Raw genomic sequence first — 57,303 nt, 5'->3', positions numbered from 1 at the left:
CCCGGCAACCCCGGCGCCAGCCACGAACTAAGCCACGCAGTCCCGGCGCCATGCGCGCCATTGCTGTTCCAGAACAATGCGCCTTTTTATCGGGCGCATTGTCGTTTTTAGGCGTAGAATACTGCGGCGCGTGGCAGGGTTGAACAACCGGTCTGTGCAGTCTTGCAATATTGACGATCGTGTCGCTACGAACTTTGTCATGCTCATGTCAGTAAATGAGCGTCCAATAGATTGTTCGGCGATATGATTCAAATAATTGGCAAATATCTTTGTGATTGCGCAATTTGAGCATTGAAAGATAGTGCTAAAGCAGGGTAAAATACTGTTCTCCAGCCGACGTGGTGAAATTGGTAGACACGCTATCTTGAGGGGGTAGTGGCGCAAGCTGTGCGAGTTCGAGTCTCGCCGTCGGCACCAAAATTTAGAAAGAAAGCCAGCAAGGGCGCACGAGTTTTTACCTCATGCCTGAGCTGGCTTTTTTACGAGGATCTGTCGTACGATCCTGGCGGCAGGCTCGAAGCCAGGTTCGCACGATTCGGTGCTGCATCTCTGCAGCGTTCCATTAACCGATCGTTCAGAAGGCTTCATCGTGAACCTCGAAAGTTATCTCCCCGTTCTTCTCTTTATCCTGGTTGGCATCGGTGTCGGTGTCGCCCCTCAGGTGCTTGGTCGCCTGCTCGGGCCGCACAAACCCGACGATGCCAAACTGTCTCCGTATGAATGCGGCTTCGAAGCCTTCGAAGACGCGCGCATGAAGTTCGACGTCCGGTACTACCTGGTCGCGATCCTGTTTATTTTGTTTGATCTTGAAACGGCATTCTTCTTCCCATGGGGCGTCTCGATGCGCGAACTGGGGTTCACCGGTTTCATCACGATGATGGTGTTCATCGCCGAATTCGTCGTGGGCTTCTGGTACATCTGGAAGAAAGGTGCCCTTGATTGGGAATAAGCCATGGCTATTGAAGGCGTACTAAACGAAGGTTTCATCACCACCACAGCCGACAAGCTGGTCAACTGGGCACGTACCGGGTCGATGTTCCCGATGACGTTCGGTCTGGCCTGCTGCGCGGTCGAGATGATGCACGTGGGCGCGGCCCGCTACGACATGGACCGCTTCGGTATCGTGTTCCGTCCGTCGCCACGCCAGTCCGACGTCATGATCGTTGCCGGCACGCTGTGCAACAAGATGGCGCCGGCGCTGCGCAAGGTCTATGACCAGATGGCCGAGCCGCGCTGGGTCATCTCGATGGGCTCCTGCGCCAACGGTGGCGGCTACTACCATTATTCGTATTCGGTCGTCCGTGGCTGCGATCGCATCGTCCCGGTCGATGTCTACGTGCCTGGCTGTCCACCGACCGCCGAAGCTCTGCTGTACGGCATCATGCAGCTCCAGAACAAGATCAAGCGCACCAATACCATCGCGCGCTAAAAACGGACGGCGTACTCCATGACGACAAAACTCGAAACCCTTCAACTCGCCCTGCAGACTGCATTGGGCGAGGGCGCCGCGATCTCGGCGGCGCTGGGTGAAGTCACGGTGGTGGTCAAAGCCGCCGACTACATCCGCTCGATGACGGCCCTGCGCGATACCCCTGCGCTGGCCTTCGAGCAGATGATCGACCTGTGCGGCGTCGACTATTCTGAATATGGCGAAGGCACCTACGAAGGACCGCGCTTTGCGGTCGTCGTGCACCTGCTGTCGCTGACCCACAACTGGCGCGTGCGCGTGCGGGTGTTCTGCCCGGACGACGACATGCCGCTGGTCGAATCGATTACGCCGATCTGGCGCGCCGCCAACTGGTTCGAGCGCGAAGCGTTCGACCTGTTCGGCATCCTGTTCGATGGCCACGGCGACCTGCGCCGCATCCTGACCGACTACGGTTTCATCGGCCACCCGTTCCGCAAGGACTTCCCGGTCTCGGGCTATGTCGAAATGCGCTACGACCCCGAGCAGAAACGCGTGATCTATCAACCCGTCACGATCGAACCGCGCGAGAACATTCCCCGCGTGATTCGCGAAGAGACTTACGGGACGAAATAATGGCTGAGCTTAAGAACTACACCCTGAACTTTGGTCCGCAGCACCCGGCAGCGCACGGCGTGCTGCGCCTCGTGCTCGAGCTCGACGGCGAGGTGATCCAGCGTGCCGACCCGCACATCGGCCTGCTGCACCGCGGCACCGAGAAGCTGGCCGAAACCCGCACCTACCTGCAATCGGTGCCGTACATGGACCGTCTCGACTACGTGTCGATGATGTGCAATGAACACGGCTACGTGCTGGCGATCGAAAAGCTGCTCGGCATCCAGGCGCCGATCCGCGCCCAGTACATCCGCACGATGTTCGACGAAGTCACCCGCATCCTGAACCACCTGATGTGGCTGGGCGCGCACGCACTGGACATCGGCGCCATGGGCCCGTTCCTGTACTGCTTCCGCGACCGCGAAGACCTGTTCGACGTCTACGAAGCCGTATCGGGCGCGCGCATGCACGCGGCCTACTACCGCCCGGGCGGCGTGTACCGCGACCTGCCGGACACGATGCCACAGCACAAGGCTTCGCCGATCCGCAGCGCCAAGGCGATCGACGCACTGAACGAACACCGTCAGGGCTCCGTGCTCGACTTCCTCGACGCGTTCACGAAGCGCTTCGATGGTTACGTCGACGAATACGAAACCCTGCTGACCGACAACCGTATCTGGAAGCAGCGTACGGTCGGCATCGGTGTCGTGACACCCGAAGACGCGAAAGCGATGGGCTTCACCGGCGCCATGCTGCGCGGTTCGGGCATCGCCTGGGACCTGCGCAAGACGCAGCCGTATGCAGCGTACGACAAGGTCGAGTTCGACATCCCGGTGGGCACCAACGGCGACTCGTACGACCGCTACCTGGTGCGCGTCGAAGAGATGCGCCAGTCGAACCGCATCATCAAGCAATGCATCACGTGGCTGCGCGCGAATCCGGGCCCGGTCATGATCGACAATAACAAGATTGCGCCGCCGAACCGGATGGACATGAAGTCCAATATGGAATCGCTGATTCACCACTTCAAGCTGTTCACCGAAGGCTTCCACGTCCCCGAGGGCGAGGCGTACGCTGCGGTCGAGCATCCGAAGGGCGAGTTCGGCATCTATATCGTCTCCGACGGCGCCAACAAGCCATACCGCCTGAAAATCCGCACGCCGGACTATGTCCACCTGCAGAGCCTCGACGAAATGGCACGCGGACACATGATCGCTGATGCCGTCGCCATCATCGGTACGCAAGACATCGTGTTCGGCAGTATTGATCGCTAGTCCGAAAGGCAGAGAAGAATATGTTATCCCCGCAGTGCTATCAAAAAATCGATCGGGAGCTGGCCAAGTACCCAGCCGATCAACGCCAGTCGGCCGTGATGGCCTCGCTCGCCCACGCCCAGGTCGAACTGGGCTGGCTGTCGCCAGAGACGATGCAGGAAATCGCCGACTACATCGAGATGCCGGCCATTGCCGTGCAAGAGGTGGCGACTTTCTACAATATGTTCAACGTCAAGCCGGTCGGCCAGCACAAGATCACCGTGTGCACCAACCTGCCTTGCGCATTGTCGGGCGGCGAACGCGCGGCCCAGCGCATCAAGGACGCCCTGAACATCGACTTCCGTGACACCACGGCGGACGGCAAGTTCACGCTGATGGAAGGCGAGTGCATGGGCGCCTGCGGCGACGCACCCGTCATGCTGGTGAACAACCACCGCATGTGTTCGTTCATGAGCGACGCCAAGATCGACGCCCTGCTTGAGGAACTGAACAAATGACCAGCCTGCACGATCGTCACATCAAGCCGCTGATCCTGAAGGATCTGAACGGCGCCAACTGGCACCTGTCCGACTACGTCAACCGTGGCGGCTACTCGGCGCTGCGCCGCATCATCGAAGAAAAGATCACGCCCGAGCAGATCATCGCCGACATGAAGGCGTCGGGTCTGCGCGGCCGTGGCGGCGCCGGTTTCCCGACCGGCCTGAAGTGGAGCTTCATGCCGCGCCAGTTCCCGGGCCAGAAATACCTCGTCTGCAATACCGACGAAGGCGAGCCGGGCACGTTCAAGGACCGCGACATCATTCGCTACAACCCGCATGCGCTGATCGAAGGCATGGCCATCGGCGCCTACGCGATGGGCATCACCGTGGGTTACAACTATATCCACGGCGAGATCTTCGAAGACTACCTGCGCTTTGAAGAAGCGCTGGAAGAGGCGCGCGCCGCGGGCTTTTTGGGTGACAACATCCTGGGCAGCACGTTCTCGTTCCAGCTGCACGCGCACCACGGTTACGGCGCCTACATCTGCGGCGAAGAAACCGCGCTGCTCGAGTCGCTCGAAGGCAAGAAGGGCCAGCCGCGCTTCAAGCCGCCGTTCCCGGCCTCGTTCGGCCTGTACGGCAAGCCCACGACGATCAACAACACCGAGACCTTCGCTGCGGTCCCGTTCATCCTGAACATCGGCGCCGAGAACTACATGGCGCTGGGCAAGCCGAACAACGGCGGCACCAAGATCTTCTCGATCTCGGGCGACGTCGAGCGGCCAGGCAACTACGAAGTTCCGCTGGGTACGCCATTTGCGACCCTGATGGAACTGGCCGGTGGCATGCGCGGCGGCAAGAAGATCAAGGCCGTGATTCCAGGCGGTTCGTCGGCGCCAGTGGTGCCGGGCGAGCAGATGATGCAAACCGATCTCGACTACGATTCGATCGCCAAGGCCGGCTCGATGCTGGGTTCGGGCGCCGTGATCGTGATGGACGAGACGCGCTGCATGGTCAAGTCGCTGCTGCGCCTGTCGTACTTCTATTACGAAGAATCGTGCGGCCAGTGCACGCCATGCCGCGAAGGCACGGGCTGGATGTACCGCATGGTTCACCGCATCGAGCATGGCCAGGGCCGACCGGACGACATGGATCTGCTGAACAACATCGCTGACAACATCAAGGGCCGCACGATTTGCGCGCTCGGCGATGCGGCCGCGATGCCAGTGCAGGCCATGATCAAGCACTTCCGCGAAGAATTTGAATATCACATTGAGCACAAGCACTGCCTCGTGCCCTCATACCTTTAAACCAGGTCAGGTAACGATCCCATGGTTGAAATTGAATTAGACGGCAAGAAAGTTGAAGTCCCACCGGGTTCGATGGTGATGGACGCCGCAAACAAGCTCGGAACGTACATTCCGCACTTCTGCTATCACAAGAAATTGTCGATCGCTGCGAACTGCCGCATGTGCCTCGTCGAAGTGGAAAAGGCGCCGAAGCCTTTGCCAGCGTGCGCGACTCCGGTCTCGCCGGGCATGATCGTGCGCAGCCACAGCGACAAGGCCGTGCAGGCCCAGAAGTCGGTGATGGAATTTTTGCTCATTAACCACCCGCTCGACTGCCCGATCTGCGATCAGGGCGGCGAATGCCAGTTGCAGGATCTGGCAGTGGGCTACGGCAAGAGCGGTTCGCGCTACGAAGAAGAAAAGCGCGTGGTGGCCCCGAAAGAAGCGGGCCCGCTGATCTCGATGGAAGAGATGTCGCGTTGCATCCAGTGCACCCGTTGCGTGCGTTTCGGCCAGGAAGTGGCCGGCGTCATGGAATTCGGCATGCTGGGCCGCGGCGAGCATTCCGAAATCACGACGTTCGTCGGCAAGACGGTCGACTCGGAAGTCTCGGGCAACATGATCGACCTGTGCCCGGTCGGCGCGCTCACCAGCAAGCCATTCCGTTATTCGGCACGTCCATGGGAACTGCAGCGCCGCAAGTCGGTCTCGCCGCACGATTCGCTGGGCGCGAACCTGATCGTCCAGGTCAAGGGTGGCCGTGTCATGCGCGTACTGCCGCTTGAGAACGAAGCGGTCAACGAATGCTGGCTGTCGGATAAAGAGCGTTTCTCGTATGAAGCGCTGAACAACACCGACCGCCTGACGAAGCCAATGATCAAGCAGGGCGGCATGTGGCAGGAAGCCGAGTGGCAGACCGCCCTCGAATACGTCGCCCACGGCCTGCGCAATATCCGTCACGAACATGGCGCCGATGCGATCGCTGCCGTCGCGACTGCGCACTCGACCGTCGAAGAACTGCACCTGCTGAACAAGGCCATGCGTGGCATGGGTTCGGACAACGTCGAGTTCCGCCTGCGCCAGAGCGACTTTTCGCTCGACGGGCAGGTCACGCCATGGCTCGGCATGCCGATCGCTCAGCTGAGCACGCTCAAACGCGCACTGGTCATCGGCTCGTTCCTGCGCAAGGATCATCCTTTGGCCGCGACCCGCCTGCGCGCCGCCACCAAGTCGGGCCTGCGCCTGTCGCTGGTGGCTGGTGCCGACGACGAACTGCTGATGAAGGTCGCGCACAAGCTGATCGCCGCGCCGAGCGACTGGCTCGTCGCGCTGTCGGAAATCGTCGTTGCCATCGCTGCCGACAAGGGCATCGCCGCACCGGCCGGTTTCGAGCAGATCGAAGCGTCGGACATCGCCAAAGCGATTGCCGCATCGCTGGTCGTCGTTGGCGACGTCGAACTGCCAGGCGCGATCCTGCTGGGCAACGCTGCTGCGCAACATCCGCAAGCCTCGAAAATCCACGCCGCCGCGCAGTGGATCGCCGAGCAGACCGGTTGTTCGTTCGGTTATCTGGTCGAGTCGGCCAACACGATCGGCGGCCACCTGGTGGGCGCCACGTCGGGCAAGAACGAAGCACCGTTCGCCACGCCGAAAAAAGCCTATGTGCTGCTGAACGCCGAGCCGCAACTCGACGCCGCCAATCCGCAGCAAGCGACCGCCGCACTGGCTGGCGCCGAGATGGTCGTCGTCATGTCGGCCTTCAAGCATGGCCTGGACTACGCCGACGTGCTGCTGCCGATCGCGCCGTTCTCGGAAACCTCGGGCACGTTCGTCAATTGCGAAGGCCGCGCACAGAGCTTCAACGGCACCGTGCGTCCATTGGGCGACACCCGTCCAGCCTGGAAAGTGCTGCGCGTGCTGGGTAACCTGCTGGGCCTGCAAGGCTTCGACTACGACACGTCGGAATCGATCCGCGACGAGCTGTTCGGCAAGGGTGTCACCGATCTGTCGGGCAAGCTGAACAACAAAGCCACGCTGGCACCGACCGTCGGCGCGTATGCGCCAGCCGGCCAGCTCGAGCGCGTGACCGACGTGCCGGTGTACTTCACCGATGCGCTGGCACGCCGCGCCGAACCGCTGCAGCGCACCGCCGACGCGAACGCGCCGCTGGTCACGCTGTCGAAAGCGGTGGCTGAATCGATCGGCGTCAAGGCCGGCGACAGCGTCACCGTCACGCAGGGCGCCGGTTCGGCCGTGCTGGTGGCCGATGTCGACGCCACGCTGCCATCGAACGCAGTGCGTGTCGCCGCCGGCCATCCGGCCGTGGCAGGCCTGGGCGCCATGTTCGGTTCCATCCAAGTTGCAAAAGCAGGGGAGAGCAAGTAATGGCCGCGCCCGGTTACATTGATTCATTCAACGCCGGCGGTGCAGACCTGCTCGGCCCGGTCTGGCCGATTGCCTGGACCCTGATCAAGATCATCGCGGTGCTGGCACCGTTGATGATCGCGATTGCCTACGCCACGCTGTGGGAACGCAAGTTCATCGGCTGGATCCAGATCCGCGTCGGTCCGAACCGCGTCGGTCCTGGCGGCCTGCTGCAGCCGATGGCCGACGGCCTGAAGCTTCTGATCAAAGAGATCGTGATCCCGGCCAAGGCCAGCAAGAGCCTGTTCGTGATCGGTCCGGTCATGACGATCATGCCGGCGCTGGCCGCCTGGTCGGTCATTCCGTTCGGTCCGCAGTTTGCGCTGGCCAACGTGAACGCCGGCGTGCTGCTGCTGATGGCCATCACCTCGGTCGAGGTCTACGGCATCATCATCGCCGGCTGGGCGTCGAACTCGAAGTACTCGTTCATGGGCGCCATGCGCGCATCGGCCCAGATGATCTCGTACGAAATCCCGATGGGCTTCGTGCTGGTGGTCGTGCTGATGGTGACGGGTAGCCTGAACCTGTCGGACATCGTCTTCGCGCAACAGACTGGCATGTTCGCCGGCATGGGTGTGAACTTCCTGTCGTGGAACTGGCTGCCGCTGTTCCCGCTGTTCATCATCTACCTGATTTCGGGCCTGGCCGAGTGCGGCCGTCACCCGTTCGACGTGATCGAAGGTGAATCCGAGATCGTTGCCGGTCACATGGTCGAATATTCGGGCATGTCGTACGCGATGTTCATGCTGGCCGAGTACGGCAACATGATCCTGATCGCCTGCCTGGCATCGCTGTTCTTCCTCGGTGGCTGGTCGGCACCATTCAGCTTCCTCGAAGTGGGCGGTACCCTGGGCGGCTTCATCGGCTTCTTCTGGCTGTTCCTGAAAACGTTCTGCCTGGTCACGTTCTTCATCTGGGTGCGCGGTACGTTCCCACGTTACCGTTACGACCAGATCATGCGTCTGGGCTGGAAAGTGTTCATTCCGATCACGCTGATCTGGCTGGTGTTCATCGCCGCCTGGATGCAGACGTCGTGGAATATTTGGAAGTAAGGGGACGCACATGTCACGTATGAAAGAAATCCTCGGCAGCCTGATGCTGACCGAGTTGATCAAGGGCCTGGCCCTGACCGGCCGCTACGCTCTGTCGCGCTCGATCACGGTTCAGTACCCGGAAGAAAAGACCCCGATGTCGAACCGCTTCCGCGGTCTGCATGCGCTGCGTCGCTACCCCAACGGGGAAGAGCGCTGCATCGCCTGCAAACTGTGTGAAGCAGTCTGCCCGGCCATGGCGATCACGATCGAGTCGACCCAGCGCGAAGACGGCACCCGCCGCACCTCGCGCTACGACATCGACCTGACCAAGTGCATCTTCTGCGGCTTCTGCGAAGAATCGTGCCCGGTTGATTCGATCGTTGAAACACACGTGCTGGAATACCACGGCGAAAAACGCGGCGACCTCTATTACACCAAAGAGATGCTGCTGGCCGTGGGTGACCGCTACGAAACCGAGATTGCCGCTGCCCGCGAGGCGGACGCCAAGTTCCGCTAAGTGTTAATTACAAGAGGCTCCTGGGTTAGTCATGACATTTACTGATATTTTGTTCTACGTGTTCGCGGCCGTGATGGTGCTGGCAGGCCTGCGCGTCATCACCGCCAAGAACCCGGTTCACGCCGCGCTGTTCCTGGTGCTGGCCTTCTTCAACGCCGCCGGTATCTGGCTGCTGCTGAAGGCCGAATTCCTCGCCATCGTTCTGGTGCTGGTCTATGTCGGCGCCGTCATGGTGCTGTTCCTGTTCGTCGTCATGATGCTTGATATTAATATCGACCGCATGCGCGAAGGTTTCTGGGGCTTCCTGCCGCTGGCAGCCGGCGTCGGCGCCCTGATCGTGCTCGAAATGGGCGCGGTGCTGTGGCACGGCTACAGCAACTTCCAGCAAACGCCGGAAGCGGCTGCCATGAACATCGGCGGTACCAAGGAACTGGGCCTGCAGATCTACACCCGCTACATCTACGGCTTTGAAATTGCCGCCGTGGTGCTGCTGGTGGCGATCATCGCCGCCGTAGCCCTGACGCTGCGCCGCCGCAAGGACAGCAAGGCCATCGATCCGGCCGACGCCGTGCGTGTGAAACGCAACGACCGCCTGAAGATCATCAAGGTCGCGACCGTGAACCAGCCGGCCATCGACGCCGCGAACGTGGCCAAGGCCGCTGCAGCCGCTGCTGCTGCCGAACCGAAGGAAAGCAAATGACCGTCTCCCTCGCACACTATCTGATCCTGGGCGCGATCCTGTTCGCGATCTCGGTGGTCGGTATCTTCCTGAACCGGAAGAACATCATCATCTTGCTGATGGCCATCGAATTGATGCTGCTGGCGGTGAACCTGAACTTCATCGCGTTTTCCCACTACCTGGGCGACGCGGCGGGGCAGATCTTCGTGTTCTTCATTTTGACCGTCGCGGCCGCCGAAAGCGCAATCGGCCTGGCGATCCTGGTGGTCCTGTTCCGCAATCTGGACACGATCAACGTGGAAGACCTCGACAGCCTCAAGGGCTGATCGGTCTCGCTCGATAACTTATAACGAATAAGGTTCAACATGGCGGGGCAAATTTCAACCTCACTCTTACTGGCAGTGCCACTGGCACCGCTCGCAGGCTCGGCAATTGCCGGTCTGCTGGGTACCAAGTTCCTGGGCAATGTCGTCGGCCGCAAGGTGTCGCATACCGCGACCATCCTCGGCGTGGCGATCGCGCTGGTCATCTCGGTCATGACCCTGATGGCCGCGCTCGACGGCTTCACGCTCAACCAGGACCTGTACACCTGGATGACCGTCGGCACGCTCAAGCTGGCCGTCGGCTTCCAGATCGACACCCTGACCGCGATGATGATGTGCGTCGTCACGTCGGTGTCGCTGATGGTCCACATCTACACGATCGGCTACATGGCCGAGGATGACGGCTACAACCGCTTCTTCTCGTACATCTCGCTGTTCACGTTCGCCATGCTGATGCTGGTCATGTCCAACAACTTCCTGCAGCTGTTCTTCGGCTGGGAAGCAGTGGGCCTGGTCTCGTACCTCTTGATCGGCTTCTGGTACACGCGCCCAACGGCGATCTTCGCCAACATGAAAGCGTTCCTGGTCAACCGCGTCGGCGACTTCGGCTTCATCCTCGGTATCGGCCTGATCCTGGCCGCTGCCGGCACGATGAACTACGCTGAAGTCTTCGCCCAGGCCGACCAGCTGGCCCTGATGACCGTGCCGGGCACCGACTGGCCACTGCTGACCGCCGCCTGTATCTGCCTGTTCATCGGCGCGATGGGCAAGTCGGCGCAGTTCCCGCTGCACGTCTGGCTGCCTGACTCGATGGAAGGCCCGACCCCGATCTCGGCACTGATCCACGCCGCGACGATGGTTACCGCCGGCATCTTCATGGTGTCGCGCATGTCGCCGCTGTTCGAGCTGTCCGATGGCGCGCTGTCGTTCATCATCGTCATCGGTTCGATCACCGCGCTGTTCATGGGTTTCCTGGGCATCATCCAGAACGACATCAAGCGCGTGGTTGCTTACTCGACGCTGTCGCAGCTGGGCTACATGACCGTCGCACTGGGCGTGTCGGCCTACTCGGTCGCCGCATTCCACCTGATGACGCACGCGTTCTTCAAGGCATTGCTGTTCCTTGGCGCCGGCTCGGTCATCATGGGCATGCACCACGACCAGGACATGCGCAATATGGGCGGTCTGCGCAAGTACATGCCGATCACCTGGATCACTTCGCTGATCGGTTCGCTGGCCCTGATCGGTACCCCATTCTTCTCGGGCTTCTACTCGAAGGATTCGATCATCGAGGCAGTGCACGCAAGTAACCTGCCAGGTACCGGCTTTGCGAACTTTGCGGTGCTGGCCGGCGTGTTCGTAACGGCGTTCTACTCGTTCCGCATGTACTTCCTCGTGTTCCACGGCGAAGAGCGTTTCGGCAAAGCGCATGCGCATGACCATCATGACGATCACGCGCATCACAAGGCAGCTGCCAACGATCATTCGGATCCGCATGCACTGCACGATTCCGGTTCGCACCACGAGGAAGACGCGCACGACGACCACGGCCACCACGGCCTGGCCCCGGGCCAGAAGCCACACGAGTCCCCATGGGTCGTGACGGTGCCGCTGGTCCTGCTGGCCATCCCATCGATGCTGATCGGTTTCTTCACGATCCAGCCGATGCTGCATGGCACGTTCTTCGATGGCGTCATCACCGTGAACCCGAACCACCCGGCCATGGCCGAACTGGGCGAGATGTTCCACGGCGCTGCCGCGATGGCCCTGCACGGCCTGCAGACCGCACCGTTCTGGCTGGCACTGGCTGGCGTCGTTGCTGCCTACTACTGCTACATGATCAACCCACGCGTGCCGGCCTGGTTCTATGCCAAGTTCAAGCCGCTGCACACCCTGCTGGACAACAAGTACTACATGGATGCGTTCAACCAGAAAGTCTTCGCCGGCGGCTCGCTGCTGCTGGGCGGTGGCCTGTGGAAAGTGGGCGACCGGGGCCTGATCGACGGCCTGGTCGTCAACGGCAGCGCCAAGGCAGTCGGCTGGTTCTCGACCATCACCCGTAAAGCACAGACCGGTTACATCTACCACTATGCGTTCGTGATGATCGTTGGCGTGCTGGCGGCCATGCTGTACTTCTTCCCGTTCTGGCGCGGTTAATCACAGGCAGAGATAACGAAAAATGATGCAGTCTACAATTTCAACATTTCCACCGTACCTGAGCCTGGCCATCTGGCTCCCGATCCTGTTCGGCGTGCTGGTCCTGGCCGTCGGCCGCGACAAGAACGCCGGCATGGTACGCATGCTCTCGCTCGTGGGCGCCATCGTCAGCCTGTTGCCGACGATTCCCCTGATCACGAACTTCGACAACGCCGCGCACGGCATGCAGTTCTTTGAAGAAGCGGCCTGGATCGAGCGCTTCAACATCTTCTACCGCCTGGGTGTCGATGGCCTGTCGCTGTGGTTCGTGCCGCTGACCGCCTTCATCACGATCATCGTCGTGCTGGCGGCCTGGGAAGTGATCCAGGAGCGTGTCGCCCAGTACATGGGTTCGTTCCTGATCCTGTCGGGTCTGATGATCGGCGTGTTCTGCGCGCTGGACGGCCTGCTGTTCTACTTCTTCTTCGAAGCGACGCTGATCCCGATGTTCATCATCATCGGCGTGTTCGGTGGCCCGAATCGCGTGTACGCGGCGTTCAAGTTCTTCCTGTACACGTTCTTCGGCTCGCTGCTGACGCTGGTCGCGATCATCTATCTGTACAACGCCTCGGGCTCGTTCAACATCCTCGAGTGGCACCTGCTGCCATTGACGATGAAAGAGCAGATCCTGATCTTCTGCGCGTTCTTCATGGCGTTTGCCGTCAAGGTCCCGATGTGGCCAGTGCACACGTGGCTGCCGGATGCCCACGTCGAAGCGCCAACCGGCGGTTCGGTCGTGCTGGCTGCGATCATGCTGAAACTGGGTGCGTATGGTTTCCTGCGCTTCTCGCTGCCGATCACCCCGGACGCGAGCCAGTACCTGGCGCCGGTCGTCATCGTGCTGTCGCTGATCGCCGTGATCTACATCGGTCTGGTGGCACTGGTCCAGAAGGACATGAAGAAACTGGTGGCGTACTCGTCGATTGCCCACATGGGCTTCGTCACGCTGGGCTTCTTCATGTTCAACGACCTGGGCGTGCAGGGCGGCCTGATGCAGGCAATCTCGCACGGCTTCGTGTCGGGCGCGATGTTCCTGTGTATCGGCGTGCTGTACGACCGTGTCCACTCGCGTGAAATCGCTGCCTACGGCGGTGTCGTCAACACGATGCCGAAGTTTGCTGCCTTCGCCGTGCTGTTCTCGATGGCCAATGCCGGCCTGCCGGCGACGTCGGGCTTCATCGGCGAATTCATGGTCATCCTGGGCGCGGTCGAGTTCAACTTCTGGACGGGTCTGGCTTCGGGCACCGCGCTGATCCTGGGCGCCGCCTATTCGCTGTGGATGGTCAAGCGCGTCATCTTTGGCCCGGTCGCCAACAAGCATGTCGCCGAGCTGGTCGACCTGAACGGCCGCGAGTTCGCCATCCTGTCGGTGCTGGCCATCGCCACCCTGGCCATGGGCCTGTACCCGGCGCCGATCGCCGAGACCCTGCAGGTGTCGGTCACCGATCTCCTGCAACATGTCGCAGTCAGCAAAGTGCCTCAATAAAACGCCATGAACGAGATGAACACAACCCTGTTATCGGCGGTCGACACCAATCTGGTGCCGGTCTACGCCGAGATCTTCCTCCTGATCGCCACCTCGGCGATCCTGCTGATCGACATGTACCTGAAGGCCGGCAAGCGCAACCTGACGTATGCGCTGTCGCTGCTGGCAATCGCCGGTTGCGCCGTGTTCTCCTTCGTCGATTTCAATGCCGGCACGACCGTCTTCACCTTCAACGGGATGTACGTGTCCGATCCGATGTCGAACCTGCTCAAGCTGTTCACCTATGCAGCGACGGCAATGACCCTGGTCTATTCGCGTCAGTACATTGGCGAGCGCGACATGATGTCGGGCAACCTGGGCGGCGAGTTCTACGTGCTCGCGCTGTTTGCGATGCTGGGCCAGATGATCATGATCTCCGGTAACAGCATGCTGTCGATCTACCTCGGCCTGGAACTGATGTCGCTGTCGACCTACGCCCTGGTGGCGCTGCGCCGCGATCACGCGATCTCGACCGAAGCGGCGATGAAGTATTTCGTCCTCGGCGCACTGGCCTCGGGCTTCCTGCTGTACGGCATGTCGATGATCTATGGTGCCACCGGCTCGCTGGACATCACCACGATCGGCCAGGTCACCAGCACCGGCGAGGCCGATCCGATGATCCTGGTCTTCGGCCTGGTATTCCTGGTGGCTGGCCTGGCGTTCAAGCTCGGCGTCGTGCCATTTCACATGTGGGTACCGGACGTGGTGCAGGGCGCCCCGACGGCTGTCACGATCCTGCTGGGCGGCGCGCCGAAGCTGGCGACGTTCGCCATCATCATCCGCCTGCTGGTCGAAGCGCTGCCATCGATGGCCTTTGACTGGCAGCAGATGCTGATGGTCGTGGCCGTGCTGTCGCTGGCTTTCGGTAACATCACCGCGATCGCGCAGACCAATCTCAAGCGCATGCTGGCCTACTCGACCATTGCCCAGATGGGCTTTGTCGTGCTGGCCCTGGTGGTGGGCAATATCGGTGGCGATACGACCGATGCTGCCGCTGCCTACAGCGCTGGTATGTACTACACGATCATCTATGTGCTCACGACGGTCGGTACCTTCGGCCTGATCATGATGCTGGCGCGCGCCGGCCATGAAGCCGAGCTGATCAGCGACTTCAAGGGTCTCGGCAAGCGCAGCCCATGGTTCGCGATTGTCATGACCATCCTGATGTTCTCGCTGGCCGGCGTGCCGCCAATGGTGGGCTTCATCGCCAAGTACGCGGTGCTGCAGGCCGTGGCCAATGCCGGCATGGTGTGGCTGGCTGTCGTCGCCGTGATGTTCTCGCTGATCGGTGCGTTCTACTACCTGCGCATCGTCAAGACCATCTGGTTCGACGAAGCCGCCGACACCTCGGCCATTTCGACCCCGCTGGACATGCGTATCATCATGTCGCTCAACGGCGTGGCGATCGTCGTGATGGGCGTGATTCCAGGCAGCCTGCTGGCCGTCTGCTACAGCGCCATGCAAGCCACGCTGGCCAAGTAAGGCGTGGATCTGAACCTGGCCGCCTGGCTGGTGGTGCTGCTCGCACTGGCCGCCGCCAACCTGCCGTTCATCAACGAGCGCCTGTTCGGGCTCGTGACGCTCCCCAGCCGCAAGCCGGCCGGGGAGCGCCGCACCAAGCCGTTCCCGGTGCGGCTGCTCGAACTGATCGTGCTGTACTTCGTGGTGGGCTTCATTGCCCGCCTGCTTGAATCGCGCATCGGCTCGGTGGCGGTACAGACCTGGGAATTTCACGCCGTGACCGGGTGCCTGTTCCTGGTGCTGGCGTTTCCCGGCTTCGTGATGCGGTATCTGCACAAGCCACGCAGGTAGAGATCGAGCCGTTCGCTTATGATGCTTCGTATCGCAGCCTCAACGATAAGGAGCACATAGTGTCGGAACTGAAAGAAACCCGCCTCGACGGCGGCGTCGTCTACGATGGTCATTTCCTGAAGGTCGAACGCGACCGCATCCGCCTGCCGGATGGCAAGGAAAGCCACCGCGAATTCATCCGCCACCCCGGCGCCGTCGTCATCCTCCCGCTGTTGCCCGATGGGCGCATCCTGCTGGAACGCCAGTTCCGCTACCCGAACGGCAAGGTCTTCATCGAATTCCCGGCCGGTAAAATCGATCCGGGCGAAGACCACCTCGACTGCGCCAAGCGCGAACTGGTCGAGGAGACCGGCTACACGGCTGCCAAGTGGCGCTTCGTCTGCACCATCCACAATGCCATTGCCTACTCGGACGAGCACCTCGAGATCTTCCTGGCCGAAGACCTGACGCAGGGCGAGCAACAGCTCGACGCCGGCGAATTCCTCGAACTGTTCAGTGTCACGCTGCCGGAACTGCTCGATCTCGTGCGCCGTGGCGAGATCACCGACGTCAAGACGATCATCGGCACGTTCTGGCTCGAGAAGATCCTGGCCGGCGACTGGACGCCCGCCTGAGCACGATGCAGCCCTGGTTGTTTGCAGCAGCAGTGTCCATGTTGGCCTCGTCGGCGTCGGCGTCGGCGTCGGCGCAGACGCGCACGCCGCTGCAGGCGCGCTGCGAAGACACGATCGGCGAGAGCATCTCGGTGCTGTCGACGCGCGAGCAGGGCTATCGCATTGACAATACGCGTTCGTTCTACGACCTCACGCGCCTGATGCCCAGCGTGCGCCGCGGGTCGTGGGTGCTGGGCCTGACGCACACCGAAGCGCGCGTGCGCATCAGCGTCGGCGGGCGCATGCTGGCCGACCCGGCGACAGGGTATGAGTGCGTGGCGCCGCGCATTGACGTCAGTCTCGATTACGCGCCCATCGTCGTGTATGTGAGCCGCGAATTTCCGCCCACATCGTGCGCCTACCGCGAAGTGCTGGCCCACGAAATGCGCCACCTGACGACGTACCAGAGCTTCATGCCGAAGGCCGAGGCCACCGTACGCGCCCGGCTGGCGGCGCGCTTTGCCGGCAAGCCGCTGTACGCACCCATCGGCCAGGCGCAGGCGCTGCTGCAGCGTGAGATCGACCGCAGCTGGATGCCCTATATCAAGGGCGAGATGGCCAAAGTTGAAGTGCTGCAGGCCGCGATCGACACGCCGCAGGAGTACGCCCGCCTGGGCAAGGTTTGTGCAGGTGAGGTACAGTCGTTGCTGAGACCTGCACGTCGTCATGGATGAAAAAACGCAGTTAAAAAATGTAGTTGATAGGCAGTTGAGAACATGAACGAACAATCCGACCTGACCCGCCGCCACGTGGCCCTGATTCCGGCCGCCGGTGTCGGCGCCCGCATGGCTGCCGGCAGTCCCAAGCAATACCTGCCGATCGGCGCCAAGCCCATGCTGCGCCACACGGTCGATGCCTTTCTGTCCAGCCCGCTGATCGCGCACACGTATGTCGTCGTCAGCACCGACGACCCCTTCATCGACGCCGTGCTGCCCGACGCAAACGAGCGCACGAGCCGCGTCACGGTCTTGCGCTGCGGCGGTGCGACCCGCATGGAATCGATCCGCAACGGCTTGCACGCCGTGCGCGCCGCGCTGGCCGATACCGACCACGTGCTGGTGCACGACGCCGCGCGCCCCGGCCTGAACGCGGCGCTGATCGAACGCCTGATCGCCGAGACGGGTGACCATCCGGCCGGCGGGCTGCTGGCCCTGCCGGTGGTCGACACCGTCAAGCGCAGGGGCGACGACGGCATCGCCACCGTCTCCCGCGCCAACCTGTGGCTGGCCCAGACGCCGCAGATGTTTTCCTACGCGCTGCTGTGCCGCGCGCTCGACGCGGCAACCGACCCGGCCGCGATCACCGACGACGCCAGCGCGGTGGAAGCCCTCGGCCTGGCTCCCAGGCTGGTCGAAGGGCACCCGCGCAACCTCAAAGTCACGCTGCCATCGGACATCCGCATTGCCGAGATGTACCTGGCCGCCGACGCCACCATCTGACCAAGACAAGAAACGACCATCATGGCACTCGCATCCTACAATCCCACTCCACCGTTTCGCATCGGTACTGGCTATGACAACCACGCGCTCGTCGAAGGGCGCAAGCTCATCGTCGGCGGCGTGACGATTCCGCACCGCCTGGGCCTGCAAGGCCATTCGGATGCCGACGTGCTGCTGCACGCGATCATCGATTCGCTGCTGGGCGCGGCCGCGCTGGGCGACATCGGCAAGCACTTCCCGGACACCGACCCGATGTTCGCCGGCGCCGATTCGCGCACGCTGCTGCGCGAAGTAGGGCACCGCGTGCTGCAATCGGGCTACACGATCGGCAATATCGACGCGACCATCATTGCGCAGCAACCGAAGATGGCGCCGCACATCCCGCTGATGGTTTCGCGCATCGCTGAAGACCTGGGCGTGTCGCCGCAGCAGGTCAACATCAAGGCCAAGACCAACGAGAAGCTCGGTTACCTCGGGCGCGAAGAAGGCATGGCCGCGCAATCGACCGCGTTGCTGATCCGCACGCCAGCCGACTAATCGGCCTACTAATCGGTCGACTCACCGGCTGACTGATCGTTGCCCATGGCAGGGGCGGTGGCTCTATAATTGCCAAATGACAAACGCCCCCGCCACCCTGTCGCCGCGCGCGGCCTGGACCCTGATCCTGGTTGCCAGCGCCGTCATGATGATCACGACGGGGACGCGCCTGACGAGCGGCCTGTTTCTGTCACCACTGAACACGGCCACCGGCCTGGGCGTGGCCACGATCAGCTTCGTGATGGCGGTGGCGCAGCTGATGTGGGGCGTGGCGCAGCCGGTGTTTGGCGCCGTGGCCGACAAATATGGCCCGGGCCGCGTGATTGCGCTGGGCGGCGTGATGCTGGCGGCCGGCACGGCCGCCACGCCGTTCGTCGGATCCGAATGGGCGCTGCTGATGACGATGGGCTTCCTGTCGGCGGCCGGGGCAGGGGCGGGCAGCTTCTCGATCCTGATCGGCGCCACCGCCCAGCGCCTGCCGCCCGAGCGCCGCGCGTTCGCGTCCGGCTTCATCAATGCCGGCGGATCGTTCGGCCAGTTCGCGCTCGCCCCGCTGATGGGCGCGATCATCGCCGGCGCCGGCTGGATCGTGGCGATGCTGACGCTGGCGGCCACCGCCTTGCTCACCATTCCGCTGGCCTGGCCGCTACGGCGCAAGCGCGCCGCCGTCGCCACGGTCCTTGCCACTGCACCAGCGACGCCAACCGCTCCGGTGGCACCAGCGGTACCACCGGTCGCCCTTGGCCAGCAACTGCGCCAGGCATTGCGCGACCGCAGCTACCTGTGCCTGCATGCGGGCTTCTTCACCTGCGGCTTTCACATCGCCTTCCTCGTCACCCACTTGCCGGGCGAAGTCGCGATGTGCGGCTTGCCGACGACCGTGTCGGCCACCGCGCTTGCGCTGATTGGCCTGTTCAACATCGCGGGCAGCCTGTCGGCCGGCATGCTGGCCTCGCGTTATCGGATGAAGTCACTGCTGTTCTGGATCTACGCAAGCCGTGTCGTCATCGTCGGGCTGTATCTGCTGGCGCCCAAGACGGCCTGGACCTTTTATGTCTTCGCCGGCGCGCTGGGCTTTACCTGGCTGGCCACGGTGCCGCCCACGGCGGGGCTGGTCGGCAAACTGTTCGGCGTGCGCTACCTGGCCACGCTGTTCGGCATGACCTTGCTGTCGCACCAGATCGGCGGATTCTTCGGCGCCTGGCTGGGCGGGCTGGCCGTCGTGCACACGGGCGACTACAGCTGGATGTGGTACGCCGACATGGCCCTGGCGGCGGCCGCCGCGCTGATCAACCTGCCGATCCGCGAAGCGCACGTGGTCCGTGCGCCCGTACTGGCGAAGGCGTAACGATGGCGCGCGATGCATGGGCATACCGGGAGGTGGCGGTGGAGTCAAGGCTGGACTGGCGCGGCCGGCCATGCATTTCGCCTGTCTCGGGGCAGGCGTTTTCGACGGGCATGCGGGTGCACTGCTCGCGCCGCCTGCTGGATCTGGCGCAGTACCCGCTCGGCACGGCGTTCCTGCTGTCGGTGCGGATCAGCGACCGCCAGGGCGGCGCGCCGTTCCTGTATGCGTGGCATGGCGATCCGGTGGTGGTCTTGACCAAGGCACGGCGCAAGCGCTTCCTGCAGATGTACCGGCGCCTGCGCCTGTAACGGCCCAGCGTCGCGGTGAAAATGGGTATCATGAGAGATCGATAACACATCATGCATAATCAAAGGATCCCCATGACCACCAAGAAAATCGCCGTCCTCGTCGGCAGCCTGCGCAAGGAATCGTTCACCCGCCGCGTTGCCAACAGCCTCATCGCCGTGGCCCCGGACGGTTTTGAACTCACGATCGTCGAACTGCGCGACCTGCCGCTGTACAACGAGGATGACGAGACCGACACGCCGCCGCCGGCGTTCACGGTGTTCCGCGAGGCGATCCAGAGCGCGGACGGCATCCTGTTCTGCACGCCCGAATACAACCGCTCCGTGCCAGGTTCGCTCAAGAACGCGATCGACGTCGGCTCGCGCCCGTATGGCAAGGCGGCGTTCGCCGACAAGCCGTGCGCCGTGGTCAGCGTCTCGCCCGGCGCCCTGGGCGGCTTCGGCGCCAACCACCATCTGCGCCAGATGCTGCCGTTCCTGAACATGCCGACGATGCCGGCGCCAGAAGCTTACATCGGCGGCGTCGCCGGCAAGTACGAGGGCGACCGGCTGGTCGACGACAGCGCGCGCGCATTCTTTGAAAAATTCATGGCCGCATTTGGCGCCTGGGTCACGCAGCACGCGCGATGAGCCGGGCGACTGACAGCCAGATCGTTCCGACCGCGCCGCGCGACCTGAACAGCTTGCTGGGCCGCCCGGCCGGCGGTTGGCGCGCGCGCATGTTCGACGTTATCTTCGGTATCGACACGCCGGCGGGCCGCCGCTTCGACATCGCGCTGGTGGTCATCATCCTGCTCAGCATCCTCACCGTGGTGCTCGACAGCGTGCCGGGCATCGGGCGGCGCTATGCAGTGCAGATGTCGGTGCTCGAATGGACGTTCACGCTCTTCTTCACGCTCGAGTACATCGCGCGCCTGGTCTGCGTCCAGCGTCCGATGCGCTATGTGCGCAGCTTTTATGGTGTGATCGACCTGGTCTCGGTGCTGCCGACCTGGATTTCGCTGCTGGTCCCGGGCAGCCAGGTATTCCTTGATGTGCGCATCCTGCGCCTGCTGCGTATCTTCCGCATCTTCAAGCTCACGCTCTACGTCGAGGAATACACGCGCCTGGGCGAGGCGCTGGTGGCCAGCAAGCGCAAGATCATGGTGTTCCTGTCGGTCGTGCTGATGCTGATCCTGATCCTGGGCACCGTGATGTACGTGATCGAAGGACCAGAGAGTGGCTTTACCAGCATCCCGATGGCGATGTACTGGGCCACGGTGACGATCACCACGGTCGGCTATGGCGACATCACGCCGCACACGCACCTGGGCAAGGCAATCGCGTCGTTCATGATGCTGCTCGGCTGGGGCATCCTGGCGGTGCCGACCGGGATCGTCAGCGCCGAGATGACGTCGCAAAAAATGTCGCGCCATGCGCCGCGCGGCGAACCGCGTACCTGCAGCAGCTGCGGCAGTTCGGACCACGATCCGCGCGCGCAGTTCTGCAAGGATTGCGGCGCCGGGTTGACGGCAGATGCCTCCCGCGCAAGCAACCCATCCTGAACCATTCAAGAAAAAACATCTCATGTCGATCCATTTTTACGAACCCCGTCAAGGCCACGGGCTGCCCCACGATCCCTTCAATGCCATCGTCGGGCCGCGCCCGATCGGCTGGATCTCGTCGCTGAGCGGGTCCGGCGTACGCAACCTGGCCCCCTACAGCTTCTTCAACGCGTTCAACTACGTGCCGCCAATCGTCGGATTTGCCAGCATCGGCGCCAAGGACACGCTGCGCAATGTGCAGGAAACGGGCGAATTCGTGTGGAATCTCGCGACCCGCCCGCTGGCCGGGGCAATGAACGCGTCGTGCGCTGCCGTTGGCCCCGAAGTCGATGAGTTCGCGCTGGCCGGGCTCACGCCCGTGCCGTCGCGTCTGGTGGCGGCGCCGCGCGTGGCCGAAAGCCCGGTCGCGTTCGAATGCAAGGTCACGCAGATCATCCAGCTGCAGCAGGCCAGCGGCGAAACGGTGCCGACCTGGCTCGTACTGGGTGAAGTGGTGGGCGTGCACATCGCTGCAGCGTCGCTGAAGGACGGCATCTACGACACGGCTGCTGCCGGTCATATCCTGCGTGGCGGCGGACCGGCCGATTACTTTTCGGTCGGGCCGGAACAGCTGTTCCAGATGCACCGGCCACGCTAGACGATGATCCGGTGCGCACCACCGTGGCGTGCGGCGCACCGGATTGGTGGCTTACGGCATCGCCGCGTGGTGGGCAAAACGTGGTGCAGCGCGGCCCGGCAATGGTGCACACGGGCGCGTCAGCGTGACCGATGGCGGGGCAGCGGCGTCGCGTTCGAGCCAGTAATTGAATTGGCCGAAGCTCGGCAGACCACCCGCATCCTGGCCCTGGAAGAAGTCGCCCAGCATCTGGCGGTACGCTGCGCGGCGCGAAAAATCGTCGTGGCTGGCGGCGTAGCGCGCTGCAGCGGCGCGGAAGATTGCGCGCATCCGTTCGTCCGCATTGGTGCCGGTGGCCTCGCCCTTGCGCGGCCGGCCGCGCTTGATGCCGGCGGTGACGGCGCGCGTGCGGCCCGGGGCGCCCGAGTTGCCGTAGTCCGGCAGCAGCGCGTCCGGCGTCTGGCCCCGTTCCCAGTAGCGGCGCAGGTAGCGCAGGATGCTGGACTTCGAGATGCCATGCGTAGCAGCGTAACCGGCCATCAGGATGGCGCGTTCACGCGGCTGGTACAGCGCCTGGCGGTCGGCGTGCAGGGCGCGCACCGCCGACCAGGCTTTGGTTTGCAGGGCGAGGTAGCCTTGCGGTACCGGCTCTTGCGGCGGCGCGGCCGCGAACGGATCGACCAGCAGCCGGCGCACCCCACCGGCGCGCAGTGCTTCCTCGAGTTCGGCGAGAAGCACGGGCTCGGGCAGGGCCGCCTGGCTGCCCAGACGGTACGTCCAGGCCAGCGCCTGTGAACGGTCGATCCACAGCACGCGGATCATATGGCCATGCATGCCCGTGTATTCGAGCACATCGTTTTGGGTAAACATCGACTTCTCCCGCAGTTCAGTGTGCTTTTATCCATGCAAGGATCGGGCCAGCCCCGTTGGCCGACTGGCCCGCCTTGATGCGACCACTTTTGGTGCACGCCGGATGCGCGGGATGCTGCTTACTGCGGCACGGCGGTTCCCGCCACGGACCCGCTCGGCCGAACGGCGCGCGCTTGCCGCGCCAGGCCGAACAACGGCCGCATGGGCGGCACGCGCCGCACCACCTCGTACAACGCGAAGCTGCCGCAGGCGGTCAGGATCATCAACAGCACCGCTTCGAGGCCAGGCGCCAGCTGCAGCGGTTTGAAGGCGTGCGCCATCGTGATGATCAGCGTCTGGTGCACGATGTAGACGGGGAACACGGCGTCGGTCAGATAGCGCCGGGCCGGGCCGTCGCGGTTCAGGTGGCAACGGGCGAAACCGCAGGCCGCGATGATGGCGCTCCAGGCGCACAGCGCGTACACGAACCGCATGCCAGTGCGCCAGCGTTCGATCTCGTGAGGCGTCATGGTCTCGTGCGGGCCCAGCAGCCACAGCACGATCCCGGCCCAGGCCGCCAGGGCCAGGCACAGCGCAGGCCAGCGCTGCGCCGTCATCGTGGCCCAGATCCGGGGCGTGCGGGCCAGCAGCGCACCGAGCACGAAGATGGGCAGGTAGGTGGCATGGTTGTACCAGTCGTTCGTCAGCGAATGGTCTTGCGGAAAACGATCCAGCAACAGGATGCGTACCAGGCCCAGGAACACGACCGGCAGCAGTATCAGGCGCCACCCGTCCAGCAGGGCACCGACCCGACGCGCAAGCGCAGCAATGCGCGCTTCTCCGAGCAGCGCCGCGCCGGCGGCGAGCACCACCGTGTAACACCACAGGTACAGCACGAACCACAGGTGGTTCCAGGTGGGCAGCGACAGGCAATCCTCGCGGCAGAAGCCATCGTAGCCGACGATATACAGCCGCATGAATGCCAGGTAATCGCCCGTGTAGCCCAGTTTTTCGACGACTTCGAGATAGGGCTGCGGCGGCACGATCACGAGCATCCCGAACAGCAGCGGCACCAAGAGGCGCAGGCTGCGCCGGCGCAGGAACATCTGCGGGCCCAGGCGCCCCAGCATGAAATGCGAGGCCACCCCGGCCACGAAGAACAGCAGCGTCAGGCGCCAGGGCGACGACAGCAGCATGAAGGGCTCGGCCGCTTCGCTGGCGTACGGACTCTTCACGTGCCAGTCCCAACTCACGTAGTACATGCCCACGTGATATGCGATCAGCACGAAAAACGCCAGGATGCGCACCCAGTCGAGAAAATACAGGCGCTCGCTGGTGGCAGGAACAGATGGCTGCATGGGGTATCCTCGGAATGTGAAGGCCCCAGCATCGCGCAGCCGTGCATGACGGCACCAGCGCGATGGGGCGAACCGGACTTCAGGCGGGGCGAAGCGGATCGAGCAGGGCGGCCCGGTATTGCCGGCTGCACGGAACGACGGCGCCGCTATGCAGCACGAGTGTGCAATCGCCTTTGCTGTGCGGGACGATGCGCTTGACAGCGGTCAGGCGCACTGCCGCGCACCGGTGGCAGCGCACGAACGCGGGGCCGAGTTGCCCGAGCAGCGTCCCAAGGGACTGGCGCAGCAACGGCGCGCCGTCGCGCGTGTGCAGCGCGACGTAGTTGTCGGCCGTTTCGAGCCATTCGATATCGGACACTTGCACGATGCGGGTGGCGCCGCGCTCGGTCACCAGCAACTGGCGCGGTGGCGTACAGGTGCTGGCCGACGCGGTCGGCCGGCTCTGCAGCCGAATCTGCAGCCGATCGAGTGTGCGCCGCAGCCGCGCGCCATCGAACGGTTTGAGCAGATAGTCGACCGCCTCGGCATCGAACGCGCGCAGCGCGTAGTCGTCATACGCGGTCACGAACACCACCAGTGGCGCCGGCGCCACCAGCGAGGCGGCCACGTCGATGCCCGACAGTTCCGGCATCTCGATATCGAGCAGCAGCGCGTCGGGCGCGTCGCGCGCGACCAGCGCCAGCGCTTCCACGCCGTCCGCCGCTTCCGTCACCGACGTGACGCCCGGTTCGTGCGCGAGCATGCGGCGCAGGCGCTCGCGCGCCGGCCGTTCATCGTCGACGATCAGGAGGCGCATGGCACCCTCAGTTCGGCGCGTACGCCGGCCGGTTGCAGGGCGCTGAGCGCCAGGCCTGCGCGCTCACCATGCAGCGCAGCCAGGCGGGTGCGCAGGTTGATCACCGTGATGCCGGGCGTGCCGGGCGTGCCGGACGGCGCCAGCACGCCGCCATCGTCCTCAATCGACAAGTGCAGCGCGCCGTCGACGATCCGGGCCTCGACCCGGATCGCGGTCGATGCGCGCCGGTGCGCCACCGTGTGCTTGAACACGTTCTCGAGCAGCGGCTGCAGGCTGATGGCCGGCAGCTGCACCGCCAGGGCCGCCGGCTCGATGACCCAGGTCAGCGTCACGCGCCCGTCGAAGCGTTCCTGCATCACGGCGGCGTAGCCCTGGGCCAGGCGCAACTCGTCATCCAGGCTTGCCTGCGGCTTGTCGCCCAGCGCCAGTGTCGCGCGCAGCACGTCGGCCAGCCGCACGAGGGTCGCATCGGCGCGTGCCACATCGGTATGCATCAGCGAGGAAATCGTGTTGAGCGCATTGAACAGGAAGTGGGGCTGCATCTGGCGCGTCAGGCGTTCGAGCTGGGCTTCGCGCAGCAGGGCGCCGGCCTGCTCGGCGCGCACGCGTTCCTTCATCATCTCGCGGTACGACAGCAGGCCGAAGCCGATTGTCGTAAACAGCCCGAAGAACAACGAAATCTTGAGCGCCTCGTAGACGAATACCTCGGCCCAGGCCTCGTGCTCGTAGCGAGTGCCGGCCAGGGCATAGACGGCGTGGCGCAGCGCGAACACGATCGGCGTGAAGCCGAACCAGTACAGCGGCAGCCAGCGCGCCTGCTGGCCGAACCAGCGCCAGGGGGTGGCGACCAGCACGTCATGCTGCGCGCTGAAGCGGCGCTGGATCACGAACAGACAGGTCGCCACCAGCGCCGATGAGGTCTCCCACAAGACCGGCTGCCACGGCGCGCTGCCCCCGTCGCGCCGGTCGTCTTCGACGGCGACGAGCACCAGCAGCGTCCAGAACAGGAGCCAGGCGATGCTGGCGACGAGCATGGTGCGGCGTGATGGCATGGAGCAGACCGGAAGGGGAACGGCCGATCTTCCAGCATTCCCGGGCGCATGTCAAAGCGCCATGCATGGTGGGTACCGCCGCTGCGAAATTGCATCATCAAGAAAGCAATTGCCTACTGTCAATTGGAGTTCATGCGACAATCAAGCCATGAGCGATCCGGGCCGACCTTCTTCCATGTCCTCCGACAATCGAGGCATGCGCGCGCTGGTGCGCAACCACGATTGGGCAGCAACCCTACTTGGCGACGCGGCCGGCTGGCCGCCCGAACTGCGGGTGGCCGTCGACCTGATGCTCGACGCACGGCATCCGGCGCTGGTTGGCTGGCGTACGCGTGCGCAGGACGCCATGCCGGTACTGTTCAACGATGCCTACGCCAGCCTGCTGGGCGAGCAAGCGTCGCAGGCGCTGGGCCAGCCGTTGGGCGACATTCTGCCCGCTGCCTGGCCGCATCTCGCGCCGCTGGTGGGCAGCGCGCTTGCCGGCGCGCCAGCCTGGCTCGACGACGTGCTGCTCGGGCCTGGCACGCGCCACTTCAACACGGCTTTCTCGCCGCTGCGCGATGCCGCCGGCACGGTGCATGGCTTCTTCCATACGGCCTTCGAAATCGACGCCGGCGAGCACGGCCGCGTCGAGGCAGCATTGCAGCGCCAGGCGCATGAATCGGCCGAGGCCAGCCGTCACCGCAGCGAATTCCTGGCAGTGCTGGCGCATGAGCTGCGCAACCCGATGGCCCCGATCCGCACCGGCCTGGAAATCATGCGCCTGCGCGCCGACAGCCCCGAGACGATCGAGCGCGTGCGCGAAATGCTCGAGCGGCAGACGCGCCAGATGACGCACCTGATCGACGACCTGCTCGATGTCGCCCGCGTCACCAGCGGCAAGATCGATATCCGCAAGCAGCTGGTCGACCTCAATCGCGTGGTGGCAAGCGCGGTCGAGACGAGCACGCCGATGATCCAGGGCGCGCGCCACGTGCTTGACGTGGATATGTGGGGCGAGCCGCTGCTGCTGGACATCGATCCGACCCGCGTCGCGCAGGTGATCAACAATCTGCTGACCAATGCGGCCAAGTACACGCCGCCCGGCGGCAGCATCCGTCTCACGGTGCACAAGGACCGGAGCGATGGCGGGCAGGCCGTGGTGTCGGTGACCGACAGCGGCGTGGGCATCCCGCCCGAACACCAGGACACGATCTTCGAGATGTTCAACCAGGTCGGCCGCAATATGGGCCTGGCGCAGGGCGGGCTGGGCATCGGCCTGTCGCTGGTGCGCCAGCTGGTGGCGCTGCATGGCGGCAGTGTCAGCGCCGAGAGTCCCGGCGCCGGCCTAGGCAGCACGTTCACCGTGCGCCTGCCGCTGGGCGCGCGCATGGCGGTAGCGGGCGACGACACGGCGCGCCAGGACCGCCGCACGGCGCAGCGCCGCGCCTATCGTATCCTGGTGGTCGACGACAACACCGACGCCGCCGAAAGCCTGTCGTTGCTGCTGCAACTGAACTCGCACGAGATCCGCACCGCGACCAATGGCCGTGATGCGCTGGCCCTGGCCGGGGAATTCGTGCCGGACGTTGCGTTCCTCGATATTGGCATGCCCGGCATGACGGGCTTCGAGCTGGCCACGCGCCTGCGCGCGATGCCGGCGCTGGCGCGGATGACCATCGTCGCCGTGACCGGCTGGGGTTCGGAAGAAGACCAGGCGCGCTCGCGCGAGGCCGGGTTCGACCAGCACTTCACCAAGCCGATCGCGGCCGAAACGGTGAGTCGCCTGCTGGCGGCGCTGGACTAGGTTTTCACCTTAATCGGCATTGCCGACGCGCTCGGCGTCGATCTCGCGCTTCATCGCGCCCACGCTGCCCATGTACTCGGCCACCGGCACGGCGGGACTGGCGCGCAGCTCGGGCGGCAGCAGCACCGGCATGTACAGCTCGTCGGCGGTGCGGCCGTTGCGCTGCATGTTCCCGGCCAGGATCAGGAGCGAAACCAGCACCGCGATCCCGGCGCAGGACAGGCGCAGGCGGCGCCGGAACTGTGGCGTCACGGTGGCCAGGTGGAAGTAGATCATCATCGACACCGTTACCACGACCGCATGCGAGCCATAGCCGGTCAGCCATTCGAGCGACCACGCATAGGCCACCACGCTGGCCAGCAGGCGCACCCCGACCAGCGCCGCCAGCCCAAAGCCGACAATGAACAGATGCCGTCCGAGGCGCGCGCGGCGCCCGAACAGGCGGTTGGAAAACGCCCACATGCCGCTCCAGGCCAGGCCGGCGCCCACGGCCACCGCCGGGTACACCCCATAGCGTTCGGGGTCGCCCCCGGCGTCGAGCAGCCATGCCACGAACAGCGCGGTCAGCAGGCACAGGACGATGCCGGCGCCGCCCGGCAGCATGCCTTCCCAGCCGTGCATCGTGCGGTCGACCAGTTCGGGCGGCACCGGGTGCGCGGCGGACCGGATGCGCAGCGACGTATGCCCCATGCGCACGACGGTGTCGCCGCCCAGCGTCAGTTCCTTGACGCGCCGGCCCTTGTGGTTGATGCCGTTCTTCGTATCGAGGTCGCGCAGCAGCAGGGCGCCATCCGCGCCAGGCTCGACCAGCGCATGGTGCGCCGCTGCGTACTCGTCGTCGACGATGAAGTCGTTGTCGTAGGCGCGGCCGAGGCGGATCGGGAGCGTGGTCACGCGATGCCGGTGCAGCACCTCGCCATTGCGCGCCAGCGTCTCGATGGTCCAGGGGCCGCTCATTTGCGCACCGGGCGCCCGAAGGCGCCAAGATAGGCGCGCGTGACGCGCATGCCGTTTTCGTACGAGACGCCCGAGACATCCAGCCGGCTTTGCAGGCTGGCCTGCGAGGCGTCGGTGCTGGCCGTGAGCAGCGTGAAGTTGTACAGCCCTTCGAACTTGCGGTAGGCGCGCACGCAGGTCACGGCGCGCAGCGGCAGCGTGCGCGTGTGCACGAAGCGCTCGGTGCAGAACGGCTTGGTCAGGCGCGGATCGCCCGTGCTGCCCAGGTTATCGACCTGGAAGATGTCGGTGGCCAGCGCGGCAAAGCGCATCGGGTCCATCGTCCCCGAGCGGATGTAGCGGTGCGTCATCGAGACATTACCGGTCTGCTGCACGTCCGAGACGAACACCGCCGACTGCATCACGCAGCTCATGGCGTCGACCGCGTAGGCGGCGCCGCGCGCATTGGAGCGCCCCCAGCAGCGCACCTGGCCGGACTCGCGCACCGGCACCAGGTACGGCCCCATGCCCTTGAGCGTCAGCGGCTCTTCGAGCAGCCGGTCGACCATGCCGGCCTGGTGCGCCAGCAGCTGCTTGCCAATCAGCGGATTGAAGTCGTTCGGCGGCGCGGCCTGCTCGGCCACCTTGCGCAGCAGTTCCTGCGCGTACATCACGGGCACCAGGAAGCTGACCGATTCGCCGTCGCGCCGGCGCGAGACGTTGATGCCGGCTACGGTGCCGCTGGCGGTCACGCTCGGGCCGCCGCTCATGCCCGAGTTGATCGGGCCGCTGAAGATCAGGCGGTCGTAGAAGCTGCGCGTGAGCACGCCGTTGTAGGCGCCTTCGGAAATCGCGAACCCCAGGTCGAGCGGATTGCCCAGCGAGTACAGGGGCTGGCCCTGGCGCAGTTTCACTTTTTGCTCGGGCACCTTGAAAAAGCCGCTGCCGTTGCGGTTGATGCGCACCACGGCCAGGTCGTGCAGCACGTCGACCGCCAGCAGTTCGACCGGGCCGGTATTGCCGTCGGTGTCGATGTATTCGGCCGTGTAGATGGCCGGGTCGAGCGCCATCTGCGAGACCACGTGGTAATTGGTCAGCGCAAGATTGCTGGTGCCGACCAAAAAGCCGGAGCCCACCGTGGACTGCGTGCGGCCATTCTTGAGCAGCATGCGGATCTGCAGCAGATCGCTGCGCGCCGATTCGTACAGGTCCTGCGCGGCCGACGAAGGCTGGGGCAGGGCGTCCTGCGTATCGGCCTCGCCCGCAATCAGCTCGGTCGGTGTGGCGGCCGGCGGCGTATCGACGGCGATCTGCGGCACGGGCGCGGCGACGGGTGTACCCGCCGGTGCAGCCAGCCCGGCGCGCGCAACGGCGCCAGCGCCCGTCTGGGCGCTCGCTGGCCGCGTGACGAGGTCGAGCCCCGCGCCAAGCGCCAGGCAGGTTGTCAGGAGTGCGGCCAGGCGTGCCACGACGGTCCGATTCATGCGGTTACCAGGAAGCAGATGGAAAGCGCTATCTTGCCATCGGGGCGGCCAGCGCTGCGCGCGTTAGCGCGCCGACGCTCAGGCAACCGGCGCAGGCGTGGCCGGGGCGACCGGTTCGCCCTGCTCGAGGGACGTCAGGGGCGCCATCATGTGGCCCAGCTTGGCCTGCTTGGTATTGAGGTAGCTGTTGTTGTGGGCATTGCGATTCACCAGCAGCGGCACGCGCTCGGTGACCGTGATTCCCAGGCGGGTGAGGGCGTCGATCTTGCGCGGGTTGTTGGTCATCAGGCGCACGGCCCCAATGCCGAACTGCGCCAGCATCGGGCGGCACAGTTCGTAGTTGCGGGCGTCGGCGTGAAAACCCAGTTGCAGGTTGGCTTCCACCGTGTCGGCGCCGGCTTCCTGCAGGCGGTAGGCACGGATCTTGTTGAGAAGGCCAATGCCGCGGCCTTCCTGGCGCAGGTACAGCACGATGCCGCGGCCTTCTTCGGCAATGCGGCGCAGCGCGCCTTCGAGCTGGGCGCCGCAATCGCAGCGCTGTGAAAACATCACGTCGCCGGTGAGGCATTCGGAATGCACGCGCGCCAGCACCGGCTCGCCGTTGCCCAGGTCACCCAGCGCCATCGCGAGATGTTCCTTGCCGGTGGCAGCCTCGACCCAGGCATGCAGCGTGAACTCGGCCCACGGCGTCGGCAGCGCGCACGAGGTGGCGTAGTCGAGCAGGGCGGGCGGGACGTTGGCGGGGATGGCGGCGGCTTGCATGACGGTGTTTCCAATCGATGACGATAGACTAGTAAGGCGCAAGTTTATCGGAAATCGGGCATGGCCGTGCGGAATCACCCCGGCCGCCACTGCAACACCACGACCTGCGGGTATAGTCTGGCAAGGCGGCCTCGCAACACATTTAAGCAGATTGGGTAATCACACAGGGTTTTCCTGTAACTATCGGTCGATTACCAAGTGTAGTATTGCCTCGGGCCATCATTTTCGTGCACGCTGGGATCATCGATACAGTCATGTCTTCCATGCAGAATTCCCAATCATTCTGGCACCGCCTGACCCCGCGCGGCCTTGGCGCACGGCTTGCGCTCGCGTTTACGCTGATGAGCGGCATTCTCACACTGCTGCTGGTCGAAGTGGTCGAACGCTCCGCGACGGCGCAGGTCAAGACCAGTATCGGAGGGGGCCTGGGCGAGATGGCGATGCAGACCGCCGACAAGCTCGATCGCGGCATGTATGAACGGTTTCGCGAAGTGCGCCTGATGGCGCGCCGCAACGACCTGATTTCACCCGCAACGAGCCAGGCCGAACGGCGCCGCATCCTGGCCGACATGCAGTCTACCTACGGTTATTACGAATGGATCGGCCTGGCCGCCATGGACGGCACGGTGCTGGTCGAGGCGCGCGGGCTACTTGAAGGCAAGAACGTCGCCAAGCGGCCCTGGTTCAGCAATGCCCTGGCAGGTAAACATGTCGGCGACGTGCACGAGGCGGTGCTGCTGGCCAAGCTGTTGCCGGTGCAGCAAGGCGAGCCGCGCCGCTTCGTGGACGTCGCCTTTCCCTACCTGGATGCCAACGGGCAGCCGGCCGGCGTGATGGGCACGCACCTGTCGTGGGAATGGGCACGGGAGGTCGAGCGCTCGATCATTGCACCGGTCCAGACCCGCAACAAGGTGCAGGCGCTGATCGTCAGCGCAGAGGGCGTGGTGCTGCTCGGTCCCGAAGACCTGCTCGATACGACCGTCAAAATGGGCAGCTTGAATGCGGCGCGCGAAGGGCGCACCGGGTATGCAGTCGAGCACTGGCCGGATGGGCGCGATTACCTGGTCGGCTACGCATCGACCAGGGCCGTGGGCGACTACCCTGGCCTGGGCTGGCACGTGCTGGTACGCCAGGATCTCGAGGACGCCTACGCGCCGGTACGGCAATTACGCTCGCGCGCCCTGTGGAGCGGGGGCGTGCTGGCGCTGCTGTTCTCGCTGGGCGGCTGGCTGCTGGCGCGCCGCATCACGCGTCCGCTCGCGGCGCTGGCCCATTCGGCCGACGGCCTGCGCCGCGGCGACACGCATGAGCTGGTGCCGGCCGGCAGCAGCTATACCGAAGTGCACCAGCTATCCGGTGCGCTCAATGCGCTGGTGACGGCGCTGGTGCAGCGCCGTGCCGACCTGCAGATCCTGAACGACACGCTGGAACAGCGGGTCGACCGCCGCACCCGCGAACTGGAACGCGCGCTGGTCGCAGTGCGCGCCAGCGAGGGGCGCATCATCGCCATCGTCGAGGCGGCGCAGGATGCATTCATTGCGGTTGACCTGCGCGGCATGATCGTGGACTGGAACCCGGCCGCCGAGCGCATGTTCGGCTGGGCCCGGCACGAGGCCGTGGGCTGGCCGCTGGCAGAAATGATCCTGCCCGAGCGCTACCGCGACAGCATCGGCAAGGCCTTGCAGTCGTTCCGCCACAACGGCCAGTTCATGCTCGCGCGCCGCATGGAGCGCACCGTGATCAATCGCCAGGGCTTCGAGTTCACGGTCGAGAGCACGGTCACGCTGGCCGGCGAGGGCGAGGACGCGTTCTTTTCGATCTTCCTGCATGATATTTCCGAGCGCAAGAAGGTCGAGCGCATGAAGAACGAATTCGTCTCGACCGTCTCGCACGAGCTGCGCACGCCGCTGACGTCGATCCACGCATCGTTGTCGATGCTCGACGGCGGGATGGCCGGCAACCTGCCGCCCGATGCCGCCAGGCTGGTCGCGATTGCCAGCCAGAGCTGCGATCGCCTGATGCGGATGGTGAATGACCTGCTCGACATCCAGAAGATCGAAGCGGGCCATATGGAATACCAGCGCACCGCCCAGTTGCTGGCGCCGCTGATGCATCACGTGGCCGATGCGATGGAAGGCCAGGCGCGCCAGGCGGGCGTGACGCTGCGCCTCGACATGCCGCCGGGGGCCGAATGGGTCCAGGCCGAGATCGACCACGACCGCATGGTGCAGGTGCTGACCAACCTGGTGTCGAACGCGATCAAGTTCACACCGGGCGGCAAGGACGTCATTCTGGGCCTGGCGCAGCGCCCGGGCTGGGCGCGCCTGAGCGTGACCGACGAAGGGCCCGGCATTCCGCCGGCCTTCCAGAGCCGCGTGTTCGAACGCTTCGCGCAAGCCGACGCCGCCGACTCGCGCCAGCGCAGCGGCTCGGGCCTGGGTCTCTCCATCAGCAAGGCGATCGTCGAAGAACACGGCGGGTCAATCGCGTTCGAAACCCGCGCCGGCGCGGGAACGCGGTTCACGGTGGAGTTGCCCCTGGCGTGACAGTGCTTCCTTAGCGCAAGGCGTGCAAGGCCATGCCGCCAAAGCTTTCCCAGGCCCCGAACGTGCGTTCGAGCTGCGGCAGCAGCCGCATCAGCGCGTCCTTGTCGGAATGGAAGCTGGCGTCGGCCGCGTCGATTTCCTGGCTGGCGGCCAGCGCATAGGCCTGCGCCTGGTCGTGCGCCGCCGGCACCTGCTGCAGCAGCAGGATCTTCTGGCCACCCAGTGTGAACACGAGCAGGTCGCCGCGCGCGCCGGGTGGACGGCGTTCATAACGGCGCTGGACACCGGCGCCGATCGGCCCCGCATCGAGCGCCACGCGCACGGTCTTGCCATGCTCGACGCCCCAGTCGAGGAACGGCACGGCCAGGCGGTAGATCTGCCCTGGGTCGGTGCGCGGGCTCTTGACCGTCAGGATATCAGCGTGCTTTGCCAGCCCGGCCAGCAGCGCGCTTTTGTCGGCCCACCAGTGGGGCACGACGAAGTCGAGCGTCAGCGGGCCGGCTGCCTGGCGCAGTTTTGCCGCCAGTTCGAGGTAACGCCGGTCGCGCTGCGCCTGCGGCAGCACGTGGGCCGGGACCAGATACGGTTCGATGTGGTACTGGACACCCTTCAGGCGCGCGCCCTCGGCGGCAGACGCGTTGTAGGCGGCGTAGGCACGGATGCGGGCAATGGCCGCGTCCTGCGACGCAGGCAGCACCATGTCGGGCGCGCCTTCCATCGCGCTGACTGCGATGCCGCGGCTGCCGGCCTGACGCACGAAGGCGCCCAGCTGCGCCGCGTCGTCGACACTGCCGTCCCGCAGCGGGACCGTGATGAAGACCGCGCCCATCTTTTGCCCGGTCGCCCAGTCCAGGAACGCTGCGCCGCGTTCGCGCCATTCGTTCGGGCTCCAGGTCCAGGTCGCGCGCGAAGCCGCAGCCGCATCGGCGTCACCGGCAGGCTGGAGCGTCAGGGCAGCGACCGTGAGTTTTGCGGCGCCTTGCGGACAGGCCAGCGACAGCGCGCGCCAATTGGCACGGTCGAGTTTTTCGGGCAGGTCGAAGCGCGCTGTCTGCACGGGTTGGCTGGCGTCCAGGCTGCCCAGATCGAATGCCTGGTCCGGCTTGCCCGGCGCGCCGCTCGACAGCTGCAGCGCAAAGCGGCCTTCGCCGGAAAACGCGGCCTGCAGCACGGCGCGTGCGCGCGGCATGAACCACGGGCCCAGCAGCGTGACACTGGCGGGCTTGGCGCCGGCGCGGCAGGTCAGGTACAGCCGGCCGTCCTTGACGTCGGCGCCGATGCGCGCCGTATCGCCATGGGTGCGGGTCTGCATCGCGCCCAGCAGGCTGGCGCCGAACGGCATCGGGGTCTGGGGCCGCGGCGCCGGCTGGTCACTGACCAGCGTGTGTTCGCTGACGCTGAACGACTTGCCCTTGTCGGCCTCGATCCCGCGCAGCAGGATGGTCTTGCCAGGGCTGGCGTCCGGCGGCAGGAAGTGCAGCGCCTGCACACCCATGACGGCCGTCGGCAGTGGCAGCACGCGGCAATGCGCCTGCTGCTTGCCGGGTTCTTCGGTGACGATGGCGTGCAGGATGGTGCCGTCGGGCGCGGTGGTCTGCGCGGTGACGGCGCCAGGGGAGACGACCAATGGCCCCGGGCACAGCTGCAGGCTGGCAGCAAACGCCGGTGTGATCGACAGCGATAAAACAAACAGGAGTGGGAACGAACGGGACATGACTTGATTTTAAGTCAAGAGCCCGAATCGGCGCGTACGGTTCGGACCCGTCAGGCGCCCTGGACCTGGATCAGGCGGCGCACGCGCGCCAGCAGGGCATTGGGTTCGAACGGCTTGCTGACGAAATCGTTGGCGCCGGCGTCGAGCGCGCGCACCGTATCGCGCTCGGTATTTTTTGCCGTGAGCATCAGGATCGGCACCGCGTTCCAGTCGGGCCGTGCACGCACCAGCGCGACCAGCTCGAAGCCGTCCAGGTAGGGCAGCATCACGTCGAGCAGGATCAGGGCCGGGGCTTCGGCGGCGGCGGCGATGTGCGCGCTCGCGGCGCGGCCGTCGGCCAGGTGGGTGACGCGGTAGCCCTGGCGTTCGAGCATGAAGCGCAGTACCTGGGCGATGTGGTCATCGTCTTCGACAACCAGAACCAGTGGCGGTGATGCTTGTTCGTTCGGCATGATGGACTCGTCAGTGAATGTCCGATTATACCGATGTGCCTGCCCGGTATGTCGCAAAAATTGCCTTAAAGTATCAATTAACCGCGACGGCTGGCAGGGTGGCGCAGCGGATCGAGCAAACCGCGCAAATCGTTGTGATCGAGTTCGTACATCAGGGCCAGCAACTGGCCCAGTTCGCCCCGCGGAAAACCCTCGCGCGCGAGCCAGCCGAGATAATGGCCGGGGATATCGGCAATCTTTCGGCCTTTGTATTTACCGTAAGGCATTTCCCGAACCAACAGGAGGGCTAAATGGTCAGCATTCATTGTGCGGCACTTTAGCAAACAACGGCGACGTTGTAGCATTTCGATGACAAGGGAGGCCATCATGAACAATCAATTTGATCTCGACCGGTTTGTACAGGCACAGGATCCGGTATATGCCGCGGTGTTGACGGAACTGCGCGCCGGCCACAAGCGCACGCACTGGATGTGGTTCGTGTTTCCGCAGATCGCCGGCCTGGGCACGAGCGCCATGGCGCAGCGCTATGCAATTGCGTCCGCCGACGAAGCGGCCGCGTATCTTGCGCACCCCGTGCTGGGAAAGCGCCTGCGCGAGTGCGCCGGCATCGTCGCCGCGCTCGATGCCGAATCGGCCGGCGCCATCTTCAGCCATCCGGATGAGCTGAAATTTCACTCGTCGATGACGCTGTTCGCCGACGTGGCGCCGGATGAAGCCGTGTTCCAGGCCTGCATCGACAAATACTTCGACGGCCAGGCCGACCCGGCGACGCTGGCCCGGCTTTAAAGGGGTAGCTGCCGGGGCGCTCAGGCCTCGGCCAGCTGCGCCAGCAGTTCGTCCGGGCGCCCGCGCATGGCCACGTGCAGGATGACCGCCGTATTCAGGCGCAGCGCCGGGTGGCTCGCGCGGTGGCGCGCAAACCAGAACACCTCGTCGAGGTCTTCGTCGGCGTGCTGCGACACCGTCACGATCTGCTCGGGCGGAATGTCGTCGTAGTCGAATGCTTCGAGCGCGGCGTCGTCGACGGCGTCGTGCCAGCTTTCGCATTCCTTGCCCCAGGCCAGCATGCTGCGGCAGCCCGACGCGACCAGCCAGCGCGCCACCTCCCAGCGCCACATTTCGTCGCTGTCGTCATCGATGACGACGATGGCCATGAATGGCGCCAGGGCGGTCAGGTCGGGCAGGGCGTCGTTGGGCCGTAGTTGCAGGTAGTGGGCTTTGGCTTGCATGGTGTCGTTGTCGGGTCGGTGATTCAAAGACGTCATTATCGCAGGCTCCAGGCCGCGACATGCGGCAGCCTGCAGCTGATGAGGACGAACAATAAAGTGGGACAGAAAATAATAAAGCTCGACACCAAATGATCATGTTTGACACAAGAGGCCGAGACAGACATGCTCCCGGGAACTTGTGCTTTCGGCCAGGAGCAGCCGTTTGGATCTGCTGGGGTATGGCACAAGATCGACCCGGACCGTTAGTGAGAGCACCGATATCGGGATTGACCTATTTATTCAATTGGCTCATAAAACATGCGACTTCAAGGAAGAATCATCGAGTGGAATGATGAGCGCGGATTTGGTTTCGTCGTCCAAAACGGGGCAAGCGCGCGGACGTTCCTGCACGTATCTGTATTTCGCAAAAAGGTAGATCGACCTCTTTTGGGGAGCTTGATAACCTATGAAATTCGACACGATGAGAAAGGTCGTCCCCGGGCCGCAACTGCTGAGCTCGTCGGCACTAAAACATCGAGGAAAAGTTCTGCAGGAGGATTTTTATCTGCAATAGTTGGCTTGGCGCTTCTGCTTGTGCTTGGATATGTGGGCCATGTTCGCCTCTCTAACCCGGATAGCACGATCTCTGCGAGCGCATACAAGATCGTTTCTGCCAGGGATGCGCTTACGTCACAACCAGAGTTCCAGTGCACGCCGGAGAAGAACTCGTGTTCAAAGATGGCATCTTGTGCCGAAGCGCTATTTCACCAAGAGCAATGCAATGTTCCTGATATGGACGGTGATCGCGATGGCATTCCGTGTGAGCAGCAGTGGTGCAATTGAGCTTCAAACGGCAACGTTCATATCGACCACTTATCTGCCCGTAAGCCAGTTCTGGGGCGACATCGGCGAGCTACTCGCCATGCCAGTAGTTGTCGAAGCCGTGCGCGCGCCAGTGTAGGTTGGAGAAGTGCGCTGTGAAGCGCCCGCCTTTGGGTGACTGCGCCGAGAAACCAACCAGCACCGGCTGATCGGTCGGCAGCGCGAAGGTGCGCAGCATGCGCCACGCGGCGCCATCGGTGGACAGGTAAAACACGTACACGCCGCCTTTGCGCGCGATCTTCAAATGCACCACGTTGCCTTCTATTTGTTGGTGAAGAGCGTCGTCCCCCGTGCCCTTGGTAATGGTCGTCGTGACGGCATTGCTGTCGTTCGGCATACGCTCGAATAGAACCTTGCCCCACGCGGCTTTTCCGGCATACACCAGCAGCGCAGCTCCATCGAAAGCGCTGTGGAAGCCGGCCTGAATCCTGGCAGAGAAAATAAAATCGTCACGCGGCGCGAACAGCACGCGCGGGGTATCGTCGACGATCTTGCTGCCGTCGACATTGGCATAGATGTCGGTGCCCTTGGCCGCACTAAGAGTCAACTCACTACCGGTGATCGACGCCGAGCCGCCCGGCGCCTGTATTGCCAATGTATAGGGAATCGCTGGGATCGACGCCATGACCTGTGCTAGTGGGAAAGGGCCTGCGTTGGCCTGGGCAAACACGGTCATCGGCGTGAGGGCCGCCCATATCGAACAGAAAAAGAGAGGTGGCAGTTTCACAAGCGGGCCCTTGGAAGTGATTTGGAATCGATTCCAAAGTAAGCCTATCCCCGGGTGGTGTCAATACTCTTGTGATTTCCTGAATAGATTTTACATTTTACATTGTGCATCTTGCTGCAACTGCGGGCATTGTGCCCTACTGATCTTGCTGAGTTACACTGGCCGCGACGAACTTCCGCTGTCGGCGATTAGCAGATGTCGTGACGGTCCGGCGCGTCGGGTGCGTTGCCTCTACAGTAAGTAGGCCACTATTGAAAACCAGAAATATTTCCAGATATTGAAGAAGTGGCACGACCTTTCTGTTCAGACAACATAAACCGATCGAGGTTTTAAGGGAAGAAATGAAAATATTGTGTTCTATTGGTACCGCCGCTATTGTCGCAGCCATCGCTTGTTCGCCTGCTTTCGCGCAATCGGCTGGGGTTTCTAACCAGCGTGACATGCAAATGAACGCCGCGAGCCGTCAGCAGTTGATAGACGCCGTGATTAAGGAAGTCAACAACAGCTACGTCTTTCCCGACATGGCGAAAAAGGTCGAAACATCGTTACGCCATCAGCAAAAGCGCGGATTCTATGACGCTATTGCTAGCGCACAGCAACTGTCCGAAGTGCTGTCCGATGAATTGCAGGCTGCCACTAAAGACCGGCACCTGCGCGTGATGTACAGCGAGGCGGTGATAGCCGGCAGGAAGTCTTATGACGAGCGATCGCCCGAGGAAGCCGCCAGCTACCTCGCGATGATGAGGTCGAACAATTTTGGCATAGATAAAATCGAACGGTTACCCTTCAATATCGGGTATTTGGAACTTACCCGCTTCGCGCGCGCAAAGGAGATGGCCGAGACGCTGGCCGCCGCAATGACGCTTGTCGCCCATACGGACGCGCTTGTTATCGACCTGCGCAATAACCGGGGAGGCGATGCAGCCGCAGGACTCCTGTTGGCCAGCTATATGTTTGACAAGCGCACCCAGCTAAACGACTTCTACTACCGCGAGGGCAACCGCACCGAACAGCGGTGGACTGCCGATGTCGTCCCCGGCCTGCGCTATGGCGGGACGAAGCCGGTCTATATCCTGACTAGCAAGGACACTTTCTCAGCAGCAGAGGACTTCACCTACGCACTCAAGAACCTCAAGCGTGCGACTGTCGTCGGTGAGACCACCGGAGGCGGCGCTAATCACGGTGATAACAAGCGGCTGCTGCCAAACTTTTCACTCTTTGTGCCACTAGGCCGCACAATCAGCCCGGTAACGAAAACAAATTGGGAAGGCGTTGGCGTGACGCCCGATATCAGCGTCTGTGCAAGCGATGCTTTGAGAACTGCGCAGCTAGCTATCTTGGCCAATATTGCGGCGTCGGAGAACAATCCTGACGAGCTAGGTCGCCTGAATGAGCGCATTGGGCAGCTTAGCGAACGCACTACTGGACGCATCACGTGTGGCTGATCTGAATATGCACGTTGGTAGTTACCTGCTATCTGGATCTGACGTCCGCTTCGGGTCGGATGCGGCCTGTCGCACCGGCCTCTACTTTTCGTTTGGCAACCTGATATGCTTCACCCTACGGCCGGGTTCGGCCACAAGCCGCCAGTGCACCTGTTCAGGGAATACAATGGTCCGGCGAGGCGATTCGCCTGACGCCGACATCGTTAATCATGCCGCGAGCCTGACCAATCCATGTACCTGATCAACTCGAAGACCGGAAAACCTGTAGAGGTCACCGATGAGGACCTTAAAGGGTATGGGAGTGGCGAAAAGCCGAAGCGATCAAGCTTCGGAGCGAGACCGAAGAGCAAGGATGACCAGACCGACCGGCCCAGCAAGCTTCCGCAACGTACTTTTGAGACGGAGGAGGCGCCGGCGCAGGATGGTGTGCCCAAAATCACACGCAGCTCCGACTACAAGAAGAAGGTTCCCAAGACCAGTTTCGGGACGAAAAAGCCTGCTCCTGGAGAATATGCAAGGACGTCCGACAAAAAGCCAAAGTACAAGGCGCGCGACCCGGCTCAACCACAGCAAAAACCGAAGCAACCGGCGCACCAGTATGCCGGATGGCTCCTATCCAAACGGGAGTATTCGGCAGCCGTACTGCGGCGCAAGCTAGTCCTGCGAGGCTACAGCGAACAGGAGGCAGATGACGCACTGATCCTCCTGCAGGGGTTGAATTACCAGTCAGATGAACGGTATGCGGAGATGAAAACCCGGCAGATCGAACCACGGGTCGGGGACGCGCGAGTCGCCCTGACTCTCCGACAGAAGGGTATCGACGAGCAACTTACGAAGGCAACCATCGAGCAAATGGAGCCGGAAGATGAGCGCGTTGTCGTTGTGGTCGAGAAGTTTCGCAAGGACATTGCACAGACGGGGATGACACAAGAACTGCGGCAGAAGGTTTATCGCTTCCTGGCTTATCGGGGCTTCAGCGGCCATTCGATAAATATCGCCATGGAGCATCTGAAATCGGGGCCTGAATATGACTAGACGTTGCACTAGTAATGCGATGTGAAGCGATCAAGGCGCAGAAATTATTTCAAGATTTCCATGCGCGATGGTGGGTGACACGGCGTTAGAATCCCGAGGCGGTTTTTCTTGAGCCAATAATTTCCCGCTTGATAGGCTGCCTCGGGGCGACGGGAGCTAACGGGTGGCTGGGAAATGATGTGCTTGGAACGCCGCACACAAAATTTTCAAATGAGCAATTCTGTCCGGTAGACTGCGGATGATGGAACTTCCGCTATCGGCCAGAACCGGATCTTCGGTGATTGGCATTGTACGGCCAGGGGCGGACCTCTGACCCAACCTGAATTTGTGTGTGCAAAAACAGTTATCGTCACGCGAAAGCCTAGAAAAAAATGACAAACCGGCATCGCGAAGTGGATTTGGTTAGCAAGCCGATGCGGCCTCAACCTTATACGCCTGGTCATCGGAACTACCTTCTTCCGTTAGATCAGCCAGCCCATGAACTACGTCCTCTCATGAAAAGTTGGACACGACGCTTAGTTGTTTTAGCAGCGTTATCGTTGGTCATATATGGATTTCACGGACTGCTTGTGGATGACATCTACATACCTGGCAAAAGGTCTCCTGGTCATCACTATCGCGGGGCACCGGCTTTTGTGGCCTTACCGATGATTATCAGCTTTGCCAGCGTGTTAATTACTGTTGCGTTTGCTCGCTATGATCCGAGGCAAAACACTTTGGTCGCGGGACGATTTGCGAAGTTCCTTTTGACTGTGTCAGTCATTTCAATATTGGGTGGAATCGCGATGTTTCTTAGCCACTGAACGTTCAGTGCTGAAAATCCGCAATGGGTCGGATTCGGCCCTTCGTGACAGTCTGTGATTTCCAGCCCGGGCGGCCTGCTATGCTGAACTGGACTATCTATGTTGGCCGAGATCGCCTTTTCATGCAATCACGTTGGACCTTGCGTAGAATTTAATCTTCTCATATTGCGGCACCTGAACAATGCAACTTCGATGTCCAAACTGCCAAGCGAAACTCAGCTTCTTTAAAGAATCTGACCGTCAAAACCGTGTCAGAAACGGCGCCTGCCCAAACTGCGGGCAGAAAATCGCTATCGGGGTGAGCAGAAAAACGCTTGCTTTCATCGCCCCACTCATAGTTTTTCTAACCTGGCTTACTTGGAACTGGTTCCCGCCTGCAATCTTGGGGCTCGGTGCAGGTGTTCTCATTTGGCTGACGGTTGTCAAGCTGGACAAAGCAACGTAAATCAATCCTCTCATGCGCCGCTTCTGGTCGGAACCAGACGGTCACCACAGGCAGGGTGCGCTAGCCGGCGCCGTCCAGCAGCGTGTACAGCTGCGCGATATCGATCGGCTTGACCAGGTGATGGTCGAACCCGGCCTGCAGGATCTGCTGGCGGTCGCTGTCCTGGCCATAGCCGGTGATGGCGATCAGCAGCGCGTGGGCGGTGCCGGGGCGGGCGCGCAGGCGGCGCGCCAGTTCCAGGCCGTCGATGCCGGGCAGGCCGATATCGAGCAGGCACACCTGCGGCGGGTTGGCCAGCGTGGCGGCCAGCGCCTCGAGGGGATCGTGCTCGACCTGCACCTGGTGGCCGCTCGCTTCCAGCAGCATCGCCAGCATGACGGCCGCGTCGACATTGTCGTCGACCACCAGCACGCGCAGTAGCGCCGCGTCCGCGCCCGGCTGCGCATCGGGCACTGGCGCAGCCGCCTCCGGTGCATGCAGCAGTGGCAGGCAGACCGAGAACCGGCTGCCCTGGCCCGCGCCCGCGCTGGCGCAGGCGACCTCGCCGCCATGCAGCTCGATCAGGCTTTTCACGAGCGCCAGCCCCAGCCCCAGCCCGCCCGATGAGCGGTCCGAACTGCGTTCGGCCTGCGTGAACAGGTCAAAAGCGCGCGCTGCCAGCTCGGGCGCCATGCCGATCCCGTTGTCGAGGACATCGATGTGCAGCCGGTCGCCACGCGCGAAGGCAGCCACGGCCAGGCGGCCACCCTCGGGCGTGTACTTGGCGGCATTGCCCAGCAGGTTGGCCACCACCTGCACCAGGCGCTTGCGGTCGCCCAGCACCTGCGTACCGGGCGGGGGCAGGTTCAGCGCCAGCGCGTGGCCGCGCGAATCGATCAGCGGCGTGACCTGTTCCACCGCTTCGTGCAGCACGGCGCCGACGTCCAGCACGGTCTGGTCGAGCTCCACCAGCCCGCGCGTGACGCGCGAGACGTCGAGCAGGTCGTCGATCAGTGCTGTCATGTGTTTTACCTGGCGTCCGATGATCTGGCTGGTGCGCTTGAGCATGCCATCGTCGAGCTTCGTGCGCTGCAGCAGTTCGGCCGCCGCGCCGATCGGCGCCAGCGGGTTGCGCAGTTCGTGCGACAGCATCGCGAGAAATTCGTCCTTGCGGCGGTCGGCTTCGCGCAGCTTGTCTTCCCAGGCCTTGCGCTCGCTGATGTCGCTGGCCGCGCCAATCCATTCATAGAGTTCGCCGGCCGCGTCGAACATCGGCACGGCGCGCGACAGCGTCCAGCCGCAACTGCCGTCGCTGCGCCACACACGGTGTTCCAGTTCGAGGACGGCGCTGTCCTGCATCGCCCGTGCGATCCCGGCCCGGACCAGCGCGTGGTCGCCAGGCGGAATGTAGTCGTCGAGCCAGTTGCCGGTGGGGGAGTCCGTGTCCTTCATGAAGCCGCGTCCTTCGAGGCGGCGCATCTCGGACCAGTCGGCGCTCATGCGGTAGATGACGTCGGCCGTGGCATTGGTCAGCGCCCGGAAGCGTTTTTCGCTTTCGCGCACGGCCGCTTCGGAATTGACCTGGTCGGTGACGTCGATATTGCTGTGTGAAATGCAGACCAGTTCACCATCGGCGCCGAAGATCGGCGTGCTGGTGGCGGTCCAGAAGCGTTCTTCGAACACCGTTTCGCCATTGGGCAGCACGACCGGAATCGGATAACGCAGGGCGGGCAGGGTGTCAGGATGCCTGCTGGCGCGGACCCGGGCCAGCGAGTCGCGCAGAAGCGCCTCGCCGAAGTCGGCCGGGTCGGCCGGATTGTTGGGAAATGCCGTGAACAGGCTGAGGCCCACGAGTTCGGTGCGCGTGCGCGCCGAGGCCTTCAGGAACGCGTCGTTCACGGCCAGGATCGTCGCTTCGGGCGTGGGAGACAACAGGTAATGCCCGAAGGGCGATCGGTTGAACACCGACTCGAACAGGTTGGTGGGCAGCATCGATGTTCGAAAATGGTTGCAAAAGGTTAAATAATTATAGGCCACATTTGACGGATGCTGCACCAATTCCAAATGTCAATTGTGGCCGTTGATCATTCTGCGACGCGCACCACCAGCTTGCCGAAATTCTTGCCGTCTAACAGGCCAATGAATGCCTCGGGCGCCTTGTCCAGCCCTTCGACGATGTCTTCACGATAGCGCAGCGATCCGTCCTTGATCCAGCCCGCGGCTTCTTTCAGGAAGGTCGGCTCGAGCCGCTCGACAAATTCGTTCTGCAGGAAGCCGCGCACTGTCAGGCTTTTGAACAGCGTGAGGCTCAGGTCGATCGAGGCGCCCGCGCCCGCATCGTTGTAATGCGACACCAGGCCGCACACGGGAATGCGCGCGAAGTTGTTCAGCAGTGGCTTGACTGCTTCGAGCACCTGGCCGCCGACGTTCTCGAAATACACGTCGATGCCGTCCGGGCAGGCCTTGGCCAACTGCTCGGCGAAGTCCGGTGCGCGGTGGTCGACGACGGCGTCGAATTTCAGCTCGTCCTTGATGAACGCGCATTTCTCGGGCCCGCCAGCGATGCCCACGGCGCGCGCGCCCTTGATACGGGCGATCTGGCCGACGACCGAGCCGACGGCGCCGCTGGCAGCGGCCACGACGACGGTTTCACCGGCCTTCGGCTGGCCGATTTCGAGCAGACCGGCATACGCCGTGAAGCCTGGCATGCCGAGCACGCCGACGGCGGTGGACACAGGCGCGCTGTCCGGATCGACGCGGCGCAGGTTGCTGCCATCCGAGATGGCAAACGATTGCCAGCCGGAGTAGGCCACGACGACGTCGCCTTCCTTCCAGTCCGGGTGGTTCGACTGCTTGACGCGGGAGACGGTGCCGCCGACCATCACGTCGCCCAGTTCCAGCGCGGCGGCGTAGGTGGCGGTGCCGTTCATGCGCGTGCGCATGTACGGGTCGAGCGACAGGAACAGCGTTTCAAGCAGCAGTTCGCCGTCGCCCGGCGTGGGGATCGGCGCGTCCTCGATGCGGAAGTTCTCTGCGGTTGGCTTGCCTTTCGGGTGCGAGACGAGGACGATGCGGCGGTTGGTGGTTGCGGTCATGTGTTGAGCTCCTTCGAGTAGATCGGATGGCATAGCATAAAGAACCTTGGCCGATGCTGCCCACGCGCCACACCCAATCGTCGAAACTGGCCGCAAGGCAATGTCATACGGCGCGAAACGGAAGGGCGTGCGTATAATCGCCATACGTTTGCCCTATCACTACAGAAAAAACAACTCATGGCCTCTTCTTCCGACAACATCAGCATGGCGGTGTTCTGCGACTTTGAAAACGTCGCACTGGGCGTTCGCGACGCCAATTACGAAAAATTCGACATCAAGCCAGTGCTGGAACGCCTGCTGCTCAAGGGCAGCATCGTGGTCAAGAAGTCGTACTGCGACTGGGACCGCTACAAGGGCTTCAAGGCGGCGATGCATGAAGCGAACTTCGAGCTGATCGAGATCCCGCACGTGCGCCAGTCGGGCAAGAATTCGGCCGACATCCGCCTCGTCGTCGATGCACTCGATCTGTGCTACACGAAGTCGCACGTTAACACCTTCGTCATCATCAGCGGCGACTCCGACTTCTCGCCGCTGGTGTCGAAGCTGCGTGAAAATAACAAGCAGGTGATCGGCGTGGGCGTCAAGCAGTCGACCTCCGACCTGCTGGTGGCAAACTGCGACGAATTCATCTTTTACGATGACCTGGTGCGCGAACAGCGCCGCACCGCCGCCAAGCGCGACGAGCGCAAGGCCGCGCCGCAAACGCGCCGCTCGAACGCCAGCAACAACACCAACACGAATGTCGGCGACGACAAGCGCAAGGAAGAACTCGAAGCGCGCAAGGTGCAGGCGCTCGACATGGTGGTCGAGACGTTCGACGCGCTCACGTCCGAGCGCGGCGACACCGGAAAAATCTGGGCTTCGCTGCTGAAAGACACGCTCAAGCGCCGCCGTCCCGATTTCTCGGAAACCTATTATGGCTTCCGCACGTTCGGCAACCTGCTCGAAGAAGCGCAGACGCGCGGCCTGTTCGAATTTGGCCGCGACGAAAAATCCGGCACCTATGTGTTCCGCAGCGCGCATGCGGGCAATGCAGCAGCGGGACAGGAAGCCCAGCAGGACGGCACGCAGGCGCCGGACGCCGTGGTGCAGGACATGCTCGATGCAGCCGCGCCGGTCGAGGGCAATGACGAGCCGGCCAAGAACGATGGCCGTCGTGGCCGTGGCCGCGGTGGCCGCAAGGGCGGTAACCGCAACGACGCATCGAACGTACAAGCACTGGCGGAGCCGGTTGCTGTCGAGCCGGAACCACAGGAAGAACTGTTCGAGGAACCGGCAGCGCAACCTGAAGCGCAACCGGAAGCGCAACCGGCCAGGACTGACGGCCGTCGCGGCCGTGGCCAGGGCGGGCGCAAGGGCGGCAACCGCAACGATGCGTCGAACGTGCCAGCGCTGCTGGAGCCGGTCGCTTTCGAGCCGGAAGCACAGGACGAGACCTTCGACGAACCGGCATCGCAACCGACGCTGGTCGTGAGCGACGCCGAGCCGGTGGAAGCTGAAGCAGCGCCGGCGCCGATCGAGAAGGAACGTCGCCGCGCGCCACGCAAGCCGTCGGCCAAGAAGCTGGCGGAGCAGGCTGCAGCCGAAGCTGCTGCGGCGGCTAAAGCCGAAGCACAGGAAGCTGCCGCCGCGGCGCAGGAAGAAGTCGCGCCTGAGCCAGACGTGGAAGCAGAAGCTGAAGACGCCACGCCGGCACGCAGCAAGGGCGCCCGTCCGGCGCGCAAGGCCGCACCGCGCAGCCGTCGCCCGGCCAAGCCGAAGGCCGGTTCCGACAACGGCTAATCACAGACTGCCGCGCGCCGCGCGTCCCTGCGCGATGCCATAATCACGACGCCTGTCCGGTTTTCGGGCAGGCGTTGTCGTTTGATGGAGCCTCGCATGCGCGCACGTGCCGTCCTGTTCCTGCTGTCCTGCCTGGGCGCACCGGCGCTGGCCGCTGCGCCGGCGGGCGTCGCCGCCGGTCATCCGCTCCTCGGCATCTGGCGACTGACGGTGCCGGGCACCGAATGCGCCGAGACCTACCGCTTTCGCGCCGACGGCACCACGTTCGTCACCAGCGCCGCCGAAGTCTCCGAAAGCGTGTACACCGTTTCCGCCCAGCCCGACAAGCAGGGCTTCTATCGCCTGCAAGACCGTATCGTCAAAGACAACGGCAAGCCCGATTGTTCGGGCAATGTCATGAAGCCGGGCGCGCAGGTCATCAACTTCATCCAGTTTCACCCGTCACGCACAATTTTCCTGATGTGCGCCGACCAGACCATGCAAACCTGTATCGGGCCATTCCGGCGGGTGCGCAGCGAAGAGGTTTGAGCGCCAGTTGCCCGGCAGTGTATATTGCTGGGCAAAACGATCATCCCCGGCTTTTCATGTCCCCGTTACTCCTGTTTTGCATCCTCATCGGCTACTTCGCCTTGCTGCTGGCCGTGGCCTGGGCCACCTCGCGCGGCGCCAACAACGACAGCTTCTTCATCGGTAATAAAAGCAGCAACTGGGTGCTGGTCGCCTTCGGCATGGTCGGCACCACGCTCTCGGGCGTGACCTTCGTCAGCGTGCCGGGTGCCGTCGGCGCCGATGGCTTTGGCTACGCGCAGATCCTGATCGGCTACGTGATCGGCTACCTTGCCGTCACCTGGCTGCTGCTGCCGCTGTACTACCGCCTGCAGCTGACGTCCATCTACCACTACCTCGACGTGCGCCTTGGCCGGCGCGCCTACCAGAGCGGGGCCGGGTTCTTCATCATCTCGCGCCTGCTGGGCGCCACCGCGCGCCTGTACCTGGTGGTGAACATCCTGCAGGCGGTCATCCTCGACAGCCTGGGCGTGCCGTTCTGGCTCAGCACCCTCGTCGTGCTGGGGATGATCCTGCTCTACACCTACCAGGGCGGCGTCAAGACGATCGTCTGGACCGACACGCTGCAAACGACCGGCATGCTGTTCGGCCTGTTCGCGTGCGCCTGGTTCCTGCTGGGCGAACTCAACCTGTCGGTGCCGGACAGCCTGGAGCAGATGCGCTCAAGCGGCCTGGCCAGCGTGTTTACCACGGACCTGAACAGCCCGAACTTCTGGCTCAAGCAGATCGTCGCCGGCGCGCTGATCACCATCACCATGACGGGGATGGACCAGGAGATGATGCAGAAGACCATTTCGGTCAAGACGCTGGCCGACTCGCAAAAGAACCTGCTGGCGCTGACGGGGGTGCTGGTTGTCGTGCTGCTGTCGTTCCTGTTCCTGGGCGGCCTGCTGTACCTGTACGCGCCGACCGTGGGCGTGACGGCCACCGGCGACAAGATCTTCCCGGCCGTCGTGATGGGCCACTTGCCACCGGCGCTGCAGATCATCTTTCTGATCGCGCTGATCTCGGCGCTGTTCCCGAGCGCCGACGGCGCGATCACGGCGCTGACGTCGTCGACCTGCATCGACCTGCTGGGCATCAAGCGCAGGACGGATCTGACCCAGGCGCAGGCCGAGGGCCTGCGCCGCCGCGTGCACCTGGGCTATGCATTCCTGTTCCTGCTGCTCGTGATGGGCTTCAAGGCGGCCGACAATCCCAGCATGATCGGCGTGATCCTCAAGCTCGCGGCGTATACCTACGGCCCGCTGCTTGGCCTGTTCGCGTTCGGCATGTTCACGGCGCGCGTGCCGCGCAATCGTCTTGTACCGCTGGTCACGATCGGCGCGCCGGTCCTGTGCGCGATCCTTGAGTACAATCAGGCGTATCTGCTCGGCTCGTACCGGCTCGGGCTGGAACTCCTGATGATCAACGGCATGCTGGTGTTTGCGGGGCTGTACGCGATTTCGCTGCGCCACCAGGGCCGTCATTCCATGCAGTCTGCTTAATTATGCATCAACCTTCCATGCATCAACCTTTTATGGAGTATCGATGGCCTTCAAGCCCCTGAGCGCCCTGCGGCGCGGGTTCGTCATGCTGTGGACCGCGCTCGACGTGACCCGCCGCACCTTCGTCAACCTGCTGTTCCTGCTGATCGTGATCATCGTCGTCTCGCTGTTCTTCAGCGGCGGCGTCAAGCCGCTCTCGAACAAGACGGCGCTGGTGCTCGAGATCCGGGGCGACCTGGTCGAGCAGTATGAAACCACGCTGCGCGACGCGGTGCTCGACAATGTCGGCGGCGATTCCAAGCGCACCGTGCGCCTGCGCGACGTGATCGTCGTGCTCGACGCGGCGGCGCGCGATCCGAACATCTCGAGTGTCGTGCTGCTGCTCGACGAGATGCAGGGCGGCGGCATGGCCATGTTGCGCGAAATCGGCGCGGCGGTCGACCGTGTCAAGAAGAGCGGCAAGACGGTCGTCGCCTGGAGCGGCAGCTACGACCAGAAGCGCTACCTGGTGGCCTCGCACGCCAGCGAAGTCTATGTCCATCCGATGGGCATGGTCATGATCGAAGGCTTCGGCGGGCGCCGCAACTACTACCGCGACGCGCTCGACAAGGTTGGCGTCACGGTCAACCTGATCAAGGTTGGCACCTACAAGAGCGCCGCCGAGCCGTACATTGCCAATGGCCCGTCCGACGCCGCGCGCGAAGCCGACGCCTATCTGTACAACGCGCTGTGGTCCGGCTACACGGGCCTGGTCGAGAAAAACCGCAAGCTGCCCGATGGCGCGATTGCCGGCATGATCGAATCGCTCCCGGAGCGCATGGACAATGCCGGCGGCAGCGCTGCGAAGGTGGCGCTGCAGGCCAAACTGGTCGATGGCCTGAAAACCCGCGACGAACTGCGCGACCTGATGATCAAGCGCGGCGCGCCGGACGACGACAACAAGTCGTTCCGCCAGATCGGCTTTTATGACTACCTGTCGCGCCATCCGCAGAAGCAGTTCGGCGATGCGGTCGGCGTCGTGGTTGCCGCCGGTTCCATCACCGATGGCGACGGCGGCCCCGGCGTGATCGGCGGACGCAGCATGGCCAACCTGATTCGTCAGGCGCGCGAGGACGACAATATCAAGGCGCTCGTGCTGCGCGTCGATTCGCCGGGCGGCAGTGCCTACGGTTCGGAACTGATCCGGCGCGAGCTGGAACTGACGCGGGCTGCCGGCAAGCCGGTGGTCGTGTCGATGGGCAGCGTGGCGGCGTCCGGCGGCTACTGGATCTCGATGGCGTCCGATGAAGTGATCGCCGACCCGGCCACCATCACCGGTTCGATCGGCGTGTTCGCGCTGCTGCCGACGGCCGACAAGGTCGCCGCCAAGCTGGGCATCCACACCGATGGCGTGACCACCACCTGGCTGGCCGACGCCTACAACCCGCTGCGTCCGCTCGATCCGCGTTTCGAGCAGCTGGTTCAGTCGAGCATCAACAACGTCTACAGCGACTTCACCACCAAGGCGGCGGCAGCGCGCAAGACCACGCCGGCCAAGATCGATGAAGTGGGGCAGGGCCGTGTCTGGACCGGTGTCCAGGCCAAGGAACGCGGCCTGGTCGATCGCCTGGGTGGCTACAACGATGCACTGGCATCGGCTGCCGGCCGCGCCAAGCTGGGCAAGGATTACCGCGTCGTGTATGTCGAGCGCCCGGTCACGCGTGTCGAGCGTTTCCTGCAGATGGCGGGCGCCTCGGCGGTCCAGGCGATGACCATTCAGGTCAAGCTGGGCCTGATCGAGAACGCGATTCCGGCAGGCCCGGTGAACCAGGTCGCAGCCGACATGGCCTTCCTGTCGGAGCTGACGACCGAGCGCAAGCCGTTTGCGGCCGTCACGCACTGCTTCTGCGGCAACTGGTAAAGCACGGCAGCGCGTGCATGGTCCACATGTAGCGACTTTGTAACTGATTAATACAAGGCCGGGACGGGCGCAACACCTTGGTGTCGCGCCCGTTTGCTGTTTACTGCCGTCATTCAGGGGCTAACCGTGTAAATCGGCGTTAACCAGGATGGCGGGGCGGCGTTTCAAGGCCGGTTCGCTCCCTATTCTATGTACGTTACGAAACATTCCATGCGAAATTCGCATGCTACAGTCGTCGTGAGTAGTAATGCGTAGCGCGCATTGACAAAAAAAATCGACAAGGACAAGCATGGACCAGCATTCTCCGATCCCTCCCGCCACCAGCCGCCCGCCGCGCAAGAAGCGCACCCGTGTCATTGGCGGCACTATCGCCGTGCTGTCGATGGTCGCCCTGGGTTACCTGGCGTGGACGCTGATCAACCCGGCACCTGCCAGCGGCCCGGGCGGTCCGGGCATGTCGGCAGGCGGGCCTGGCGGCGGTGGCGGCGGTGGTCGTGGCCCCGGCGGTGGACGGGGCGGCCCGGCGACGACGGTCGGTGTGGCCACCGCGACGGTGGCCGACATCCCGGTCACGCTCGAAGCGCTGGGCACCGTGGTGCCGGCCGCGATTGTGACGGTGCGTCCGCAAGTCTCGGGCGTGGTCCAGAAAATTCACTTTACCGAAGGCGAGCTGGTCAAGCCGGGCCAGGTGCTGGCGACGATTGACCCGCGTCCGTTCCAGATGGCGTTGCTGCAGGCGCGCGGCCAGCGCCAGCGCGACGAAGCGCAGCTCGACAGCGCGCGCGTCACGCTCAAGCGCTTCCAGACCTTGCTCGAACAGGATTCGATCGCGCGCCAGGAAGTCGATACCCAGGCCGCGCTGGTCAAGCAGCTCGAAGGGACGGCGACGATCGACCGCGCCGCCGAAGGCACGGCCCAGCTCAATCTCGATTACGCCACGGTGCGTGCACCGATCGGCGGGCGCGTTGGCCTGCGTACGGTTGACGTGGGCAACCTGGTGGGCAGCGGCGACACCGCCGGCATCGCCGTGATCACGCAACTGGCGCCGATCGACGTCGAATTCGCGGTGCCGCAGGATGGCTTGCCGGTGCTGCAGCAGCGCATCACGCAGGGCGCGAAGCTGCCGGCCACCGCGCTGGACCGCACCCGTACCGACGCTCTGGCCACGGGCAGCTTCATCGCGCTGGACAATCAGGTCGACACGTCGACCGGCACCGTGCGTGCCAAGGCCCGCTTTACCAATACCGATGGCAAGCTGTTCCCGAGCCAGTTCGTCAACCTGCGCCTGACCGTCAACACGATCCAGAACGCCGTGCAGGTGCCCGTCACGGCGCTGCGCCATGGCACCGATGGCGACTTCGTCTATGTCCTCGACGCCGCCAAGCGCACCGTGTCGCTGCGCACTGTCAAGCGCGGGCAGGCCACCGTGGACAAGGTGCAGATCGCCAGCGGCCTGAAAGCCGGCGAGCAGGTCATCACGGAAGGCGCCGACCGCCTGCGCGATGGCGCCAGCGTCGTGCTGCCGGGCGACAAGCCGGGCGGCGCACGTGGCGCGGGGCAGGGCGGGCGCGAAGGCGCCGGCCGGCCAGCGCGGGGAGCACCGCAATGATGGTGCCGTATCCGGCGCACGGGAGCAACGCGTGAGTCCCTCGACCCCCTTCATCCAGCGGCCGGTCGCAACGGCCCTCCTGATGCTGGCGATCGTGCTGTCCGGCCTGGTGGGCTATCGCTTCCTGCCGCTGGCCGCGCTGCCGCAGGTCGACTTCCCGACCATCCAGGTGCAGACGCTGTATCCGGGCGCCAGCCCCGAAGTCATGGCGCGCACCGTCACCGCGCCGCTCGAACGCCAGTTTGGCCAGATGTCCGGCCTGACCCGCATGAGTTCCACCAGCGCCGCCGGCGTGTCGATGGTCACGCTGCAGTTCGCACTGGGCGAGACGCTCGACGTGGCCGAGCAGGAAGTCCAGGCCGCGATCAATGCCGGCGGTTCGCTGCTGCCGACCGACCTGCCGGCGCCGCCGGTCTACGCCAAGGTCAATCCGGCCGACGCGCCGGTGCTGACGCTCGCGATCACGTCCGACACGCTGCCGCTGACCGAAGTCCAGAACCTCGTCAACACGCGCCTGGCCCTGAAGATCAGCCAGGTGTCCGGCGTGGGCCAGGTGTCGCTGTCGGGCGGCCAGCGGCCGGCCGTGCGCATCCAGGCCGATACCGACGCCCTCGCATCGTATGGCCTGGGTCTCGACACGCTGCGCACCGCGATCACCGCTGCCAATGCCAACAGCGCCAAGGGCAGCTTCGACGGCCCGACGCGCTCGTACGCGATCAATGCCAACGACCAGCTGGTCACGGTGCCCGACTACCAGAACCTGATCGTCGCCTACCGCAACGGCGCGCCGGTCAAGCTGCTCGAGGTGGCCAAGGTCGTCGACAGCGCCGAGAACGTGCGCCTGGGCGCCTGGGCCAATCTGAAGCCGGCGATCATCCTGAACGTGCAGCGCCAGCCGGGCGCAAACGTGATCGCCACCGTTGACGCGATCAAGGCGCGCCTGCCCGAACTGCAGGCCGGTTTGCCGAGCGCGCTGCGCATGGACGTGCTGAGCGACCGCACGACGGGCATCCGCGCTTCGGTCAAGCACGTGCAGATCGAGCTGGTGCTGGCCGTGATCATGGTGGTGCTGGTGATCTTCGCGTTCCTGCACGACCTGCGCGCGACCGTGATTGCCAGCCTGGCCGTGCCGATCTCGCTGATCGGCAGCTTCGGCGTGATGTACCTGCTCGGCTACAGCCTGAACAACCTGTCGCTGATGGCGCTGACGATCGCCACCGGCTTTGTCGTCGACGATGCGATCGTCATGATCGAGAACATCGCGCGCTACATCGAAAAGGGCGAGGCCCCGATGGCCGCCGCGATCAAGGGCGCCACGCAGATCGGCTTCACGATCATTTCGCTGACCGTCTCGCTGATCGCCGTGCTGATCCCGCTGCTGTTCATGGGCGACGTAGTGGGGCGCCTGTTCCGCGAATTTGCCGTCACGCTGGCCATCACGATCCTGATCTCGGGCGTGGTCTCGCTCACGCTCGTGCCGATGATGGCCGGGCGCTGGCTGCGCAGCCACGAAAACGACAAGCCGAGCCGCTTTGCCGTCAAGTTCCAGGCCTTCTTCGACCGCGTGATCGCGCGCTACGACGTGATGCTGGGCTGGGTGCTGAAGCGCCAGGGCTTGACGCTGCTGGTGGCCCTGGCCACCGTGGTATTGACCGCCGTGATGTGGACGATCATCCCGAAAGGCCTGTTCCCGACCCAGGACACCGGCCAGCTGCAGGCGCGCGTGCAGGCACGCCAGTCGATTTCGTACCTTGATATGGCCAAGCTGCAGCAGGAAGCGGCGCGCCGCATCATGCAGGACGAGGCGGTCGAATCGGTCGCGTCGTACGTGGGCGTTGACGCCGCCAACAACACGATGCTCCATACCGGCACCATGCTGATCAACCTGAAGGCCGAGCGCGGCGACCAGGCCGAAACCATGTTGCGGCTGCGCGAGCGTGTCGCCAATGTGGCGGGCCTGCAGCTGTTCCTGCAGCCGACCCAGGACTTGACGATCGACGCCGAAAGCGGCCCGACCCAGTACCGCTTCTCGGTCGAAGGCGCCGATACGGAGCTGGTCAACGCATGGGCGCGCAAGCTCACCACAAAGATCGGCACCTTGCCCGAACTGCGCACGGCGGTGACCGATGCCGGCGCGACCGGCGCTGCCGCCTTCATCGACATCGACCGCGACACGGCGTCGCGCCTGTCGATCACGGCCGCGTCCATTGACGATGCGCTCTACAGCGCCTTCGGCCAGCGCATCGTCTCGACGATCTTCACCGAGACCAACCAGTACCGCGTGATTCTGGAGGCGCAGCGGGACGAAGCGATGTCGATTGCCGCGCTGGGCCGGCTGCAACTGCGCACCGGCTCGGGCCAGTCGACGCCCCTGTCGGCGGTGGCCACGATCACTGAACGCCAGGCGCCCCTGCAGGTGATCCACGTGGCGCAGTACCCGGCTGCCACGGTCGGTTTCGATACCGCGGCCGGCGCGTCGCTGGGCGATGCGGTGGCGGCGATCCGCGCCGCCGCGGTGGACATCGGGATGCCAGCCTCGGTCAGCATGACCTTCCTGGGCGCGTCCGGTGCCTACGAGTCGTCGCTGTCGAACCAGCTGTGGCTGATCATGGCGGCCGTCGTCTGCGTCTACATCGTGCTGGGCGTGCTGTATGAAAGTTATATCCACCCGCTGACCATCCTGTCGACGCTGCCGTCGGCCGGCGTGGGCGCGCTGCTGGCGCTGTGGGTCAGTGGCCAGGGGCTGGGCGTGATCGGCATCATCGGCATGATCCTGCTGATCGGCATCGTCAAGAAGAACGCGATCATGATGATCGACTTCGCGATCGAGGCCGAGCGCGAAGAAGGCAAGTCGCCGCTGGATGCGATCCGCCAGGCGGCCTTGCTGCGCTTCCGCCCGATCCTGATGACGACGCTGGCGGCGCTGTTCGCGGCGGTGCCGCTGATGCTGGGTACGGGCGAGGGCGCCGAACTGCGCCGCCCACTGGGCCTGGCGATGTTCGGTGGCCTGGTCCTGAGCCAGCTCCTGACGCTGTTTACCACGCCGGTGATCTACCTGGCGTTCGACCGCACCGCGCGCCGCCTGACGGGCAAAGCCCCGCACAAGACTGAGGGAGCGGGCGCATGAACCTGTCGCGCCCCTTCGTCGAACGGCCGATCGCCACGGTCCTGCTGACCATCGGCATCGCGCTGGCCGGCATCGCTGCGTTCTTCGTGCTGCCGGTGGCGCCGTTGCCGCAGGTCGATTATCCGACCATTTCGGTGTCGGCCTCGCTGCCGGGCGCGAGTCCCGACACGATGGCATCGAGCGTGGCCACGCCGCTCGAGCGGCGCCTGGGCGCGATTGCCGGCGTCAACGAAATGACGTCCAGCAGCGGCACCGGCTCGACCCGGATCAACCTGCAGTTCGAACTGAATCGCCAGATCGATTCCGCCGCGCGCGAAGTGCAGGCGGCGATCAGCGCCTCACGCGCCGACCTGCCGGCCACGCTGCGCAGCAATCCGACCTACCGTAAAGCCAACCCGTCGGACGCGCCGGTGCTGATCCTGGCGCTGACGTCCAAAACCAAGGCGCCGGCCGAAATCTTTGAATCGGTCTCGAATCTCGTGCAGCAGCGCCTGGCGCAGGTCAAGGGCGTGGGCGAAGTCGAAATCGGCGGCGGCTCGCTGCCGGCGGTGCGCGTCGAGCTGGTGCCGTATTCGCTGAACCGCTATGGCGTATCGGCCGAGGACGTGCGCGCCGCGATCCAGGCGACGAACCCGAACCGCCCCAAGGGCGAGATCGACAGCAACGGCAACCGCCTGCAGATCTATTCGCAGCCGGCCGGGGGCGACGGCCGCAGCGCCGCCGATTACAAGGACCTCGTGGTCGCCTGGCGCAATGGCGCCGCCGTGCGCCTGTCCGACGTGGCGACCGTGTTCGATGGCCCCGAGAACATCTACACGCTGGGCCTGTTCAACGGCCAGCCGGCCGTCATCGTGCTGGTCACGCGCCAGCCCGACGCCAACGTCATCGAAACCGTCGACGGCATCCGCGACCTGCTGCCGTCGCTGCAGGCGCAGCTCCCGGGTGATATCCAGCTGGCGATCGCATCGGACCGCACGAATTCGATCCGCGCCTCGCTGCACGAAATCGAATTCACGCTCGTGCTGTCGATCGTGCTGGTGGTGGCCGTGGTCAGCGTGTTCCTGCGCAGCCTGCGCGCGACCGTGATTCCTGCGGTTGCCACGGTCGTCTCGCTGCTGGGCACCTTTGGCGTCATGTATGCGCTGGGCTTTTCGCTCAACAACCTGTCGCTGATGGCGCTGACGGTGGCGGCCGGCTTTGTCGTCGACGATGCCATCGTGGTGCTGGAAAATACGGCGCGCCATATCGAGAACGGCATGGACCGCATGGCGGCGGCGCTGCTCGGCGCGCGCGAAGTGGGCTTTACGGTGCTGTCGATTTCGCTGTCGCTGGTGGCGGTGTTCATCCCGCTGCTGTTCATGGGCGGGCAGGTGGGTCGTCTGTTCCGCGAATTTGCCGTCACGCTGTCGGCCGCGGTGCTGATCTCGCTCGTGATTTCGCTGACGACGACGCCGATGATGTGC

52 protein-coding genes and 1 tRNA gene (2 of these 53 only partly in view) are annotated in these 57,303 nt (G+C 63.9%); 39 read left to right on the top strand and 14 right to left on the bottom strand.

The annotated features are described in order from the left end of the window. The 26 genes from secG to AC56LV_RS09500 form a co-directional block, all read left to right on the top strand. A protein-coding gene (gene secG / locus AC56LV_RS09625; protein ID WP_499557184.1) for a preprotein translocase subunit SecG crosses the window boundary here: on the top strand, nt 1-31 show its 3' portion. Its footprint begins 404 nt before the window's first position; the window shows 31 of its 435 coding nt (coding positions 405-435); its start codon lies beyond the left edge, outside the window; it ends in the stop codon at nt 29-31. Nucleotides 32-332: 301 nt separating this feature from the next. Then, a tRNA-Leu gene (locus tag AC56LV_RS09620) sits at nt 333-417 on the top strand. A gap of 172 nt (nt 418-589) precedes the next feature. Continuing rightward, nucleotides 590-949 carry an NADH-quinone oxidoreductase subunit A gene (locus AC56LV_RS09615; RefSeq protein WP_183557670.1) on the top strand — a complete coding sequence of 120 codons (360 nt, stop codon included), beginning with the start codon at nt 590-592 and terminating at the stop codon, nt 947-949. A 3-nt stretch (nt 950-952) separates the two neighbouring features. Then, on the top strand, nt 953-1,429 hold the full coding sequence (locus tag AC56LV_RS09610; RefSeq protein WP_147933132.1) for a NuoB/complex I 20 kDa subunit family protein: 477 nt from the start codon (nt 953-955) through the stop codon (nt 1,427-1,429). An 18-nt stretch (nt 1,430-1,447) separates the two neighbouring features. Next, nucleotides 1,448-2,041, top strand: coding sequence for an NADH-quinone oxidoreductase subunit C (locus tag AC56LV_RS09605; RefSeq protein ID WP_499557182.1), 594 nt, complete (start codon nt 1,448-1,450; stop codon nt 2,039-2,041). Next, nucleotides 2,041-3,294 (top strand): NADH-quinone oxidoreductase subunit D, encoded by a 1,254-nt coding sequence (locus AC56LV_RS09600; RefSeq protein ID WP_183557677.1) that lies wholly within the window; start codon nt 2,041-2,043, stop codon nt 3,292-3,294. The genes AC56LV_RS09605 and AC56LV_RS09600 overlap by 1 nt, the downstream gene beginning before the upstream one ends. 20 nt (nt 3,295-3,314) lie before the next feature. After that, on the top strand, nt 3,315-3,791 hold the full coding sequence (nuoE, locus tag AC56LV_RS09595; RefSeq protein WP_258834891.1) for an NADH-quinone oxidoreductase subunit NuoE: 477 nt from the start codon (nt 3,315-3,317) through the stop codon (nt 3,789-3,791). Then, nucleotides 3,788-5,083, top strand: coding sequence for an NADH-quinone oxidoreductase subunit NuoF (gene nuoF, locus AC56LV_RS09590; protein WP_499557180.1), 1,296 nt, complete (start codon nt 3,788-3,790; stop codon nt 5,081-5,083). Before nuoE ends, nuoF begins: the two co-directional genes overlap by 4 nt. Nucleotides 5,084-5,104: 21 nt before the next feature. Beyond that, nucleotides 5,105-7,447, top strand: coding sequence for an NADH-quinone oxidoreductase subunit NuoG (gene nuoG / locus AC56LV_RS09585; RefSeq protein ID WP_499557178.1), 2,343 nt, complete (start codon nt 5,105-5,107; stop codon nt 7,445-7,447). Further along, nucleotides 7,447-8,538 (top strand): NADH-quinone oxidoreductase subunit NuoH, encoded by a 1,092-nt coding sequence (gene nuoH / locus AC56LV_RS09580; RefSeq protein WP_499503079.1) that lies wholly within the window; start codon nt 7,447-7,449, stop codon nt 8,536-8,538. The genes nuoG and nuoH overlap by 1 nt, the downstream gene beginning before the upstream one ends. 10 nt (nt 8,539-8,548) lie before the next feature. Next, complete coding sequence (nuoI, locus tag AC56LV_RS09575; protein ID WP_183557692.1) at nt 8,549-9,037, top strand: NADH-quinone oxidoreductase subunit NuoI; 489 nt, start codon at nt 8,549-8,551, stop codon at nt 9,035-9,037. 31 nt (nt 9,038-9,068) lie between these two features. Next, entirely contained in the window at nt 9,069-9,737 is a 669-nt protein-coding gene (locus tag AC56LV_RS09570; protein ID WP_499557176.1) for an NADH-quinone oxidoreductase subunit J, read from the top strand. Beyond that, nucleotides 9,734-10,042: an NADH-quinone oxidoreductase subunit NuoK gene (nuoK, locus tag AC56LV_RS09565; protein ID WP_183557698.1), complete on the top strand. Its 309-nt coding sequence runs from the start codon at nt 9,734-9,736 to the stop codon at nt 10,040-10,042. The genes AC56LV_RS09570 and nuoK overlap by 4 nt, the downstream gene beginning before the upstream one ends. A gap of 39 nt (nt 10,043-10,081) precedes the next feature. Beyond that, on the top strand, nt 10,082-12,196 hold the full coding sequence (nuoL, locus tag AC56LV_RS09560) for an NADH-quinone oxidoreductase subunit L (protein ID WP_258834887.1): 2,115 nt from the start codon (nt 10,082-10,084) through the stop codon (nt 12,194-12,196). Between the two features lie 22 nt (nt 12,197-12,218). Beyond that, the gene (locus AC56LV_RS09555; protein ID WP_499557175.1) at nt 12,219-13,721 is read left to right on the top strand and encodes an NADH-quinone oxidoreductase subunit M; all 1,503 of its coding nucleotides are present in this window, start codon (nt 12,219-12,221) and stop codon (nt 13,719-13,721) included. Nucleotides 13,722-13,727: 6 nt separating this feature from the next. Then, nucleotides 13,728-15,242, top strand: a complete 1,515-nt coding sequence (gene nuoN, locus AC56LV_RS09550) for an NADH-quinone oxidoreductase subunit NuoN (RefSeq protein WP_499557173.1) — start codon at nt 13,728-13,730, stop codon at nt 15,240-15,242. Between the two features lie 3 nt (nt 15,243-15,245). Continuing rightward, complete coding sequence (locus AC56LV_RS09545) at nt 15,246-15,572, top strand: DUF2818 family protein (protein WP_499557171.1); 327 nt, start codon at nt 15,246-15,248, stop codon at nt 15,570-15,572. Between the two features lie 56 nt (nt 15,573-15,628). After that, nucleotides 15,629-16,186 carry an NUDIX domain-containing protein gene (locus AC56LV_RS09540; RefSeq protein ID WP_499557992.1) on the top strand — a complete coding sequence of 186 codons (558 nt, stop codon included), beginning with the start codon at nt 15,629-15,631 and terminating at the stop codon, nt 16,184-16,186. Nucleotides 16,187-16,224: 38 nt separating this feature from the next. Further along, on the top strand, nt 16,225-16,899 hold the full coding sequence (locus AC56LV_RS09535; protein ID WP_499557169.1) for a hypothetical protein: 675 nt from the start codon (nt 16,225-16,227) through the stop codon (nt 16,897-16,899). Between the two features lie 42 nt (nt 16,900-16,941). Then, nucleotides 16,942-17,664, top strand: coding sequence for a 2-C-methyl-D-erythritol 4-phosphate cytidylyltransferase (gene ispD / locus AC56LV_RS09530; RefSeq protein ID WP_499557167.1), 723 nt, complete (start codon nt 16,942-16,944; stop codon nt 17,662-17,664). 21 nt (nt 17,665-17,685) lie between these two features. Beyond that, complete coding sequence (gene ispF / locus AC56LV_RS09525) at nt 17,686-18,201, top strand: 2-C-methyl-D-erythritol 2,4-cyclodiphosphate synthase (RefSeq protein ID WP_499503073.1); 516 nt, start codon at nt 17,686-17,688, stop codon at nt 18,199-18,201. Nucleotides 18,202-18,277: 76 nt separating this feature from the next. Beyond that, the gene (locus AC56LV_RS09520) at nt 18,278-19,549 is read left to right on the top strand and encodes an MFS transporter (protein WP_499557165.1); all 1,272 of its coding nucleotides are present in this window, start codon (nt 18,278-18,280) and stop codon (nt 19,547-19,549) included. Between the two features lie 2 nt (nt 19,550-19,551). Continuing rightward, entirely contained in the window at nt 19,552-19,857 is a 306-nt protein-coding gene (locus tag AC56LV_RS09515) for a hypothetical protein (RefSeq protein WP_499557163.1), read from the top strand. A 72-nt stretch (nt 19,858-19,929) separates the two neighbouring features. Then, nucleotides 19,930-20,484: an NADPH-dependent FMN reductase gene (locus AC56LV_RS09510; protein ID WP_499557162.1), complete on the top strand. Its 555-nt coding sequence runs from the start codon at nt 19,930-19,932 to the stop codon at nt 20,482-20,484. Next, complete coding sequence (locus tag AC56LV_RS09505) at nt 20,481-21,398, top strand: ion transporter (RefSeq protein ID WP_499557160.1); 918 nt, start codon at nt 20,481-20,483, stop codon at nt 21,396-21,398. Before AC56LV_RS09510 ends, AC56LV_RS09505 begins: the two co-directional genes overlap by 4 nt. 22 nt (nt 21,399-21,420) lie before the next feature. Further along, entirely contained in the window at nt 21,421-22,035 is a 615-nt protein-coding gene (locus tag AC56LV_RS09500) for a flavin reductase family protein (RefSeq protein ID WP_499557158.1), read from the top strand. 51 nt (nt 22,036-22,086) lie between these two features. Here AC56LV_RS09500 and AC56LV_RS09495 read toward each other — a convergent pair whose 3' ends face one another. The 4 genes from AC56LV_RS09495 to AC56LV_RS09480 form a co-directional block, all read right to left on the bottom strand. Then, nucleotides 22,087-22,884 (bottom strand): hypothetical protein, encoded by a 798-nt coding sequence (locus AC56LV_RS09495; protein WP_499557156.1) that lies wholly within the window; start codon nt 22,882-22,884, stop codon nt 22,087-22,089. A gap of 119 nt (nt 22,885-23,003) precedes the next feature. After that, nucleotides 23,004-24,221, bottom strand: a complete 1,218-nt coding sequence (locus AC56LV_RS09490) for an acyltransferase family protein (RefSeq protein WP_499557154.1) — start codon at nt 24,219-24,221, stop codon at nt 23,004-23,006. A gap of 79 nt (nt 24,222-24,300) precedes the next feature. Next, nucleotides 24,301-25,017, bottom strand: coding sequence for a LytR/AlgR family response regulator transcription factor (locus AC56LV_RS09485; RefSeq protein WP_499557152.1), 717 nt, complete (start codon nt 25,015-25,017; stop codon nt 24,301-24,303). Next, the gene (locus AC56LV_RS09480; protein ID WP_499557150.1) at nt 25,005-26,069 is read right to left on the bottom strand and encodes a sensor histidine kinase; all 1,065 of its coding nucleotides are present in this window, start codon (nt 26,067-26,069) and stop codon (nt 25,005-25,007) included. Before AC56LV_RS09480 ends, AC56LV_RS09485 begins: the two co-directional genes overlap by 13 nt. A gap of 175 nt (nt 26,070-26,244) precedes the next feature. Between AC56LV_RS09480 and AC56LV_RS09475 the strand changes: the two genes are divergently transcribed. Next, nucleotides 26,245-27,855, top strand: a complete 1,611-nt coding sequence (locus AC56LV_RS09475) for a hybrid sensor histidine kinase/response regulator (RefSeq protein ID WP_499557148.1) — start codon at nt 26,245-26,247, stop codon at nt 27,853-27,855. A gap of 9 nt (nt 27,856-27,864) precedes the next feature. Here the strand turns inward: AC56LV_RS09475 and AC56LV_RS09470 are convergent, their stop codons facing one another. From AC56LV_RS09470 to ribA, 3 genes are all read right to left on the bottom strand, one after another. After that, a complete protein-coding gene (locus AC56LV_RS09470) occupies nt 27,865-28,812 on the bottom strand; it encodes an FHA domain-containing protein (protein WP_499557146.1) in 948 nt (315 codons plus the stop codon). Next, complete coding sequence (locus AC56LV_RS09465) at nt 28,809-30,275, bottom strand: S1 family peptidase (protein ID WP_499557145.1); 1,467 nt, start codon at nt 30,273-30,275, stop codon at nt 28,809-28,811. The genes AC56LV_RS09470 and AC56LV_RS09465 overlap by 4 nt, the downstream gene beginning before the upstream one ends. 78 nt (nt 30,276-30,353) lie before the next feature. Further along, nucleotides 30,354-31,037, bottom strand: coding sequence for a GTP cyclohydrolase II (gene ribA / locus AC56LV_RS09460; protein WP_499557143.1), 684 nt, complete (start codon nt 31,035-31,037; stop codon nt 30,354-30,356). Nucleotides 31,038-31,291: 254 nt separating this feature from the next. On the opposite strand from ribA, the gene AC56LV_RS09455 reads away from it, so the two are divergent. Beyond that, nucleotides 31,292-33,583: an ATP-binding protein gene (locus AC56LV_RS09455; RefSeq protein WP_499557141.1), complete on the top strand. Its 2,292-nt coding sequence runs from the start codon at nt 31,292-31,294 to the stop codon at nt 33,581-33,583. A 10-nt stretch (nt 33,584-33,593) separates the two neighbouring features. Here the strand turns inward: AC56LV_RS09455 and AC56LV_RS09450 are convergent, their stop codons facing one another. The 3 genes from AC56LV_RS09450 to AC56LV_RS09440 all read right to left on the bottom strand — a co-directional run bounded on the left by AC56LV_RS09450 (nt 33,594) and on the right by AC56LV_RS09440 (nt 36,054). After that, nucleotides 33,594-35,297 (bottom strand): hypothetical protein, encoded by a 1,704-nt coding sequence (locus AC56LV_RS09450; protein ID WP_499557139.1) that lies wholly within the window; start codon nt 35,295-35,297, stop codon nt 33,594-33,596. Between the two features lie 50 nt (nt 35,298-35,347). Then, on the bottom strand, nt 35,348-35,749 hold the full coding sequence (locus tag AC56LV_RS09445; RefSeq protein ID WP_499557137.1) for a response regulator transcription factor: 402 nt from the start codon (nt 35,747-35,749) through the stop codon (nt 35,348-35,350). A gap of 77 nt (nt 35,750-35,826) precedes the next feature. Next, nucleotides 35,827-36,054, bottom strand: a complete 228-nt coding sequence (locus AC56LV_RS09440) for a DUF3820 family protein (RefSeq protein WP_499557990.1) — start codon at nt 36,052-36,054, stop codon at nt 35,827-35,829. A gap of 61 nt (nt 36,055-36,115) precedes the next feature. Between AC56LV_RS09440 and AC56LV_RS09435 the strand changes: the two genes are divergently transcribed. Then, complete coding sequence (locus AC56LV_RS09435) at nt 36,116-36,535, top strand: DUF1810 domain-containing protein (RefSeq protein WP_499557136.1); 420 nt, start codon at nt 36,116-36,118, stop codon at nt 36,533-36,535. Between the two features lie 20 nt (nt 36,536-36,555). Here AC56LV_RS09435 and AC56LV_RS09430 read toward each other — a convergent pair whose 3' ends face one another. After that, nucleotides 36,556-36,978: a DUF7684 family protein gene (locus AC56LV_RS09430; RefSeq protein ID WP_499557134.1), complete on the bottom strand. Its 423-nt coding sequence runs from the start codon at nt 36,976-36,978 to the stop codon at nt 36,556-36,558. A gap of 297 nt (nt 36,979-37,275) precedes the next feature. Here AC56LV_RS09430 and AC56LV_RS09425 point away from each other — a divergent pair, with 297 nt between their 5' ends. Further along, nucleotides 37,276-37,800: an excalibur calcium-binding domain-containing protein gene (locus AC56LV_RS09425; protein ID WP_499557132.1), complete on the top strand. Its 525-nt coding sequence runs from the start codon at nt 37,276-37,278 to the stop codon at nt 37,798-37,800. Nucleotides 37,801-37,870: 70 nt separating this feature from the next. On the opposite strand, the gene AC56LV_RS09420 is transcribed toward AC56LV_RS09425, so the two are convergent. Beyond that, nucleotides 37,871-38,566: a DUF1349 domain-containing protein gene (locus AC56LV_RS09420; RefSeq protein WP_499557130.1), complete on the bottom strand. Its 696-nt coding sequence runs from the start codon at nt 38,564-38,566 to the stop codon at nt 37,871-37,873. Nucleotides 38,567-39,006: 440 nt separating this feature from the next. Between AC56LV_RS09420 and AC56LV_RS09415 the strand changes: the two genes are divergently transcribed. Further along, the gene (locus AC56LV_RS09415) at nt 39,007-40,011 is read left to right on the top strand and encodes a S41 family peptidase (RefSeq protein WP_499557128.1); all 1,005 of its coding nucleotides are present in this window, start codon (nt 39,007-39,009) and stop codon (nt 40,009-40,011) included. Between the two features lie 231 nt (nt 40,012-40,242). Next, nucleotides 40,243-41,046: a regulatory protein RecX gene (locus tag AC56LV_RS09410; protein ID WP_482898998.1), complete on the top strand. Its 804-nt coding sequence runs from the start codon at nt 40,243-40,245 to the stop codon at nt 41,044-41,046. A gap of 1,308 nt (nt 41,047-42,354) precedes the next feature. Here the strand turns inward: AC56LV_RS09410 and AC56LV_RS09405 are convergent. Then, nucleotides 42,355-44,265: a PAS domain-containing hybrid sensor histidine kinase/response regulator gene (locus AC56LV_RS09405; RefSeq protein ID WP_499557126.1), complete on the bottom strand. Its 1,911-nt coding sequence runs from the start codon at nt 44,263-44,265 to the stop codon at nt 42,355-42,357. Between the two features lie 92 nt (nt 44,266-44,357). Beyond that, nucleotides 44,358-45,368: an NADPH-dependent curcumin/dihydrocurcumin reductase gene (curA, locus tag AC56LV_RS09400; protein WP_499557124.1), complete on the bottom strand. Its 1,011-nt coding sequence runs from the start codon at nt 45,366-45,368 to the stop codon at nt 44,358-44,360. 177 nt (nt 45,369-45,545) lie between these two features. On the opposite strand from curA, the gene AC56LV_RS09395 reads away from it, so the two are divergent. The 7 genes from AC56LV_RS09395 to AC56LV_RS09365 all read left to right on the top strand — a co-directional run. After that, nucleotides 45,546-47,150 (top strand): NYN domain-containing protein, encoded by a 1,605-nt coding sequence (locus AC56LV_RS09395; protein ID WP_499557122.1) that lies wholly within the window; start codon nt 45,546-45,548, stop codon nt 47,148-47,150. Nucleotides 47,151-47,246: 96 nt separating this feature from the next. Next, on the top strand, nt 47,247-47,678 hold the full coding sequence (locus AC56LV_RS09390) for a hypothetical protein (protein WP_258834853.1): 432 nt from the start codon (nt 47,247-47,249) through the stop codon (nt 47,676-47,678). Nucleotides 47,679-47,734: 56 nt separating this feature from the next. Next, nucleotides 47,735-49,204: a sodium:solute symporter gene (locus AC56LV_RS09385; protein WP_499454755.1), complete on the top strand. Its 1,470-nt coding sequence runs from the start codon at nt 47,735-47,737 to the stop codon at nt 49,202-49,204. 43 nt (nt 49,205-49,247) lie between these two features. Continuing rightward, complete coding sequence (sppA, locus tag AC56LV_RS09380) at nt 49,248-51,104, top strand: signal peptide peptidase SppA (RefSeq protein ID WP_499557120.1); 1,857 nt, start codon at nt 49,248-49,250, stop codon at nt 51,102-51,104. 289 nt (nt 51,105-51,393) lie between these two features. Continuing rightward, nucleotides 51,394-52,713: an efflux RND transporter periplasmic adaptor subunit gene (locus tag AC56LV_RS09375; protein WP_499557118.1), complete on the top strand. Its 1,320-nt coding sequence runs from the start codon at nt 51,394-51,396 to the stop codon at nt 52,711-52,713. Between the two features lie 31 nt (nt 52,714-52,744). After that, nucleotides 52,745-55,840, top strand: coding sequence for an efflux RND transporter permease subunit (locus AC56LV_RS09370; RefSeq protein WP_499557116.1), 3,096 nt, complete (start codon nt 52,745-52,747; stop codon nt 55,838-55,840). Next, nucleotides 55,837-57,303, top strand: the start of a protein-coding gene (locus AC56LV_RS09365; protein ID WP_499557114.1) for an efflux RND transporter permease subunit. Its footprint extends 1,815 nt past the window's final position; the window shows 1,467 of its 3,282 coding nt (coding positions 1-1,467); the start codon lies at nt 55,837-55,839; its stop codon lies beyond the right edge, outside the window. The genes AC56LV_RS09370 and AC56LV_RS09365 overlap by 4 nt, the downstream gene beginning before the upstream one ends.

Source organism: Telluria sp. RB2R28 (genome assembly GCF_059685835.1).
This window is presented reverse-complemented; position numbering and strand designations above follow the sequence as displayed.

Excerpts from the sequence above, each read along its gene's own strand:
- AC56LV_RS09610 (WP_147933132.1), top strand. The coding sequence starts at position 953 with ATGGCTATTGAAGGCGTACTAAACGAAGGTTTCATCACCACCACAGCC.
- AC56LV_RS09605 (WP_499557182.1), top strand. The coding sequence starts at position 1,448 with ATGACGACAAAACTCGAAACCCTTCAACTCGCCCTGCAGACTGCATTG.
- AC56LV_RS09600 (WP_183557677.1), top strand. The coding sequence starts at position 2,041 with ATGGCTGAGCTTAAGAACTACACCCTGAACTTTGGTCCGCAGCACCCG.
- nuoE (WP_258834891.1), top strand. The coding sequence starts at position 3,315 with ATGTTATCCCCGCAGTGCTATCAAAAAATCGATCGGGAGCTGGCCAAG.
- nuoF (WP_499557180.1), top strand. The coding sequence starts at position 3,788 with ATGACCAGCCTGCACGATCGTCACATCAAGCCGCTGATCCTGAAGGAT.
- nuoG (WP_499557178.1), top strand. The coding sequence starts at position 5,105 with ATGGTTGAAATTGAATTAGACGGCAAGAAAGTTGAAGTCCCACCGGGT.
- nuoH (WP_499503079.1), top strand. The coding sequence starts at position 7,447 with ATGGCCGCGCCCGGTTACATTGATTCATTCAACGCCGGCGGTGCAGAC.
- nuoI (WP_183557692.1), top strand. The coding sequence starts at position 8,549 with ATGTCACGTATGAAAGAAATCCTCGGCAGCCTGATGCTGACCGAGTTG.
- AC56LV_RS09570 (WP_499557176.1), top strand. The coding sequence starts at position 9,069 with ATGACATTTACTGATATTTTGTTCTACGTGTTCGCGGCCGTGATGGTG.
- nuoK (WP_183557698.1), top strand. The coding sequence starts at position 9,734 with ATGACCGTCTCCCTCGCACACTATCTGATCCTGGGCGCGATCCTGTTC.
- nuoL (WP_258834887.1), top strand. The coding sequence starts at position 10,082 with ATGGCGGGGCAAATTTCAACCTCACTCTTACTGGCAGTGCCACTGGCA.
- AC56LV_RS09555 (WP_499557175.1), top strand. The coding sequence starts at position 12,219 with ATGATGCAGTCTACAATTTCAACATTTCCACCGTACCTGAGCCTGGCC.
- nuoN (WP_499557173.1), top strand. The coding sequence starts at position 13,728 with ATGAACGAGATGAACACAACCCTGTTATCGGCGGTCGACACCAATCTG.
- AC56LV_RS09535 (WP_499557169.1), top strand. The coding sequence starts at position 16,225 with ATGTTGGCCTCGTCGGCGTCGGCGTCGGCGTCGGCGCAGACGCGCACG.
- ispD (WP_499557167.1), top strand. The coding sequence starts at position 16,942 with ATGAACGAACAATCCGACCTGACCCGCCGCCACGTGGCCCTGATTCCG.
- ispF (WP_499503073.1), top strand. The coding sequence starts at position 17,686 with ATGGCACTCGCATCCTACAATCCCACTCCACCGTTTCGCATCGGTACT.
- AC56LV_RS09520 (WP_499557165.1), top strand. The coding sequence starts at position 18,278 with ATGACAAACGCCCCCGCCACCCTGTCGCCGCGCGCGGCCTGGACCCTG.
- AC56LV_RS09515 (WP_499557163.1), top strand. The coding sequence starts at position 19,552 with ATGGCGCGCGATGCATGGGCATACCGGGAGGTGGCGGTGGAGTCAAGG.
- AC56LV_RS09510 (WP_499557162.1), top strand. The coding sequence starts at position 19,930 with ATGACCACCAAGAAAATCGCCGTCCTCGTCGGCAGCCTGCGCAAGGAA.
- AC56LV_RS09505 (WP_499557160.1), top strand. The coding sequence starts at position 20,481 with ATGAGCCGGGCGACTGACAGCCAGATCGTTCCGACCGCGCCGCGCGAC.
- AC56LV_RS09500 (WP_499557158.1), top strand. The coding sequence starts at position 21,421 with ATGTCGATCCATTTTTACGAACCCCGTCAAGGCCACGGGCTGCCCCAC.
- AC56LV_RS09495 (WP_499557156.1), bottom strand. The coding sequence starts at position 22,884 with ATGTTTACCCAAAACGATGTGCTCGAATACACGGGCATGCATGGCCAT.
- AC56LV_RS09490 (WP_499557154.1), bottom strand. The coding sequence starts at position 24,221 with ATGCAGCCATCTGTTCCTGCCACCAGCGAGCGCCTGTATTTTCTCGAC.
- AC56LV_RS09485 (WP_499557152.1), bottom strand. The coding sequence starts at position 25,017 with ATGCGCCTCCTGATCGTCGACGATGAACGGCCGGCGCGCGAGCGCCTG.
- AC56LV_RS09480 (WP_499557150.1), bottom strand. The coding sequence starts at position 26,069 with ATGCCATCACGCCGCACCATGCTCGTCGCCAGCATCGCCTGGCTCCTG.
- AC56LV_RS09475 (WP_499557148.1), top strand. The coding sequence starts at position 26,245 with ATGTCCTCCGACAATCGAGGCATGCGCGCGCTGGTGCGCAACCACGAT.
- AC56LV_RS09470 (WP_499557146.1), bottom strand. The coding sequence starts at position 28,812 with ATGAGCGGCCCCTGGACCATCGAGACGCTGGCGCGCAATGGCGAGGTG.
- AC56LV_RS09465 (WP_499557145.1), bottom strand. The coding sequence starts at position 30,275 with ATGAATCGGACCGTCGTGGCACGCCTGGCCGCACTCCTGACAACCTGC.
- ribA (WP_499557143.1), bottom strand. The coding sequence starts at position 31,037 with ATGCAAGCCGCCGCCATCCCCGCCAACGTCCCGCCCGCCCTGCTCGAC.
- AC56LV_RS09455 (WP_499557141.1), top strand. The coding sequence starts at position 31,292 with ATGTCTTCCATGCAGAATTCCCAATCATTCTGGCACCGCCTGACCCCG.
- AC56LV_RS09450 (WP_499557139.1), bottom strand. The coding sequence starts at position 35,297 with ATGTCCCGTTCGTTCCCACTCCTGTTTGTTTTATCGCTGTCGATCACA.
- AC56LV_RS09445 (WP_499557137.1), bottom strand. The coding sequence starts at position 35,749 with ATGCCGAACGAACAAGCATCACCGCCACTGGTTCTGGTTGTCGAAGAC.
- AC56LV_RS09440 (WP_499557990.1), bottom strand. The coding sequence starts at position 36,054 with ATGAATGCTGACCATTTAGCCCTCCTGTTGGTTCGGGAAATGCCTTAC.
- AC56LV_RS09435 (WP_499557136.1), top strand. The coding sequence starts at position 36,116 with ATGAACAATCAATTTGATCTCGACCGGTTTGTACAGGCACAGGATCCG.
- AC56LV_RS09430 (WP_499557134.1), bottom strand. The coding sequence starts at position 36,978 with ATGCAAGCCAAAGCCCACTACCTGCAACTACGGCCCAACGACGCCCTG.
- AC56LV_RS09425 (WP_499557132.1), top strand. The coding sequence starts at position 37,276 with ATGCGACTTCAAGGAAGAATCATCGAGTGGAATGATGAGCGCGGATTT.
- AC56LV_RS09415 (WP_499557128.1), top strand. The coding sequence starts at position 39,007 with ATGCAAATGAACGCCGCGAGCCGTCAGCAGTTGATAGACGCCGTGATT.
- AC56LV_RS09410 (WP_482898998.1), top strand. The coding sequence starts at position 40,243 with ATGTACCTGATCAACTCGAAGACCGGAAAACCTGTAGAGGTCACCGAT.
- AC56LV_RS09405 (WP_499557126.1), bottom strand. The coding sequence starts at position 44,265 with ATGCTGCCCACCAACCTGTTCGAGTCGGTGTTCAACCGATCGCCCTTC.
- curA (WP_499557124.1), bottom strand. The coding sequence starts at position 45,368 with ATGACCGCAACCACCAACCGCCGCATCGTCCTCGTCTCGCACCCGAAA.
- AC56LV_RS09395 (WP_499557122.1), top strand. The coding sequence starts at position 45,546 with ATGGCCTCTTCTTCCGACAACATCAGCATGGCGGTGTTCTGCGACTTT.
- AC56LV_RS09390 (WP_258834853.1), top strand. The coding sequence starts at position 47,247 with ATGCGCGCACGTGCCGTCCTGTTCCTGCTGTCCTGCCTGGGCGCACCG.
- AC56LV_RS09385 (WP_499454755.1), top strand. The coding sequence starts at position 47,735 with ATGTCCCCGTTACTCCTGTTTTGCATCCTCATCGGCTACTTCGCCTTG.
- sppA (WP_499557120.1), top strand. The coding sequence starts at position 49,248 with ATGGCCTTCAAGCCCCTGAGCGCCCTGCGGCGCGGGTTCGTCATGCTG.
- AC56LV_RS09375 (WP_499557118.1), top strand. The coding sequence starts at position 51,394 with ATGGACCAGCATTCTCCGATCCCTCCCGCCACCAGCCGCCCGCCGCGC.